The sequence below is a fragment of the Pseudomonas sp. PICF141 genome, from assembly GCF_002286815.1.
Taxonomy (GTDB): domain Bacteria; phylum Pseudomonadota; class Gammaproteobacteria; order Pseudomonadales; family Pseudomonadaceae; genus Aquipseudomonas.
In genome coordinates this window covers 1-43,461 of sequence record NZ_MUNM01000038.1, presented here as the reverse complement: position 1 = coordinate 43,461, position 43,461 = coordinate 1, and the positions used below count along the sequence as shown (strand labels likewise).

Genomic DNA, 43,461 nt, shown 5'->3' with positions numbered 1-43,461 from the left:
GGGGAGGGGGTGCCCCCCGGTGGCGCGGCACACCGGCCCCGCGGGGGGGGGGGGGGGCGCGCCCAGAGGGGGGGCGCGCTCCGCACCCGACGGGGGGCACCCCCCCTCGCCACAGGCAGCCCGTGGCACACAGGTAGCCCGTGGCACACAGGTAGCCCCTGGCACATAGGCAGCCCTGGCACACAGGCAAGCTTCCACGCCACAGTGGTTCAGCCGGTTACCAGGTCAACACCGCCCCCACCGCAAAGGTATCGGTGTCTTCATTCTGGTCGGTGGTGTCGTGGCCATTGATTTCGAACTGGTTGTACTCGGCCACCAGCTTCAGGTTGTCGTTGACGTCATGGAACAGCGCAATGCCACGGGTCTCGTAATCAGCGCCGCTGCCGACCACGCCGTTGCCGTCGTCCTCGGTCTTGCCGTAAGACAGGGCCAGGCGGTTTTTGCCCAGTTTGTAGGAGCCCTGCAACAGGTAACCGTCGCTGTCGACATTGCGCAGGGTCGGCTCGCCGGCGTTGTTAGTGAAGAACGGGTTGATGCCTTTGGCCTGGAAACCGGAACCGGTCAACGACAGCCCGCCCATCTTCGCCTGCACCCCGTAACCGACGCCTTTGGAGGTGACGGATTCGACGCTGGAATCGGTATTGTCCGACGTCTGGTAGCTGCCGTTGAGCCAGCTGTAAATCTTCGCCCCACCAAGGTCGAACTGATAGGTGATCTCGCTCTCGGTGCGCGGATTCTCCTGATAGGCCTTGCCCGTCGCGCTGCTGTCGTTGGTATCGACCGGGTCCATGATCCCGACCGCCACCCGCAAGCCGTCCATCACCGGGGTGCGATAGGTGATCTGCGACGTCGGGAACGGGTACGGATAACCGCTGCCGATGTTGCCGAACGACACCCCGCCGCCGTCCACCAGGCCCAAGGTATCGCTGACCTGGCCATAGCCGGCAAGCAATTCGTCGAGCAGGATGTTGGAGCGGGCAAACAGACCGAAGTCCTTGCCGACCAGCACCTCGCCCCATTCTGGGTTGGCCACCGTGCCGTAGAACTGACGCACGTCGATGGCGGTGTCGGTGCCGTTGGTTTCGCTGTCGTTGATGGTCACCCAGAACGAGGCGCGGGCGCCGAGTTTAAGATCATCGACCTGCTTGCCCATGTTGAAGCCCAGGTAGTTGGGCAGAAATCCCATCTTCACCCGCGCCTGGCGCCGGTCGTACTGCTCGCCGGCCCGGTCCACATCGCTGTTCACATAGAAGGCGTTGATGTAGCCATCCGTGGAGAACGTGGTCTGGTCCTTGTCGTACAGCATGATCTCGGCTTCGGCCATTGAGCTCAGGCCAAGGGACGACACGCTGGCGATGAGGGCTGGCAAGAAACGATGCTTGAAATTCTTATTGTTGTGCATGACGCGCTCCGCAACGGGGGACTTGATGTCGGAGGCGATTATCGAAAGCTGACCGGCGGCGTCATACGCTGCCTTGGAGGCGGTTGTCAGCTGCTTTGGATTGGCGAGTGGTGCGCGGCAAGTTCGGTGTAAGACCGCCCGCCGGACAGGCCCGGAACTTAGGGTGTACGCCTGTGGACCCGACTGGCGTCCACAGGAACCGGTGCCGGCTAGGCGAGCGCTCTAAACAGCATGTAAACGGCGATTACCACGCAGACGCTGGCAAAGCCCATCTGCAACCCTCGGGCCGGCACCCGCGCGCAGAGTTTTCGACCGAGGATCATCCCGAGGATGCTGGCGACAATGAACGACCCGCCCAAACCATCGATCCGCACCCCGGCATGAAACGCACCGATCACGCCGATCACCGAGATCAGGCTGATCACCATCAACGACGTGGCGACGATGCCGCGCATCTGCACATCGGTCAGTTGCTTGAACGCCGGCACTATCAGAAAGCCGCCACCGACCCCGAGCAGCCCGGAGACCACACCTGTCACCGCACCGAGTGCGGCCAGGGTCGCGGTGCATTTGGCAGTCCAGGAAAAACGCCCGGTCTGCTGATCGAGCATGCAATTCTTCTGGCCCCAGTTGGCATGTCCGTGGTCGCTCGGGCCATCATCGGGCTTTTCCCGGCGCAGCATCCGCCAGGCCACCATGACCATCAGCAGGCTGAACAGGACCATCAAGATTTTTTCAGGCAACTGATGGGCGAAAAAGATACCCACCGGCGAAAACACCGCGCCCAGCAGTGCAATCAACAACGCGGCGCGATAGCGCACCAGGCCATGGCGCAAACCGTCGATCGCACCGATCGCCGCCGCACTGCCTACCGCGAACAAGGCGACGGGCGCCGCTTGGGTCATGGTCAAACCCAAACCCAGCACCAGGGCCGGCACCGCAAGAATACCGCCACCGGCCCCGGTCAAACCCAGCACCAGGCCCATGACAACGCCGAAAAAACTGGCCAGCAACATAGGGTTCTCTCAGTCAACCTTGGACAGACGGGTCAGCCATTCACGGCCCTTGAGCAGGCCATTCCAGTAGAACCACGGCAGCAGGGTCGCCTTGAGAAACCAGGCCGAACGACGCGGTATGATCGGGTCGAGGGGAAAGGTCGGCAACAACTTACCGGCGTAACCGAACTCGGCGAGAATCACTTTGCCCTTTTCCACCGTCAGCGGGCACGAACCGTAGCCGTCGTACTTGAGCGGCAACGGCTGTTGCTTGCGCAGGGCCAGCAGGTTTTGCGCCACCACCACGATCTGCTTGCGCACGGCGGCGGCCGTTTTCGCGTTGCTGGTGGAACAGACATCGCCCAGCGCGAAGACATCCGGATAGTGCACATGTTGCAGGCTGTGCGGGTTCACTTCGCACCAGCCAGCGGCGTCGGCCAACGGGCTTTGGCGGATGAAATCCGGCGAGACCTGAGGCGGCACGACATGCAGCAGGTCGAAGGTTTTTTCTTCTACGGTCACGGCACCTGCAGCGTCCTTGACCTCGAACCAGGCGGTTTTCGATGGCCCGTGAACTTTGATCAGATTGGAATTGAAGGCGAGCCGGGCGTTGTACTTTTCGATGTACTTCATGAGCGGCGGCACAAATGTCGCCACGCCGAACAACGCAGCACCGGCCAGATTGAACTCCACGTCGAACTTGCCCAAAACACCGGTTTTGCGCCAGTGATCGCAAGACAAGTACAAGGCTTTCTGCGGCGCACCGGCGCATTTGATCGGCACCGCTGGCTGAGTGAAGATGGCTTTGCCGCCGCGCAATTCCCGGACCAGTTCCCAGGTGTAGGCCGCATGCCGATAGCTGTAATTGGAGGTCACGCCATTCTGGCCGAGGGTGTCCTGCAAGCCTGCGATTTTCTCCCAGGCCAGGCGCAAACCGGGGCAGACCACGAGGTTCTGGTAACCGACAGTGCGACCATCGTCGAGGGTCAGCTGTTTGCTGTCTGGAGCGATCTCCGTCACGGCTGCCTGCAGCCAGGTGGCTTGGCGCGGCATCACCGAGGCCATCGGGCGCACGGTGTTTTTCACCGCATAAGCACCGCCGCCCACCAGCGTCCACGCCGGTTGGTAGTAATGCTGGCTGTCGGGTTCGATGACGGTGATGTTCAAGCCTGGATCGCGTTTCAGCAGGCTGGCCACCAGGCCAATGCCAGCAGTCCCGCCGCCTATTACCACGATGTCGGCACTGATGGATGGGCCCCAGTGTTGATCGTTCATCATTCATTCCTTGTTATTGCACGCATGGCTCAGGGTTCAGTCCCGTAGCAGCTGGCTGTAGCAGCTGTCGAGCCCCAGCGAGGCTGCGTTCGGCTGCGAAGCAGTCGTAAATCAGAGATTGCGGTATGTCCGGCAGACCGCATTAGCCGGTTTCACGACTGCTTCGCAGCCGAACGCAGCCTCGCCAGGGCTCGACAGCTGCTACGGATCGCATTACGGCTATCAGGTTCAGCCCCAGCTTTTCAGCACCGCCCCGCAATACAGGCCGGACAGCGTCTTCATTACCTGAATCACTTCATGACTGGCTAAACCATAGAATATGTACTTGCCTTCACGACGGGTGGCGACCAATCCCTCGTCGCGCAGGATGCCCAGCTGTTGGGACAGGGTGGGCTGGCGCACGCCGGTCATTTTTTCCAGTTCGCCGACGTTGCGCTCGCCCTGGGTCAATTGGCAGAGAATCAGCAAGCGGTCCTCATTGGCCAAAGCCTTGAGCAGCGCACAGGCCTTGGAGGCCGAGGCCCGGAGCTGGGCGACTTCACATTCGGTCAGACTGGATTGCATTTGCAGGATGCCTTCGACGTCACTTAAGCTGCGGACATTATGTTTAAACATAAAGTGTTGCAACCGGTTATTGCCCTCCCGTCCCCTTTCCACAGGTTCCTGCCATGTTTGCGTTGATTGAAGCCTTCCTCGACCCCGCCTCATCGACCTACAGCTACGTGATCTACGAACACGATGGCGGGCACTGCGCGATTGTCGACCCGGTGCTGGATTACGACCCCGCCGCCGGTCGCACCGCAACCGTCCAGGCCGACAAAATCATCGCCTTCGTGCGCGACCATCAGTTACAGGTGCAGTGGCTGCTGGAAACCCACGCCCATGCCGATCACCTGTCGGCCGCGCCGTATCTGCGTCGGGAATTGGGGGGCAAGATTGCAATCGGTGAGTCGATCAGCAAGGTTCAGGACGTGTTCAAGACGCTGTTCAACCTTGAACCGGAATTCAGCGTCGATGGTTCACAGTTCGATCATTTGTTTGCCCCGGACGAGTCATTCCGGATCGGCAATCTCAAGGCCACGGCCCTGCATGTGCCCGGGCATACCCCGGCGGACATGGCCTATCTGATCGACGGCGATGTGATTCTGGTGGGCGATACGTTGTTCATGCCGGACGTCGGTACCGCACGCTGCGACTTCCCGGGCGGCAATGCTAACCAGATGTTTGCCTCGATCCACAAACTGCTGGCCTTCCCCGCCAGCGTGCGTCTTTATGTCTGCCACGATTACCCGCCAGCCGGCCGCGAACACCAGTGCCAGAGCACGGTTGGCGAGCAGCGCAAAAGCAATATCCATATTCATGACGGCATTGATGAGGCCACCTTCGTCGCCATGCGCACCCGGCGCGATGCCGGGTTGGGCATGCCGACGCTGTTGCTGCCGGCGATTCAGGTGAATGTGCGGGCGGGGAATTTGCCGCCGGCGGAAGACAATGGCGTGACTTACCTGAAGATCCCGATTAACAAGCTGTAAACCCATTCGATTGTTCCCACGCTCCGCGTGGGAATGCCGCCAGGGACGCTCCGCGTTCCGCTTCCGAATGTGACGCAGAGCGTCACGGGATGCATTCCCACGCGGAGCGTGGGAACGATCAATTAGCCAACGTCAACCCATTCGCCGGCAATGGCAACGCCGTTTTATACCGCACCTGCTTGAGCGCAAAGCTGGAACGGATGTTCGCCACCCCCGGCACCTTGGTCAAAAAGTCCATCATGAAGCGCTCCAGCGACTGAATGGTCGGCACCAGCACGCGGATCAGGTAATCCGGGTCGCCGGCCATCAAATAACACTCCATCACTTCCGGGCGATCCGAGATCGCCTCTTCGAAATGCTGCAGCGCCTCCTCCACCTGTTTTTCCAGGCTGACGTGAATGAACACATTCACATGCAGCCCCAGCAAGTCGGCATCCAGCAGGGTCACTTGCTCACGGATCAGTCCCAATTCTTCCATCGCCTTGACCCGGTTGAAGCACGGCGTCGGCGACAGGTTAACCGAGCGCGCGAGGTCGGCGTTGGTGATGCGCGCGTTCTCCTGAAGGCTGTTGAGAATGCCGATGTCGGTACGGTCCAGTTTGCGCATGAGACAAAACCACCTGTTTTTTAGGTTTATGTAGAATTTTTATCCTTAAATAACCTCGGACGCAACGAAACACAGAGAAATATTCTTCTGGGCCCGGCCTATGATTGTTGTAGGACAAGAATTCTTTTACCGAAGAATGACTGCCAGCTCACTACAAGAAATTCACAAGATCGAGCGTAGAAGCCATGAACCAAGCGTATGAACCGCTGCGCCTGCACGTTCCCGAACCTTCGGGCCGCCCCGGCTGCAAAACCGACTTCTCCTACCTGCATCTGACTGACGCAGGCTTAGTGCACAAACCCCCAATCGACGTTGAACCGGCCGACACGGCTGATCTGGCCAAAGGCCTGATTCGCGTGCTCGACGATCAGGGCAATGCCCTCGGCCCATGGGCTGAAGGCGTGCCGGTCGAGATCCTGCGTAAAGGCATGCGCGCCATGCTCAAGACGCGAATTTTCGACAACCGCATGGTGGTCGCCCAGCGTCAGAAAAAAATGTCGTTCTACATGCAAAGCCTTGGCGAAGAAGCCATCGGCAGCGCCCAGGCCCTGGCCTTGAACATCGACGACATGTGCTTCCCCACCTACCGTCAACAAAGCATCCTGATGGCCCGCGACGTGCCGCTGGTGGACCTGATCTGCCAACTGCTGTCCAACGAGCGCGACCCGCTCAAGGGCCGTCAGTTGCCGATCATGTACTCGGTCAAGGACGCCGGCTTCTTCACCATCTCCGGCAACCTGGCCACCCAATTCGTTCAGGGCGTGGGCTGGGGCATGGCCTCGGCGATCAAGGGCGATACCAAAATCGCCTCGGCCTGGATTGGCGACGGCGCTACCGCTGAATCGGACTTCCACACGGCCCTCACCTTCGCCCACGTCTACCGTGCGCCGGTGATTCTCAACGTGGTCAACAATCAGTGGGCGATCTCGACGTTCCAGGCGATCGCCGGTGGTGAAGCCACCACTTTCGCCGGTCGCGGTGTCGGTTGCGGCATTGCTTCCCTGCGGGTCGATGGCAACGATTTTGTCGCGGTGTACGCCGCCTCTTCCTGGGCCGCCGAACGCGCCCGCCGCAACCTCGGCCCGACCATGATCGAATGGGTCACCTACCGCGCCGGCCCGCACTCGACGTCCGATGATCCGTCCAAATACCGTCCTGCCGACGACTGGAGCCACTTCCCGTTGGGCGACCCGATTGCGCGTCTCAAGCAGCACCTGATCAAAATCGGTCAGTGGTCTGAAGAGGAACACACCGCGGTCAGCGCCGAGCTGGAAGCCGAAGTGATTGCCGCGCAAAAAGAAGCCGAACAGTACGGCACCCTCGCCGGCGGCCAGATTCCGAGCGCCGCGACCATGTTCGAAGACGTCTACAAAGAGATGCCGGAGCACTTGAAGCGCCAGCGCCAAGAGTTGGGGATCTGACATGAACGATCACAACAACAAAATCGAGTTGGAAACCGCCATGACCACGACCACCATGACCATGATCCAGGCCCTGCGCTCGGCCATGGATGTGATGCTTGAGCGTGACGACAACGTCGTGGTGTTCGGCCAGGACGTGGGCTACTTCGGCGGCGTGTTCCGTTGCACCGAAGGCCTGCAGAACAAGTACGGCACCTCCCGCGTATTTGATGCACCGATCTCCGAAAGCGGCATCGTCGGCGTCGCCGTGGGCATGGGCGCCTACGGTTTGCGGCCGGTGGCCGAGATCCAGTTCGCCGATTACGTGTACCCGGCGTCGGACCAGATCATTTCCGAAGCCGCGCGCCTGCGTTATCGCTCGGCCGGCGAGTTCACTGCACCGATGACCCTGCGCATGCCCTGCGGCGGTGGTATCTATGGCGGCCAGACCCACAGCCAGAGCATCGAGGCGATGTTCACTCAGGTCTGCGGTTTGCGTACCGTCATGCCGTCCAACCCTTACGACGCCAAGGGCCTGCTGATTGCCTCTATCGAAAACGATGACCCGGTGATCTTTCTTGAGCCCAAGCGCCTGTACAACGGCCCGTTCGACGGCCATCACGACCGTCCGGTAACCCCGTGGTCGAAACACCCCGCCGCACAAGTGCCGGACGGTTACTACACCGTGCCGCTGGACGTCGCTGCCATTGCCCGTCCGGGCAAGGACGTGACCATCCTGACCTACGGCACCACCGTTTATGTGTCGCAAGTGGCCGCTGAAGAAACCGGTATCGACGCCGAGGTCATCGACCTGCGCAGCCTGTGGCCATTGGACCTGGACACCATCGTCAAGTCGGTGAAGAAAACCGGCCGTTGCGTGATCGTTCACGAAGCGACCCGTACTTGCGGCTTCGGCGCCGAACTGGTCGCCCTGGTGCAAGAGCATTGCTTCCACTACCTGGAAGCGCCGATCGAGCGCGTCACCGGTTGGGACACACCTTACCCGCACGCGCAAGAGTGGGCGTATTTCCCTGGGCCGTCCCGTGTGGGCGCGGCTTTGCATCGGGTCATGGAGGTCTGAATGGGCACGCACGTTATTAAAATGCCGGACATTGGCGAAGGCATTGCAGAAGTTGAACTGTCTCAGTGGCACGTCAAGGTCGGTGACATGGTCGTCGAAGATCAGGTGCTGGCCGATGTCATGACCGACAAGGCGATGGTCGACATCCCGTCCCCGGTGCATGGCAAGGTGATTGCCTTGGGTGGCCAGCCTGGCGAAGTCATGGCGGTGGGCAGCATCCTGATCAGCATCGAAGTCGAAGGCGCGGGCAACGTTAAAGAGTCAGCTCAACCAGCTGCGGTTAAAGAAGCACCCGCTGCAGCGCCGAAAGTTGAAGCCGTTGTTGAGAGCAAACCGGTTGCGGCGCCTCGCCCGGCCGCCGCGTGCCAAGGCCCTATGGTTGCTCGTGAAGCCGATGAACGCCCACTGGCCTCCCCGGCCGTGCGCAAACATGCGCTGGACCTCGGCATTCAATTGCGTCTGGTGCGTGGCAGCGGCCCTGCCGGTCGGATTCTGCACGAAGACCTCGAAGCCTATTTGGCCCAGGGTCAGTCGAATGCATCGACCGCCACCGCCGCGTACGCCCAGCGTAACGAAGAAGAGCAAATTCCGGTAATCGGCATGCGCCGCAAGATCGCCCAGCGCATGCAGGATGCCACTCAGCGTGCCGCCCACTTCAGTTACGTCGAAGAAATCGACGTCACCGCCGTGGAAGAACTGCGCGCACACCTGAATGAAAAACACGGTGCGACTCGCGGCAAGCTGACCTTGCTGCCGTTCCTGGTCCGCGCGTTGGTCGTGGCCTTGCGCGACTTCCCGCAGATCAACGCCCGTTACGACGACGAAGCCCAAGTCATCACCCGCCTCGGCGCCGTGCATGTGGGCGTCGCCACCCAAGCCGACATCGGTTTGATGGTGCCGGTGGTGCGTCATGCCGAAACCCGCAGCCTGTGGGACAGCGCTGCGGAAATCTCCCGTCTGGCCACCGCCGCGCGCACTGGCAAGGCCAGTCGCGATGAGTTGTCCGGTTCGACCATCACCCTGACCAGCCTCGGCGCCCTGGGCGGCATCGTCAGTACGCCGGTGTTGAACCTGCCGGAAGTGGCGATCGTCGGTGTGAACAAAATCGTCGAACGGCCGATGGTCGTCAAAGGCCAGATCGTGATTCGCAAGATGATGAACCTCTCCAGCTCCTTCGATCACCGCGTGGTCGATGGCATGGACGCGGCGCAATTCATCCAGGCCATCCGTGGTTTGCTCGAACAACCCGCCACCTTGTTTGTGGAGTAAGAGATGCAGACTTTGAACACCACGCTGCTGATCATCGGCGGCGGCCCTGGCGGTTATGTGACGGCAATCCGTGCCGGCCAACTGGGCATTTCGACCATTCTGGTGGAAGGCGAATCGTTGGGCGGCACCTGCCTGAACATCGGCTGCATTCCGTCGAAGGCGTTGATTCACGTCGCCGAACAGTTCCATCAGACGCAACATCACAGCCAGCACTCGGCGCTGGGCATCAGCGTGTCGGCACCGACCCTGGACATCGGCAAGAGCGTCGACTGGAAAGACGGCATCGTTGATCGCCTGACCACCGGCGTTTCGGCGCTGCTGAAGAAGCACAAGGTTCAGGTCATTCGAGGCTGGGCCAAAGTGATTGACGGCAAAACCGTCGAAGTCGGCGACACGCGCATTCAGTGTGAGCACCTGGTGCTGGCCACCGGTTCGAAAAGCGTGAACCTGCCGATGCTGCCGATTGGCGGGCCGATCATCTCTTCCACCGAAGCCCTCGCGCCGACGTCCGTGCCAAAACGGCTGATTGTGGTCGGCGGCGGTTACATCGGTCTGGAGCTGGGGATTGCCTATCGCAAACTCGGCGCCGAGGTCAGCGTGGTCGAGGCGCAGGATCGCATCCTGCCAGCCTACGATGCTGAACTGACCCATCCAGTGCATGAGGCACTCAAGCAACTGGATGTGAAGCTTTACTTGAAACATAGCGTTCAAGGCTTTGATTCTGTTAACAATACATTGCAAGTGATTGACCCGAGCGGCGATAGCCTGAACCTGAAAACCGATCAGGTACTGGTAGCCGTCGGTCGCAAACCCAACACTCAAGGCTGGAACCTTGAAGCCTTGAACCTGGACATGAACGGTTCAGCGATCAAGATCGACAACCGCTGCCAGACCAGCATGCGCAACGTCTACGCCATCGGCGACTTGAGCGGCGAACCGATGCTTGCGCACCGGGCCATGGCTCAGGGTGAGATGGTCGCCGAGCTGATCAGCGGCAAACACCGCGAATTCAACCCGACCGCCATCGCCGCCGTGTGCTTCACCGACCCGGAACTGGTGGTGGTCGGCAAGACCCCGGACGAAGCCAAGGCGTCGGGGCTGGACTGCATAGTTTCCAGCTTCCCGTTCGCCGCCAATGGCCGGGCGATGACGCTGGAGTCGAGAAGCGGCTTCGTGCGGGTCGTGGCGCGGCGGGACAACCATGTGATTGTTGGTTGGCAGGCGGTGGGTGTGGGCGTGTCGGAGTTGTCGACAGCATTTGGCCAGAGCCTGGAAATGGGCGCTCGCCTGGAAGACATCGCCGGCACCATCCACGCCCATCCGACGCTGGGTGAAGCGGTGCAGGAAGCGGCGTTGCGTGCGTTGGGGCATGCGCTACATCTATAAACCGGATCTCACTGATCGTTCCCACGCTCTGCGTGGGAATGCCTCAATGGACGCTCCGCGTCCGCTTTAGGGACGCGGAGCGTCCCGGGCTGCATTCCCACGCAGAGCGTGGGAACGATCAAAGGAACGAATTGCGGGCTGCGAAATGGGCCCGGAATGAAGTATTGTTGTCCCCATCCAGAAAAATGTCAGAAGCCTTGAACCGTTTCGGCGGTTGTTAAGTGATAGAGGGTGTCATGGGTAACGAGAGCATCAATTGGGACAAGCTGGGTTTTGACTACATCAAGACAGACAAGCGCTATCTGTCGCACTGGCGTAATGGCGAGTGGGACAAAGGCACCCTGACCGAAGACAACGTGCTGCATATCAGCGAAGGCTCGACTGCCCTTCACTATGGCCAGCAGTGCTTCGAAGGCCTGAAGGCCTACCGCTGCAAGGACGGTTCGATCAACCTGTTCCGCCCGGACCAGAACGCCGCACGCATGCAACGCAGCTGCGCACGCCTGCTGATGCCGCAGGTATCCACCGAGCAGTTCATCGAAGCGTGCAAGGAAGTGGTTCGCGCCAACGAGCGTTTCATCCCGCCTTACGGCACCGGCGGCGCGCTGTACCTGCGTCCGTTCGTGATCGGCGTGGGTGACAACATCGGTGTGCGCACTGCGCCCGAGTTCATCTTCTCGATCTTCTGCATCCCGGTCGGCGCCTACTTCAAGGGCGGTTTGACCCCGCACAACTTCCTGATCTCCAGCTACGACCGCGCCGCCCCACAAGGCACCGGCGCGGCCAAGGTCGGTGGCAACTATGCCGCCAGCCTGATGCCGGGTTCCCAGGCCAAGAAGGCGCATTTTGCCGACGCCATCTACCTGGACCCGCTGACCCACACCAAAATCGAGGAAGTCGGCTCGGCCAACTTCTTCGGGATCACCCACGACAACAAGTTCGTCACCCCCAATTCCCCTTCGGTGTTGCCGGGCATCACTCGTCTGTCGTTGATCGAACTGGCCAAAACCCGTCTGGGCCTGGAAGTGGTCGAAGGTGACGTGTTCATCGACAAACTGTCCGACTTCAAGGAAGCCGGTGCTTGCGGTACGGCCGCGGTGATTACGCCAATCGGTGGCATCAGCTACAACGACAAACTGCACGTGTTCCACAGCGAAACCGAAGTCGGCCCGATCACCCAGAAGCTCTACAAAGAGCTGACCGGTGTACAGACCGGCGACGTCGAAGCGCCAGCAGGCTGGATCGTCAAAGTTTGACGCGACTGTCCGCTTGAACATAAAAGCCCGGCCATCACATTGAAGACCGGGCTTTTTTTCGTCCGCGAATCGTGGAAAAGGTCAGTAAACTTGCCACGTCCAATAGTGATCAACGGGTGTCATTAAAACCATGGGAAAACTCTGGCGAAAGTATCTGGCCTTGCTGGACACCGACTTCACCGCGCAAGTATTCGACAACATCAAGAACCTGCTGGTGTGCGCCCTGCTGTTCGCGGCGGGCACCAACGCGTTGCACAGCGATCAGTACTTGTTCATGGGGGTTCTCACCTCGAGCCTCGCCGGTTGGGGGTTGATCCTGATGTCAGCGGTGCTGATGCTGCTCAATATCAGCGACGGCCTGCGTCGGCTGTCCCGGTTGCCGTATCACACGGCGTTCCAGATCATTCTGTTTCTGGTTTACATGATCCTGGCAGTACGAGTGGTGGAAATAGTCTGGGACTTCAGGGCGTAGCAGTCACCGCACGAGGTGTTTGCCAACGCAGCTCATCCTGAGCAATCCGGGCAAACATCCATTCCACAAACACCCGTGTCTGCGCCGTCACATCTGGCGCAACACCGTAGTAATAACGCGGCAACGGCACACGCAAACCGGGCAATGGGCAGATCAACTGCCCACTCAAAAGATGGGTGCCCAGCAAAGAGGTCGGGCACAAGGCAATGCCCTGCCCCTCCACGGCGGCCTGAAGCACCAGGTGCATGTGATCGAACTGGCGGGTGACCTGAGTGGCTGACAGACTTTGACCAAAGTGCATCGCCCAATGGTGCCAGTCTTCGCGACGCGCCTTGGCGGTCAGTAACGTGTGCCGGCTCAGCGAAGTGAGGTCTTCAAGGGGCAGACGCTCGATCAGCGAGGGCGCCGCGACCAGTAACAGTTCGTCTTCGAAGAGCGGTCGAGCCTCAATCGCCGGAGCCCAGTCGTCACGACCCCGGCGAATGACGACATCGAATCCGTCGCGTGCCTGATCGGGTGCCTGGGTTTGAGTGATCACCTGCGGCTTGATGTCCGGATGCAGCGCAATGAAATCCGCCAGCCTGGGCGTCAGCCAAAGCACAGCAAAAGACGGACGGACATTGATTTTCACGGTCGGCAGCGCGGCCTGTTGCTTGAGCGCAGTCGCGGCATTGGCGATCTGCGACAGCCCTGCGCTGACCTGTTCATAAAAGCGTTGGCCGGCCGGCGTCAGCACCGATTGACGGATGCGCCGCTCGAACAGCAGCACGCCCAAATAGTCCTCAAGCAATTTGATGTGCCGACTGACGGCACTGTGGCTGACATGCAGCTCTTCGGCAGCCAGCCTGAAGCTCTGATGACGAGCAGCAACGGCAAAGGCGCGAACAGCATTAAGCGGCGGTAGTTGATTTTTCATGGGTCTAATTTAGTCACCTATGCGCTTTAATTAAAGCGTTTGTCACGCTCGTCTCATCACGCCAACCTGCCAACACGCAGCCAGCGCTACCGACGGAGCACGACATGAACAGCTATGGACTCTTTGTACTTTTCGCCACCCTGACCATTTTGAGCCCAGGGCCAGGCGTAGTCCTGACGCTGTCCAACGCGGTTCGACACGGTTGGACCGGGGCGGTGCCGGGCATTCTGGGGATCGCGTCGGGGGCGTTTGTCGTCGCCGCCATCAGCGCCACCAGTGTCGGCCTGATACTCAGCACCTCCGCGAACGCCTTTACCGCGTTGAAATACGCAGGGGCCGCCTATCTGTTGTACCTGGGCTACAAAAGCTGGCGCTCGGATCGTTTGAGCACGTTGCTTGAAACCCGCCCTTCAAGCCCTGGCTATCGCTTCCTTGAAGCGGCTTCAATGCAGCTATTGAACCCCAAGGCGGTGTTTTTCTTTCTGGCGGTGTTCCCGCAATTCATCGACACCTCGGCGCATTTCTACACCCAGTTCATCAAACTGGTCGCTTCCTACGGAGTACTGGTGATTCTGGTGCATGGCAGCTATGCCTTGCTCGCCAATGCCGCCAAAGGCTGGTTGTCGAGCCCGAAGGGTTCCTGGCTGGCGGCGAAAGTCTCCGGCGTGACCTTCGCCGGCTTTGGCGTGCTCATGGCCTCGTCGAGTCGTTAAGCCACAGGGCTGGCGATCGCGCGGCGTCGGGTCTCGGTGGACGCAGGTTGTGCTGTCGCAGCCTGAACCGGCAGCTCCATGGCGAACCGACTACTGAGTTCCTTGCGCCCCAGCGCCGTCAACGCCAGCGCCCGACTGTCCAGATCCTGCGTCACCCATTTGCGCTTGATTGCCGTTTGCAGCAATGCCGCGCCCAAGGCGCCGCCCAGATGCGGCCGACGCATGCTCCAGTCCAGGCATGGACAGGCGAAGCGGCGGCGCAAGGTGCCGAGGTTTTTGACGTCCATGCCCAATGCTTCGAACGACGCTACGCCGCTGGCACTCAGTTGATAAACCTGCTGATCGGTTTCCAGCAACCACCCCGCTTCGATCATCCGGTCATGCAACAACACCGCCAACGTGCCGGCCATATGGTCGTAGCAGGTGCGGGCGAATTGCAGGCGGTCGGGGGTGCGCGGGTTGAACGTCGGCGCGGCGTTCTGACCGATCACCATCAACGCTTCCAGCGCCTGGGCCACGCGCTTGTCCGCGAGGCTGTAATAGCGATGGCGCCCTTGAACATGCAAACGCACCAGCGCCAGTTCCTTGAGCTTGGCCAGATGAGCACTGGCGGTCGAGGCGCTGACTTCGGCAACCGCCGCCAGTTCGGTGCTGGTGCGAGCGTGGCCGTCCATCAGCGAACAGAGGATTTTCGTTCGGGCAGGTTCCGCGATGGCGGCAGCCACTTGAGAGACGCCGATGTCGTGTTGTTCTGCGTTCATATTTCGCTCCCGGACGAATCAAGCCCCTTTCGGACTGGAGATAGTAGCAACACTTTCCCACCATCGATAAGGCTGCGCCCATGGACCCGATCATCGCTGCGATTCACGCCGACCCTTACCCTTATTACGCGCAATTGCGCGCCGAGGGTGGGCTGGTTTTTCATCAAGGACTGAAACTGTGGGTCGCCAGCAGCGCTCAGGCCGTCGCCGCCGTACTGGCGCATCCGGACTGTCATGTGCGGCCCTCTCATGAACCGGTGCCCCAGGCGATTGCTCAAGGCATGGCCGGCAAGGTGTTCGGTCAGTTGATGCGGATGAATGAAGGCGAGCGGCAGCGCTGCCCGAGGGCGGCGATTGAGCCGGGGCTGGCGCTGATTGACGTGAATGAGGTCAATGCGTTGGTCGGCGCTCGATTGATTACCCCGGGCCCCGACGGGTTGTACGCGGCGATGTTTCGCGGGCCGGTCTGCGTGGTGGCGGCATTGCTGGGGTTTTCTCCGGCTCAGGGCCGGGCCATCAGCGAGCTGACCGCAGACTTCGTCGCCTGCCTGTCGCCTCTCAGCGATCAGGCACAGCTGGACACCGCCCATGTCGCGGCGGAACAGCTGAAGGGTTATTTCATCGAGCTTCTGGACGACCCGAACAATCGAAGCGCCTTGCTCGCCGGTATCCGGCAGCGTTTCGCGGTGACATCGACCGATTCTGAAAGCTTGATCGCCAACCTGATCGGATTGTTCTCCCAGACCTATGAAGCCACTGCCGGGCTGATCGGTAATGCGCTACTGGCGTTGATTCGAAACCCACAGTTGGATTCGGCTCAAGTTGATGACGTGATCGTTGATGACTTGATCGCTGAAGTCCAGCGCTTCGACCCGTCAGTGCAAAACACCCGCCGCTTCGTCGCCGCGCCGTGTGAAATCGATGGCGTGAGCCTGAACGCCGGCGACGTTATTCTGGTGCTACTGGCCTCGGCCAATCGCGATCCGCAGCTCAATGATGATCCCGATGGGTTTTTGCTCGACCGCCCGAACCGTCGCAGCTTCACGTTCGGCGCGGGCCGGCATCAATGTCCGGGACAGGTGCTGGCCATTAGCATTGCCAGTGCGACACTGAGAAAAATCCTGACCCTGAAACCCGCGCTGGACCGTTTGACTTGGCGCTACCGCCCTTCCCTGAACGGGCGTATTCCGCTTTTTGCCTGAAGGACAGCTCAAGCGTGGCGATGCTCGACCGTCAGGTGAGACAACTCATGAACCGGTGCCAGACGTTCGCGAATGGCGTCGGCATTGACACCTGCCACGGCCACGACGCTGACAATCGCGGCCCGCGCCTGAGGGCCGACGTGCCAGACGTGAAGGTCACTGATGCGAACATCGCCCGTCGACTCGAGCAGCGCACGAATTTCGGCGGCGACGTGCTCATCGGTGGTGTCGAGTAACACGCCGGCGCTGTCACGCATCAAGCCATAGGCCCATTTCGCGATCACGATGGCGCCGACGATTCCCATTACCGGATCGAGCCAGACCCAGCCCAGGTAGCGCCCGGCCAACAAAGCCACGATGGCCAGCACCGAGGTCAGCGCGTCGGCCAGTACATGTAGATACGCCGAACGCAGGTTGTTGTCGTGATGGTGAGCGTGGGCATGATTGTGATCATGGTCATGATGTCCATGATTGCCCGACAACAGAAACGCACTGACGATATTCACTGCCAGCCCCACCACCGCAATCATCGTCGCTTCGGTGAAGGCCACCGTGGTTGGCTGAAACAGTCGCACGATGGATTCGCCGGCAATGCCGAGCGACACCAGGCCCAGTACGATGGCTGAAGTAAATCCTGCCAAGTCCCCGACCTTGCCGGTACCGAAGCTGAAGCGCGAATTGTTGGCATGTCGCCTGGCAAAACCGTAAGCCAGCGCGGCAATGCCCAAGGCCCCGGCGTGGGTCGCCATATGAAAACCGTCCGCCAGCAGTGCCATGGAGCCGGTGATGTAACCGGCGGCAATTTCGCCAATCATCATCACAAACGTCAGCGCCACCACCCACAACGTGCGGCGGGCATTGTCATCGTGGGCGGCGCCTAGAAACACGTGGTCATGGGCAAAGTGCGAAGCCTGTGGTTTCAGGGTCATGGCGGTGGCCTCCATTTCGAAGTCTTCCCGTACACAGCATTCGTGATCGACACAAATTCCTGTGGGAGCAAGCCTGCTCGCGATAGCAGTCTGACAAACAACGCAAACTCCGGCTACCGCAACAAGTGACATCGCTGTGGCGAGGGGGCTTGCCCCCGTTCGGGTGCGCAGCAGCCGCAAAACTGGCGAGCGGAGATTTACCTGATGCACCGCATGCACAGGTTTTGGGGTCGCTGCGCAACCCAACGGGGGCAAGCCCCCTCGCCACAGCAAGCCCCCTCACCACAACAAGCCCCCTCGTCACAGATAGCAAAAACCCGCTGCCTCCTAACAGAGACAGCGGGTCTTGTCATTTCAGCCCACGCGCCAATCAATCATCCCGCGTCAGCACTTCCAGCAATTCAATCTCGAAAATCAGGTTCGAGTTCGGTGTAATCGCGCCCATCGACCGCTCGCCATACGCCAGATGCGCCGGCACCAGCAGTTTGCGTTTGCCGCCGACCTGCATGCCCATGATTCCCTGATCCCAGCCCTTGATTACCCGCCCGGTACCAATCACACACTGAAAAGGTTTTCCTCGGCTGTAGGAAGAATCGAATTCAGTACCGTCTTCCAGCCAACCCCGATATTGAGTAGTGATCAGGGCGCCTTTGACGGCGGCTTTGCCGTCGCCCACTTCAAGATCGATTATCTGCAGTTCATCATTCATTACATTCACTCTAGTGTGCGTCTGCCCGAACAAGCTTCATGGGCGCCGTTTTCCCAGAAATGCAGGCAGTTGGCAACCGTTTCGCTCTGTATCTGGCAGTGGCGGTGAACTAATATACCCGCCACCTCCTCCTACGGTTCGATTCACCATGATCGCGATTCCTGAATGAATTCCGTCTGGACCAGCGCTGCCATCGGCTCTCTGACCGTTACCCTGATTATCGCGCTGATCTGGCGCGATCGTTCGTTGCAAAAGCAGTTGGCCGAGTGCCGTGCGCTGATCGACAGCCTCACCGAGGGACAAAGCATCCACCAGGAAGGCGACGCCGAACGCTTCAAACGCAGCCAGTACTTCGCCCGCATCGGCACCTGGGACTGGGAGGTTGATACTGACAAGCTCTACTGGTCGGACGCGATCTATGGCATGTTCGGGTTCAAGATCGGCGAAGTGACGCCCTCCTACGCACTGTTTTGCGCCTGCGTGCACCCGGACGACCGGGGCAAGGTCCGCGCCGGCGAATTGCGTTGCCTGGAAACTGGTGAAAACCACGATGAGGAATACCGCGTGGTCTGGCCGGATGGCAGCATCCGCTGGCTGCGGGAAACCGGCAATGTGGTCAAGAACGACCATGACGCCACGATCAAGATGATGGGCGTGGTGCGCGACATCACCGAAGAAAAGGCCTCCGCCAGTTACCTGCAACACTTGGCCCATTACGACCCGCTCACCGGCCTGCCCAATCGCCTGGTGCTCGAAGAACGCCTGTCCGATGCCCTGGCACAGGCCCGTCTCAGCGCCACGCGGGTGGCACTGGTGTTTGTCGACCTCAATGGGTTCAAGGCGATCAACGACCTCTATGGCCATGCGGCCGGCGACCGCGTACTGATCACAACCGCCACACGCCTGAAGAAAATCCTGCGTTCAACCGACACCGTCGCGCGGATCGGTGGCGACGAATTCGTGGTCATTCTGCAAGGCCTTCCCCAAGGCAACAGCCTGCAAGACGAAGCCCGGAGCATCTGCCAGAAAATCTTCATCGAACTCGCACCGCCGGTGACTATCGGCAACGACCAGCGCCATATCGGTAGCAGCCTGGGTGTGGCGGTGTTCCCGGACCATGCGCCGAGCATGGACCGGTTGATTCACATTGCCGATCTCGCGATGTATGAGGCCAAGCGCAGTGGGAATAATCAGTATCGGTTGGGCGGTCAGGTAGCGAGCCCTAGCCGGGTCGACTGACCCATTCACTCGTTGCGTTGGCCAAATGGAACACCGTTAAAGGTGTGGGTGCAACAAGAGCAGTAAGGGGTCATGTATTCAGCCGTCAGTTCAGGATTGACGATCTGCAAACAGCCCTGATCATCGACATACAAACCGCTGAAATAGCTCGACTCCCCCAGCCGAACCTGCTCCTGCCTGTCCTTTTCATGCAGGGCAACCATCCAGAACACCGGCTCAGGTCGATCCAGGCGAGCCACCGCTTCGCTGAAAACCTCATCCCACTGTCCACCAACGTGAGACAACAGGAATCGGAACAACGGTGTGTAATCCAGGCCGTGCCGGCGGGTTCCATGCATCGAACCGCGTGATGACTCACTATGGATTTCGGCTTTGGTATGGCGCTGATACCGGTACTCACCCGAGTAATCATTCAGCCGAACACCCCTGGTACGAGTGTTGATCTTGCGGTAGAGGGGCTTCTTTTCCAACGGGGCGCTCCTGACTTCCAGTCAATCAAATACCCTAGGCGTTTTACTCGAACGGTGGACAATATCAATCAGGCCGCCGTGGCTGAATGTTTCAAACGGCTTGTAGTGTCCAAAAATCATTAGGCCAGTTCAGCCTGCTCGCTATAACGGTGTGTCAGCTAATAACGTTGTACGTTCATAGCTGACGCATCCGGCTCCAGCCTTTATTCTGTGCGCTCCCGCCGTATCGAGTTTTTGGAGTTTCACATGCCCCACGAAGGCAACCTGTTGCAAGCCGCTGTCGTCTTTTTATTCGCGGCGGTACTCACCGTCCCCTTGGCCAAGCGCCTGCAGTTGGGGGCAGTGTTGGGTTATCTGTTCGCCGGAGTGATCATCGGGCCGTCGGTGCTGGGGTTGATCGGTAACCCGCAAAGCGTCAGCCACATTTCCGAACTCGGGGTGGTGTTGCTGCTGTTCATCATCGGCCTTGAGCTGTCGCCACGACGCTTGTGGGTGATGCGCAAATCGGTGTTCGGCGTGGGCCTGGCGCAGGTGTTGCTGACCGGTTCGGTGATTGGTGTGCTGGCGTTGTTTGTGTTCGGCCAATCCCTGAACAGTGCCATCGTGTTAGGTCTGGGCCTGGCGCTGTCGTCCACCGCATTTGGTTTGCAAAGCCTGGCCGAGCGCAAGGAACTGACCAGCCCCCATGGGCGGTTGGCGTTCGCGATTTTGCTGTTCCAGGACATCGCCGCGATCCCGCTGATTGCGATGGTGCCGCTGCTGGCAGGCGGCGATCACACCAGCAGTGCCGCCGAAGATTTGAACCATGGCTTGCGGGTACTGGGCAGTATCGCGGTGGTGGTGATTGGCGGACGGTACTTGCTGCGACCGGTGTTTCGCGTGGTGGCCAAAACCGGTCTGCCGGAGGTGTCCACCGCCACCGCATTGCTGGTGGTGATTGGTACAGCGTGGTTGATGGACCTGGTCGGCGTGTCCATGGCCCTCGGCGCATTCCTCGCCGGTTTGCTGCTGGCGGATTCCGAATACCGCCACGAGCTGGAGGCGCAGATCGAACCGTTCAAGGGCCTGCTGCTGGGGCTGTTTTTCATCAGCGTCGGCATGGGCGCCAATTTGAGTTTGCTGCTCAGTGCGCCGGTCGTGGTGCTGGGGCTGACCCTGTTGCTGATCGCTATCAAGTTGCCGCTGCTGTTCGTTGTCGGTCGATTGGCCGGAGGTTTGGGCAAGGTCAATGCGATTCGCCTCGGCATCGTGCTGGCGGCCGGTGGTGAGTTCGCCTTTGTGGTGTTCAAGATCGGTCGGGATCAGGGCTTGTTCGAGCCGCGTCTGTACGACTTGCTGGTGCTGACCATCACCCTGTCGATGGCGTTGACGCCGCTGTTGCTGCTGGCCTGCGCACGACTGGTCAAACCCAAGGTTCAACCGGTGGTGGTGCCGGAAAAATTCCGTGAAATCGACACCGATACACCGCGCGTAGTGATCGCCGGCATGGGCCGTATGGGGCAGATCGTGGCGCGGATTCTGCGGGCGCAGAACATCAAGTTCGTCGCCCTCGACACCTCAGTGGAAACCATCGAACTGTCCCGCAGCTTCGGCGGCGTGCCGGTGTTCTACGGCGACCCGATGCGCCCGGAAATCCTCAGCGCGGCCAAGGTCGAGCAAGCGGAGTTTTTCGTGATCGCCACCGATGATCCGGAGACCAACATCAAGACGGCCGAGGTGGTGCACAAGCTCTATCCGCACATCAAAATCATCGCCCGGGCGCGTAACCGTCAACATGTGCACCGGTTGGTGGATGTCGGGGCGCAGGCGGTGCGGGAAACTTATTACTCCAGCCTGGAAATGACCCGGCGGACCCTGGTCGGCCTGGGCCTGACACAGGCCCAGGCAGATGCGCGGATCAAGCGCTTTACCCATCACGATGAACAGGTGCTGGAGGCCCAGCACGCGGTGTATGACGATGCGGCCAAAGTGATGCAGACTGCCCAGGAAGCGCGGGCGGAATTGGCAAAACTGTTTGAGTCGGATCAGTTGGAAGAGGAAGCGGGTAAGGTTTGATCCAGATCATTCCCACGCTCCGCGTGGGAATGCCGCCATGGACGCTCTGCGTCCGCTCTTGAAATGTGACGCAGAGCGTCACGGGATGCATTCCCACGCAGAGCGTGGGAACGATCACCTGGCAAGGAATCCACGATGGCAGACCAGACCTCCCCCGCCCTGAAGGAAATCTTCAACGCCGAACGCCTCGCGCACATCGCCACCGAGATAACTGCGGTCTACCCCGGCTTCGATGCCAAGGCTTTCCTGAAACTGGCCAAAACCGGTCTGGCGGAATTGTCAGTCATGCAACGCATGGCCCGCGTCAGCGAATGCCTGCACGCGATATTGCCACTCGGTTATGAAGAATCCCTCGACGTCCTGCGCGCCCTCGCCCCGCGCCTCAATAGCGCCTTCGTCAGTATGTTTTTGCCGCACTATGTCGCGACCTATGGCGCTCACGCGTTTGATCTGTCGATGGACGCACTCAAATATTTCACCGCCTTCGGCTCATCGGAATTCGCGATCCGGCACTTCCTGCGCAGTGATTTCGAACGTTCACTCAAACTGATGCACGATTGGTCGCTGGATGAAAACGAACACGTCCGGCGCCTGGCCAGCGAAGGCAGCCGACCGCGCCTGCCATGGTCGTTCCGCCTGGAACAGGTCCAGGCCGACCCGACACTGGCGGCTGCGATCCTCGACAACCTCAAGGCCGACGACAGCCTCTACGTGCGCAAGTCCGTGGCCAACCACCTCAACGACATCACCAAGGATCATCCCGAGTGGGTGCTGGCGCTGATCGAGGGCTGGTCGCTGGACAACAAACACACGGCGTGGATCGCCAGACACGCTCTGCGCAGTTTGATCAAACAAGGTAACAAGCGGGCGCTGGCAATCATTGGCGCGGGCGGCAAGCCCGAGGTTGAAATCATTGACGTGAAGGTCGAACCGGCGGTGATTCGTCTGGGTGAGAAAATCACCCTGTCTTTCAGAGTGAAGTCCACGGTCCCGGACAGTCAGCGATTGGTGATCGATTACGCTATCGATTATGTCAAAGCCAACGGCAGCACCTCGGCAAAGGTGTTCAAACTTAAAGCCCTCACGCTGTCCGACAATGCCAGCGAAGCCATTAGTCGCAGTCAGCACATCAAGGAACTGACCACCCGCAGGCACTATGCCGGCCAGCACGCGGTGCACATTCTGGTAAATGGCGAACGCTTGGCCAGCACCCAATTCCGAATTATCACTGACGCTCATTGACGCCCACACCAACGCCCCCCGGCAGCATGCGCGTGAGCGTGTTATCGCGGACCCAGTAGTGATGGAACAACCCCGCTGCTGCGTGCAAACCAATCAACCAATAGCCAGCGCTGCCGAGCCATTCATGCCAATGCTTGAGTTGCTTGGCCAGATCGGGATCAACCGCAACCGGCGCCGGCAGGAAAAAACCGAAATACGGCATCGGCTTGTTCCCGGCGGCCAGCATCAACCAGGCCAATAGCGGCGTAGCGATCATCAGCCCGTACAGCGCCAGTGCATAAGGTGCGAGACGCCCGTCTGCCAGGTGGGCGGGGTCGGGGTAATCGGTGGCCGGGGCGTGAGGCGCCCGAACAAGCGAACCCAGACCAGCGCAAAAATACTCAACCCGAATACGCCGTGCAGCCCCAGAAACAGGCCCCGCAAGGCATGCCCACGGGGCAGCAATCCTTTGATCTCGATGCAACCATAAACGCCGACGAACAGCGCCAGCATCAGCCAATGCAAGGTGATCGAGAGTTTTCCATACCGGTGTACCGCTGAATCTCGGGTCATAAGAGCCTCTTGAAGATCGGTGGCAGCTGCCGACTCATTTCGTACAGCCTGGATCCGGTTTCGTCGAACCGACCGGCGTCACCCTGCCCGTCCAGTCTTAAGACAATCTGAAGGTCCACCTTCAGACTCCGTTAAGAATTGCCTTTGATACTCCTCCCGAACTTACTCAGGGAGGCGTTCTTGCCCATGCCCGATTTCGACTGGAATATCCCGATGCCCCTGCACTTCGGCCAAGCCGAAACTCCGCAGATGAGTCTGGCCAGAGCCTTGGCGGACGATCCCCAGCGTCCGGTTTTCGAAGCCTTTATCCAGCAGCGTTTTCGAAAGGCCCACGGCGCCGACATCCGCCAATTCATGCCGCAACTGTTCGGCATGAGCGATGCCTCAGGCTCGCTGTCTGCAGTGGCTGGCGTACGACTGGCCAATGTCGAACCCTTGTTTCTGGAGCGTTACCTGGATGAGGCAATCGATCCGCTGATCAGCGACACCGCCGGGCAACCCGTGGACCGGGCAGGTATTGTCGAGGTCGGTAACCTCGCCGCCAGCGATACCGGCAGTGCGCGCCTGAGCATCATTGCCATCACCTACCTGTTGGCCATGGGTGGGCTGGAATGGGTGGCGTTCACCGGCAACATCGGGCTGGTGAACAGTTTTCATCGCCTGGGCTTGAGGCCGGTAACGCTCTGCGCCGCCGACCCAGCGCGGCTGGGCGACGACCGTCACCTCTGGGGCAGTTATTACGAGAGCCAGCCATGGGTGCATGTCGGCAACATCCGCGCCGGTTTCATCCATTTGCGCAACATCGGTCTGTTCAATCGCCTGGGGTTGCCGACGTCCCTTGAGGAGTCCAGCCATGTCGCTTGAAATGGAGCGGTTCAAGCAGACCTTGCGCAATCATGCCGAGCGCAAGACCAACACCATCGCCTTGTGGGGCGATCAGTTGAAACTGGACTACGCCACGCTCTACGCCGAGGTCATGTACCGCCAACAGCGTCTGCGCGATGAGCACGTCAAAGTGGTCGCGCTGGCCCTGGACAACGGCATCGAGGCGATGCTCTGGGATCTGGCCGTCCTGTTCGAAGGCCTGACCTGCCTGACGTTGCCGCCCTTCTTCAGCCCGGCACAACGCAGCCATTGCCTGGAACAGAGCCAGGCAGCCCTGATGATTGCCGAACCGGACCTGGAGGCCGAACTGCAAGCAGCCGGCTACGAAAAGACCGGTGAATTCTGGCGTCGCACCTTCAACGGCCCGAACCGGATACCCGAAGGCACCGCCAAACTGACCTTCACCTCAGGCACCACCGGCACGCCCAAAGGCGTGTGCCTGAGCGCCGAGAGCCTTTTGCGAGTGGCCCGCGAACTGGATCAGGCCAGCAAACCCACCGACCCACGTCATCACTTGGCGCTGCTGCCCCTGGCGATTCTGCTGGAAAACCTCGGTTGTTATGCCGCGCTGTATGCCGGCGCGACCTTGAGCGTACCGAGCCAGAAAACCCTGGGCATTCAGGGTGCCAGCGGTGTCGATGCGCCACGACTGTCGGGTTGTCTGGCCACCCGCAAACCGGAAAGTCTGATCCTGGTGCCGCAGTTGCTGCTGATGCTGGTCAGCGCCGCCGAGCAAAAAGCGTTCAACCCCCAATCGTTGCGTTTTGCTGCGGTCGGTGGTGCACGGGTTAGCGAAGAATTATTGCATCGCGCCCAGCGCATCGGCATCCCGGTCTATGAAGGTTACGGGTTGTCGGAATGCTCGTCGGTGGTGTGCCTCAATCGCCCGGGCGCGCGCCGCCCTGGTAGCGTTGGCAGGCCTTTGCCCCATGTCGGGATTCGCCTGGCCGATGATGGTGAAGTACTGGTCAAGGGCTCGACCCTGCTCGGCTATCTGGGACAAGCGCCCTTCCCCGATGATTGGTGGCCGACCGGCGATCTCGGCGAGTTCGACCCGGAAGGTTTTCTCTACCTCAACGGGCGCAAGAAGCATCAGTTCGTCACCAGTTTCGGCCGCAACGTCAATCCGGAATGGGTCGAGGCTGAACTCACTCAGCGTCGCCACATCGCTCAGGCATTCGTCTACGGCGAAGCGATGCCGAGCAACCACGCTCTGCTCTGGCCCCATTGGCCGGACTGCACCGATGACGAAATGGCCGCCGCCGTGGCCCAGGCCAACGAAGCCTTGCCCGATTACGCCCAGGTTCATCACTGGACCCGTCTCGATCAACCGTTTACCGCCGCCAACGGTTTGCTGACCGCCAATGGCCGACCGCGCCGCGATGCCATTGTCGAGCGTTACCGGGCGCAGCTCACTGAATTGGTTTTTTCCGAGGAATCCGCATCATGAGTTTTTTCGACACCCTGCAAGAAGCTACCCAGCAGGAACGCCACGAGTTGTTCAACCTGCCGGTCATCCGCGATGCCCTTGAGGGTAAGGTCAGCCTGGAGAGCTACCGTGCCTTCCTCGCTCAGGCCTACTACCACGTGCGCCATACCGTGCCGCTGATGATGGCGTGCGGCGCACGTCTGCCGCAGCGGCTGGAATGGCTACGCAAAGCGGTGTGCGAGTACATCGACGAGGAGTACGGCCACGAACAGTGGATACTCGACGACATCGCGGCCTGTGGCGGTGACAAAGAGGCGGTGCGTGACGGTCGTCCATCGCTGCCGATCGAGTTGATGATCAGCTTCCTCTACGACCTGATTGCCCGAGACAACCCGGTGGGCCTGTTCGGCATGGTCAATGTGCTGGAAGGCACCAGCATAGCCCTGGCCACCCATGCGGCCGGCAGCATCCGCGAACGCCTGGAGCTGCCGGAAACTGCCTTCAGCTACCTGAGTTCCCACGGTTCGCTGGACATCGAACACATGCAGACCTACCGCCAGCTGATGAACACACTCCAAGACCCGGCAGATCAAGCCGCGGTGATTCATGCCTCAAAGGTCGTTTACACGCTCTATACCGACATGTTCCGTGGCCTGCCCCGCGATGGGGAGAACCTGCATGCAGCTGCATGAAGCCCGTGTGGTTCTGACCGGAGCCAGCGGGGGTATCGGCCTGGCCATCGCCAGCGCCCTGTGTGCCAGTGGCGCACGGGTGTTGGCCGTATGCCGGCACCGGGAGGCGCTGGAACCCTTGCTCGAACGCTACCCGATGCACCTGTGTTGGGTCGGCGCTGACCTGACCGTCCCCGGCGATCGATGCAAAGTGCTGGCTGCGGGCGAAGCCATCGGTGGCATCAACCTGCTGGTCAACGCCGCCGGGGTCAACCAATTCGCCATGCTCGAACAGCTCGATGACAGCGAGATCAATGCGATGCTCGCGGTGAACATCAGTGCGCCGATCTGCCTGACCAGGCTTTTGCTGCCGCTGCTCAAGCAAGCCGAGAGCGCCATGGTGGTGAACGTCGGCTCGACCTACGGCTCCATCGGTTATCCCGGTTACGCCAGCTATTGCGCCACCAAGTTCGCCCTGCGCGGTTTCTCCGAAGCCCTGCGCCGGGAGCTGGCCGACACCCGGATCAGCGTGCTCTACGTCGCCCCCCGGGCGACCCACACCAGCATGAACAGCCCGGCGGCCCAGGCGCTGAACGATGCGCTCAACGCCAATGTCGACGATCCGCAAACTGTCGCTTCGGCGGTCATCCACGCGATTGCCGGTGACCGGCGCGATGTGTACCTGGGCTGGCCGGAGCGTTTTTTCGTTCGCCTGAACAGTCTGTTGCCACATTTGGTGGACCGTGGCCTGCGCAAGCAGTTGCCGCTGATCCGTCGCCTCAGTCAGAAACCCGATAACGAGAGTCTCAAACCATGAAAAAAATCGTCACTTGCTTGCTGCTCGGAGTGTTGAGCCAAAGCGTCTGGGCGCTGGACACCGCCGATCAGCAACGCCTCAATGGCATTCAGCAAAGCTGGGCGCACATTCAATACGAATTGCCCGCCGACCAGCGTACCGCGGCCTTCGAAAAACTCGCGACCCAGACTTCGGCCTTCACCCGGGAACGCCAGTCCCTGGCCGAAGCGTGGATCTGGTCCGGTATCGTCACCAGCAGTTGGGCCGGCGCCCAAGGTGGCATCGGAGCCCTGAGCAAGGTCAAGGCCGCCAAAGTCGATCTGGAAAAAGCCCTCGCCATTGATCCCAAGGCCCTGCAGGGCTCGGCCTACACCAGCCTTGCGGCGTTGTATGATCGCGTGCCCGGTTGGCCCATCGGTTTTGGCGATGCCGACAAGGCCGAACAGCTGTTAAAGCAGGCTTTGCAGCTGAACCCGGCCGGCATCGACAGTCTGTACTTCTGGGGCGATCACCTTTACCGTCAAAAGCGCTATGGTGAAGCCAGGGACGCACTGCAAAAAGCCCTGCAAGCGGCACCACGCCCTGGCCGGGAAAGCGCCGATGCCGGGCGGCGCAAAGAGATCGAGGCATTACTGGTGGACGTGAACAAAAAACTCAACTGACAGGAGTCCGCGTGCGCTTATTACTGATCGAGGATGACGTGGCCCTTGGCGAGGGCATTCATCAGGCTCTGGGCCGTGAGGGTTACACCGTCGACTGGCTGCAAGACGGGCGCAGTGCCTTGCATGCGTTACTCAGCGAAACATTTGACTTGGCGGTCCTCGACCTCGGCCTGCCGCGCATGGACGGTCTGCAAGTATTGCACCGCCTGCGCGAAAGTGGCTCCAACCTTCCGGTACTGATTCTCACCGCCCGGGATGCCACCGAAGACCGCATCGCCGGGCTGGATGCCGGGGCCGACGATTACCTGATCAAGCCCTTCGACCTGGCCGAACTCAAGGCTCGCCTGCGGGCCTTGTTGCGACGCAGCGCCGGTCGCGCTCAAGTGCTGATCGAGCACGCCGGCATCAGCCTGAACCCCGGCACCCAGCAAGTCAGCTATCGAGGTGAGCCGGTGGCGCTGACGCCCAAGGAGTATCAACTGCTCCACGAATTGCTTTCGCCTCCGGGCCGGGTCATGACCCGCGACCACCTGATGCAACTGCTTTACGGCTGGAACGAAGAAGCCGAAAGCAACACCCTGGAAGTGCATATCCATCACCTGCGCAAGAAGTTCTCCACTGACCTGATCCGTACCATTCGCGGTGTCGGGTACCTGGTCGAGGAGCGTCGATGACTTCGATTCGGCGTCGCACCCTGACGCTGATCATCGGCCTGATGCTGACAGGTCTGGCGATCATCAGTGTGCTCAACCTGCACGACAGCAATCATGAAATTGCCGAAGTCTACGACGCCCAACTGGCCCAGAACGCCCGGCTTCTGCAGGGTGTGATGCGCATGCCGCTGGCCAGCCGTGAACACGCCGAACTGTATCAAGCATTCAACAAGGCCTTGAGTGAAGCGGTGCCGAGAGTCGATGGTCATCCCTACGAAAGCAAAATTGCCTTTCAGGTGTGGAATCGCAAGGGTGAAGTGCTGGTGCATACCGCCAGTGCGCCCTCCTTCACGGCACCGCCGACCAAATCCGGCTTCAGCGATGTGGTGGACCTGCACAATCGCCATTGGCGGGTGTTCATGCTCGAAGACAAACAGAATGACCTGCGCATCTGGGTCGGTGAACGGGACGACGTGCGTGCGGACCTGGTAGACCGGATCGTACGTCATACCCTGTGGCCCAATGTGCTGGGTAGCCTGATCCTGGCGGCCATGGTCTGGCTGGCCATTGGCTGGGGGCTCAAGCCCCTGGCCAATATGGCGCAAACGTTGCGGGCTCGGCACAGCGGTTCTCTGGAGCCGTTGCAACTGAACCCATTACCCAGTGAATTGGAACCGATGCAGGCAGCGCTCAACCGCATGCTCGCGCAAATTCAGGAAGTGCTTGGCCGCGAACGGCGCTTCATCGCCGACGCCGCTCACGAATTACGTACGCCGCTGGCGGTGCTGCGAGTGCATGCGCAGAACCTGCAGGAAGCCGGCACGGAACAGGAGCGTCGTGAATCCCTGGCGTTTCTGATTGCCGGTGTTGACCGCACCAGCCGCTTGGTCAATCAATTGCTGACCATGGCCCGTCTTGAACCCAAAGCCGTGGCGCCAATGGAGCAAAGCATCGACCTGAGCGAAACCGTGCGCGCCAGTCTGGCCCAACTCACGCCCTGGTTATTAAGCAGGAATCTGGAACTGGCCTTCGATGTTGCTGACCAGCCTTTTGAAGTGCTGGCCGACGCCGCCGACATCGACATCGCTCTGAACAACCTGGTCACCAACGCCGCGAATTTTTCGCCGGAGCAGGGTGTCATCACCGTGCGATTGAGTCAGGAGAACGGGTTCTATGATTTGAGCGTCCAGGACCAGGGGCCAGGCATCGATGAAGCAGATCGCGCACGGTTATTCGAACGTTTTTACAGCCGTGGAAATACCGGGGGCGCGGGGCTGGGGCTGACCATCGTCAGCACCATTGCGGCGCGGCTGGGTGGGCGAATTACGCTGGTCAATCTACCTGAAGGCGGGTTGCGGGCGACCCTGTCGATTCCCGATGGCCAACACCACACCCCTGCGCAGCGGACCACCTGCGAGCTGCCGCCCAATGGCTGAGTGACTACAGCCGTACGCCTAAACACAATCCCTTGTAGGAGCGAGGCTTGCCCGCGAAGGCGTCAGGTCTGGCACACCACGTCATCGTTCTTCGCGGGCAAGCCTCTTGTTTAGAATGGGCTGCAGGCGAGTTGTTGGTGGGTTGGGATGGGCCAGTGCAATCTGTGCCCTTCCCGCTTTACTCGAAAGCCTTCTCTCTCACTTTTTAGCGCTCGCCAAATAATGCGCAACCAACGCATTGGCATGTCCGTGCCCCATACCGTGTTCAGCCTTCAGCCAAGCCACCATTTCCGTATGCTTCTTGCTGCTCACTGTACCGAGCAAACCCAGCCAATGGTCGATTGGCTGGCCGTACTTTTTTTCAATTGAGGGGAAGTACGATGCCGGCCCTTTCACCTTTGTATCTTCGGTCATGCTGCAAGCTCCCTTGTTCATGGCGGATTGTCGGTGGACGCTCCTTGTCTTGATCCCAGGAATTGAAGTCCAGGACCGCTGCGTAGTCCAGCGCAAACAAGCTCGCCGTGTATAAGTAATGATTGAAGTTATCGCGAAGCGCTCTAATGAACTGTCAGTTCTAACAGGTCACTTTCAGTTTGGCCGGGGCTAAGCTGCCCCTATTGGAATGACTTGAGGCGTTCATCATGTTTCGAAATGGTTATCTATTGGTGCAGGGCATTCTCTTGTTAGCGATTCTGCCGCTATTGCGCGATGTCCAAGGTGGCCAGTGGACGCCCATAACATCCGAAGTAACCTTTCAATGTAACAACGTCAGGACGGACTATAGCGCTTATGTTGTCGGCAACCATCCAGCGTTAGGGAATTGGGATCCGGCCAAGGCCATACCGCTCGCCTCTGCTTCCTCTTCTACTTCTACTTCTACTTCTACTTCTACATGGACCGGCAATGTACTTTTTCCAGGCACGGACGACGGCAAAGATGTGGAATGGAAGTGTATCTTGCGCCACAACACCATACCGACCGACGTACAGTGGCAGGCCGATCCCAACAACATAGTGAAGGTGACTTTCTCAATAAAGAGTGTCGGCACCTTTTGAGGCATGTGTGAACATATGGAAAAATGAATCTGACACTCTCCCAAGATCAAAAGATCGCGGTCTTCCGGTAGCGCCTACCCCTCTCCCTTAGGAGCTACAGAAGGCCGCGATTTTTTGATATTTGCTATCCCAGCAACAACCCCTGCTCACGCTCACACAACTCCACCACGTAATCCCACAACACCCGCAGCCGCACGGACTTGTGCAGCTCGCGCCGCGTACTGATCCAGTAACTGCGCTGGATGCTTTCATCCGGCAGTAACGGCACCAGTTGGGGATCGGCGCTGGCCATATAGCAGGGCAACACGGCGATCCCCAGGCCCGAGCGCGCGGCCTGTTGCTGGGCGATGACGCTGGTGCTGTGAAACACCACCTGGGGGTTGCGGCAGAAGCTGTTGAGGAACATCAGTTCCTGGCTGAACAGCAAGTCATCGACGTAGCCGATCCACGCATGGCGACCGAGGTCTTCGCGGCTGCGCAGGGGTGGCGAACGGTCCAGATAGGCCTGGCTGGCATACAGTGCCAGTCGGTAATCGGTGAGTTTGCGGGTGACCAGCATGTCGGCGGCCGGGCGTTCCAGGTGAATGCTGATTTCCGCTTCACGGTTGAGGATGCTGACGAAGCGCGGCACCGCTACCAATTCCACTTCCAGCCCCGGATAGCGTTCGAACAGCCCGTTCATGCGGCTGGCAAGGAACATGATGCCCAGCCCTTCCGTCACGCCGACGCGGATCTTGCCTAGCGGCGCGGATGACTGGGTGATTTCTTCCTGAGCCAGCAGCGCGACGTTCTCCATGGCTTCGGCGTGTTTGAGCAGCGCTTCGCCGGCCGGGGTCAATTCGTAACCTTGGGCATGCTGGATGAACAGCGCGGTGCCGAGGCTTTTTTCGATGGCCTCGATGTGCCGGGCCACGGTGGCGTGGGTGGTGTTCAAACGGCGCGCGGCGGTCAGCAAGCGGCCGCTGCGCTGCAACTCTAGAAAAAACCGCAGGTCATTCCAGTCGAACATGAACCATCCTTGACGTTAGGCCGTTAACGACGCTGTTTAAAAACGCACAGCACCTGCGCAAAAACTAACATTCTTTTAACGAAAGCTAACAACTAGGATGACCGACAACAAGAACAACAATATGAGGTCAAGGATGCAGACTTCCCTTGATGAATACGACTACATCGTGGTCGGCGCCGGGCCGGCCGGTTGTTTGCTGGCCAATCGACTGTCGGCCAACCCGCAGCATCGCGTGCTGCTGCTCGAAGCCGGCGGCCGCGACAACTACCCATGGATTCACATTCCTGTCGGTTACCTGTTCTGCATCGGCAACCCGCGCACCGACTGGTGCTTCAAGACCGAAGCGCAACCGGGCCTGCAGGGTCGCGCCCTGAGCTACCCGCGCGGCAAGGTGCTCGGCGGCTGTTCCTCAATCAACGGCATGATCTACATGCGCGGCCAGGCTGGCGATTACGACGCTTGGGCGGCCGAAGGCAATGCCGGCTGGGGCTGGCAAGACGTGCTGCCACTGTTCAAGCAAAGCGAAAACCATTTTGCCGGCGACTCAGCATTTCACGGCGCCGCCGGGCAATGGCGAGTCGAGCGTCAGCGTCTGTCGTGGCCGATCCTCGACGCGTTTCGCACGGCAGCCGAGCAAAGCGGCATCGCCAGCATCGATGACTTCAATCAGGGCAACAACGAAGGCTGCGGCTATTTCCAGGTCAATCAAAAGGCCGGAGTGCGCTGGAACGCGGCCAAGGCGTTTCTCAAACCGATCCGTCAGCGCACCAATCTGACGGTGCTGACCGACGTTGAAGTGGACCGCGTGCTACTGGAAAACGGCCGCGCCTCGGCGGTCAGTGCGCGCTGGCAAGGCCAGGTGAGAACCTTCAAGGCGCGCAAGGAAATCGTTCTGTGTGCCGGTTCCGTCGGTTCACCGGGCATTCTCCAGCGTTCTGGTATCGGCCCTCGCCCGCTGCTGCAAAAACTGGGCATCGGCGTGGCCCATGAACTGCCCGGCGTGGGCGGCAACCTGCAGGATCATCTGCAACTGCGGCTGATCTACAAACTGGAAAATGCCCGCACTCTGAACCAGATTGCGGGCACGCTGTGGGGCAAGATGGGCATGGGCCTGCGTTACCTGTATGACCGCAGCGGCCCACTGTCCATGGCCCCAAGCCAACTCGGCGCCTTCGCGCGATCGGGGCCGGAACAGACCTCGGCGAACCTCGAATACCACGTGCAACCGTTGTCGCTGGAGCGTTTCGGCGAGCCGCTGCACGCCTTCCCCGCGTTCACCGCGTCGGTCTGCGATCTGCGCCCGCAAAGTCGTGGCCGGATAGACATTCGCTCTGCCGACCCACGGGAAGCGCCGCTGATTCAGCCCAACTACCTGAGCCATCCCGAAGACTTGCGGGTAGCAGCCGATGCCATCCGCCTGACCCGCCGCATCGTTGCCGCGCCCGCCTTGCAAGCGTTCAAACCGGTCGAGTACCTGCCCGGCGACAGCTTGCAGAGCGAAGAACAATTGCACGAAGCCGCCGCCCGGATCGGCACCACGATTTTCCACCCGGTAGGCACGTGCCGGATGGGCAACGATGCCCACGCGGTGGTCGACGCCGGGTTGCGCGTCCATGGCGTCCCCGGCCTGCGCATCGCCGACGCCTCGATCATGCCGCGCATCACCTCGGGCAACACCTGCTCGCCGACACTGATGATCGCCGAGAAAGCCGCGCAATTGATGCTCAGCCCCAGCACAAGGAGCCTTGACCCGCAGAAGGAACTGCTGAGCAACCCACTGTAGGAGCGAGGCTTGCCCGCGAAGAACGATGACGTGGTGTGTCAGGTCTGACGCCTTCGCGAGCAAACTTCGCTCCTGCAAAGATCGACGTACACCCCGCTTTACGGATAAACGCGGCACCCGCCCACCAGGCTGGCGCCGACAGTGGAACAACAAAAACAATCACTGTGAGGGATACCGGTATGTCAGAACATGTTCAGCCCCTGGAAGCGGTCCGCAGCGCCGGCACCAGTCAGGAAACCCAGAAAGTCATCTTCGCCTCGTCCCTGGGGACGGTGTTCGAGTGGTACGACTTTTTCCTCTACGGCGCCCTCGCGGCGGTCATCAGCAAACAGTTCTTCGCCGGGGTCAACGACACCACGGCGTTCATCTTCGCGCTCATGGCCTTCGCCGCCGGCTTCATCGTGCGGCCCTTCGGTGCGCTGGTGTTCGGACGCTTGGGGGACATGATCGGGCGCAAATACACGTTCCTGGCGACCATCGTCCTCATGGGGCTGGCGACGTTCTGCGTCGGCTTGCTGCCGACCTACGCGAGCATCGGCATCGCCGCGCCGATCATCCTCGTGGTGCTGCGTATGCTTCAGGGTCTGGCATTGGGCGGAGAATACGGCGGCGCTGCCACTTACGTCGCTGAACACGCACCGATGGGCAAACGCGGTTTCCACACCAGCTGGATTCAATCCACCGCCACCCTCGGCTTGCTGCTGTCGCTGCTGGTGGTGCTGGGCTGCCGCTACTTCACCGGCGACCAGTTCGAAGTCTGGGGCTGGCGCATTCCGTTTCTGTTTTCGATCGTGTTGCTGGGTATCTCGACCTGGATTCGCCTGAGCCTGCATGAGTCGCCTGCGTTCGTGAAAATGAAAGAAGAAGGCAAGCTCTGCAAGTCACCGCTGCGCGATTCCTTCGGCAAATGGGACAACCTCAAAGTGGTGCTGATTGCGCTGTTCAGCATCAACGCCGGGCAAGCGGTAACCTTCTACGCCGCGCAGTTCTATGTGCTGTTCTTCCTCACCCAGTTCCTGAAAATGGACCCGGCACTGGCCAACAGTCTGCTGATCGTCAGCGTGACCATTGGCGCGCCGTTCTTCATCTTTTTCGGTTGGCTGTCGGACAAGGTCGGCCGTAAACCGGTGCTGATGATCGGCCTGTTGCTGGCCACTGCGCTGTACTTCCCGATCTTCAAGACCCTGGCCCATTACGCCAACCCAGCCATTGACCTGGCCAGCCGCCAGGCACCGATCACCGTGCTGGCGGACCCGGCCACCTGCACCTTCCAGTTCGACCCGGTGGGCAAGGCTAAATTTGATAGCCCGTGCGACAAGGTCAAAACTTTCCTGGTCAAGCAAGGCCTGCCCTACAACAGCGAAGCGGCCCCGGCCGGCAGCGCCGTGCAGGTCAGCATCGGCGAGGTGACAATCGATGGCTACGATGAAGCGGCCTTGCGCGGTGCTGTGACCCTGGCCGGGTATCCGTCACAAGCGGACACCCAACAGATCAACAAACCCATGATCGTGGCGCTGATCGTCGCCCTGATCATCATCTCCGCCATGTGCTACGGCCCGCTGGCGGCGCTGATGGTCGAACTGTTCCCGACCCGCATCCGCTACACCTCCATGTCCCTGCCCTACCATATCGGCAATGGTTGGTTCGGTGGCTTCCTGCCGACGGTGTCGTTTGCCTTGGTGGTGTACACCGGGGATATTTTCTACGGGCTGTGGTACCCGGTGGTGATTACCGGGGTGAGCCTGGTGGTGGGGATGATGTGTTTGCGTGAGACGAAGGATGTGGATCTGGACAAGAACTGACGGCATGAACCTCTAGCGATGGGAGCAGGCTTACCTGTGGCGAGGGGGCTTGCCCCCGTTGGGTCGCGAAGCGGCCCCAAAACCGTTCGACGCGGTGTGTCAGGCGCACTGCGATTGGAGGTTCTACGACTGCTTCGCAGCCGAACGGGGGCAAGCCCCCTCACCACAAATGCTTTGCGCACCTCAGGTATCAAGCACCTCAAACGTCACTTCTTCGGGATAAAACGCCACATACCCGCGAATCTGCGCGACTGACACCTTCGGATGCTCATAACTCCATACCGCATTGGCCGCTTCATGCCCGGGGATTTGCAGGCTGAAATAGCTGGCATCGCCCTTGTACGGGCAGTAACTGGTGTGGTCGGTGCGGGCGAAATATTGTTCGGCGATGTCCTCCCGGGGGATGTAATACACCGGAGGATAATTGGCCTCATGCATAACCAGCGCCCGAGTGGATGACGCCACTTGAATGTCATGGAATTTCACCACCACGCAGCCGGGTTGAGGGTTGATGGTGATGGGAGTACCGGGGCTGGGGGCTTTCATGAACAGGATCCTCTGTCGCTGCTGCGTTGTATTGGCGCTCCGACAGGTATACCTCATGTTTCGGTATCGCGACGGCTTCACAGCCGAACGGAGCTTGCCTGGCTACGGTAACTGCGCACTGAATGGAAGGACGGTCGAGTCTTCGTTCTCACGCCGGGCATGAGTTATCAAGTGGCGGACAATGCCGAAGCGCATCGTTCATCCACCGCCATGGGCGCCAGGTTGTTTGTGGTGGACTGACCGCTGTCATCCACCGCAACAGCTTAAGCTGTACATCCATACAGATAAAGATTGCTCCATCGCTCATCAGCCGCCATTCTGTGCACCTCTCGAACACTGATCGATGATGGTGGTTATGCAGCTGTACCTCTGTGAAAAACCTTCCCAGGCCAAAGATATCGCGGCCGTGCTCGGCGCCAAGCGCCGGGGCGATGGTTGCTGGCTGGGAACAAACGTCACGGTCACCTGGTGCATCGGCCATCTGCTGGAAACCGCACCGCCGGATGCCTATGACGCACGTTACAAACGTTGGGTGCTGGCGGATCTGCCGATCATTCCTGAAAAATGGAAGATGACCGTCAAACCGCGCACGGCCAGCCAGTACAAGGCGGTCAAACGCTTGCTCGGCGAGGCCAGTGAACTGGTGATTGCCACCGACGCCGACCGTGAGGGCGAGATGATCGCCCGGGAGCTGGTGGAGCATTGCCGTTATCGCGGGCCGATCCGGCGATTGTGGCTGTCGGCGCTGGACGATGCATCGATTCGCAAGGCCCTGGCGGTGCTCAAACCCGGGATAGAGACATTCAGCCTTTATCATTCGGCATTGGGGCGCTCCCGGGCCGACTGGCTGATCGGGATGAACATGAGTCGGCTGTTCACGCTGCTGGGACGTCAATCCGGCTATCAGGGTGTATTGCCGGTCGGTCGGGTGCAGACGCCGACTTTGCGCCTGGTGGTGGATCGCGACCGCAGCATTGCCGATTTCGTCCCGGTGGCGTATTGGGCGATTGACGTGCAACTGCTGCACGATGGCACGGCGTTCACCGCCCAGTGGCGTGCGGCCTCCGACGCTTGCGATGATCAGGATCGCTGCCTGAATCAGGCGCTGGCGCAGAAAGCGGCTACAGCCATTGGCAGTGCGGCGAGCGCCCGGGTGATCAAACTGCGCACCGAACGCATGCGCGAAGTCGCACCTTTGCCGTTCGACCTGGGCACGTTGCAGGAAGTCTGCTCGAAGAAGCTGGGGCTCGGCGCCCAGGAAACCCTCGACATCGCCCAGGCCCTGTATGAAACCCACAAAGTCATTACCTACCCGCGCAGCGACTGCGGCTACCTGCCGCTGAGTCAGCACAGCGAAGCACCGGCAATCCTGGCCGCGCTGAGGCAGGCCGATCCGGCCCTGAATGCCTTGCACGATTATCTGGAACCCCAGCGTCGCTCACGGGCCTGGAATGACGCCAAGGTCAGCGCTCACCACGGCATCATCCCCACGGCGGCGGCGAAAAACCTCGACCGACTGGTGGGCAAGCAACGGGCGGTGTACACCCTGATTCGTGCGCGTTATCTGGCGCAGTTCCTGCCCAACCATGAATACGACCGGACCCAAGCCGACTTCGACTGCGCCGGTGAAGCCTTGCGCGCGGTGGGCAAGCAGATTGTCGAGCCTGGCTGGAAACGCGCCCTGCCCGAGGCCCTCGCACCCGCCAAGGGCCGTGAAGCACCGGCACCACAAACACTGCCGGCACTGGCCGAAGGGCGTGACTGCGCGGTGGCGGATGTGAAGCTCAAGGACCTCTGGACCCAGCCGCCCAAGCCGTTCACCGAAGGCGATTTGATCAAGGCGATGAAGAACGTCGCCAAACTGGTGGAAGATCCACTGCTCAAGCAAAAGCTCAAGGACACGACCGGCATCGGCACCGAAGCCACCCGCGCCTCGATCATCCAGGGCCTGCTGGACCGTGGCTACCTGATCAAGAACGGCAAGGCTTTGGCCGCGACGCCGGCAGCGTTCAGCCTGATCGACGCCGTGCCGCGCGCCATTGCCGACCCCGGCACCACGGCAATCTGGGAACAGGCTTTGGACATGGTGCAGAGCGGTGAAATGAGCCTGGAAGAATTCGTCACCAAACAAGCGGCGTGGATGAGCAAGCAAGTGGCCCGTTGCGCCGGCCTGAACCTGACCATTAGCGGGCCGGCAAGCCCCGCCGGGCGTGGCGCCGCACCGTGGAAAAACAAACGCAAACCGGCCAAACGCAAGGCTTCGACCGGCACCAAGCGCGTAGCGAAACCGGCGGGCAAGGCTTGAGAGCACTTGCAACGAATCGAAACCTGTAGGAGCGTGGTTTGCCCGCGAAGAATTCACCGCGGTTTTTCAGGTATTACGCGTTATCGTTCTTCGCGGGCAAGCCTCGCTCCTACAGGTACTGCGGCGCATCAGGCAAGAGCCCTGCTTTCTGAAAAGGTACAACCATGACGACAGTCAGAAGCCAGCCCTTGATAGAACTGCACGCCGCTCAGCGCGACGAACTGGAAACCATCGAGAACCTGATGCAGTTCTACGTGTATGACTTCAGCGAATGGTTGCCGCTGAAACTCGGTGAGCATGGCTTCTTCAACATCCAGCCCAGACAGGACTACTGGCGCAATCCGGCAACCAGGCCGTTTCTGATCAAGGTTGACGGCGAGCTTGCCGGTTTCGTGACCGTGGATGACGAAACCCATGTCGTCGGTGCGGAGCACAACATCGGCTACTTCTTTGTCAGTCGACGCTTTCGTGGCCAAGGCGTCGCGAAGTTTGTCGCCTCTGCCCTCTTGAGCCGATTCCCCGGTCAATGGCAGATTTTCCACATCGATGCCAACCAGCCTGCGCGGCGGTTCTGGGCCAAGGTGATGCCTGATCTCACGGGCTCAGCATTCACCGTGCAGCAACTGGCAGTGGATGGCTACCCCTGCACCTTTTACCGCTTCTCTAATTCCAAAACCACTTTGTCCGACAACATGTAGTGAACAAAAATAATCACTACAAAACCGTTGACGCCTCCGATTTGCCCTTGCATGATGCAGACATCTCCCCGATCGGGAGTACAGAAACTCGTTTGAGCAAGCTCGTCTGACCGCCGAGCTGTTTTTCCCGGATACACGCTGCCCACAAGGCAGATTGAAGAAGCTGACCTGGCCTGAACGTCCAGTACAAGGACGAGAAGCGCTGGCGATCAATCCTCATGAAGCTTGTGGCCGACCCTGAAAACGTCGGCAGTGGCCTCCAGGTTTTCGCCGCTTCTCTTCGTTGTGACGCTATTGCGTAGCAGTTATTCAACACGACTACATGCAACAGACGCGAACCCCGTCGTATTGACGGCCGGCCGCTGACGTCCTGGTTTCGGTGCCAGGGATCAACTAACCGATGGGCTACTTGTATTAGCGAATCAACTTTGAAAGATCACCAAATGGTCAAGGGGCTTACAATGAATTTGAACAATCAACCTACTATCGATGAACTGGCTCGTTTGTTCGCTGCGAAAAAAGACAGCCTGGACAGCCATATTCTGTGGATCAGCAAATCGGGCCAGGTCCATATCGACTGCCTGTCGCCCTATGCCCATGAAGAAGAGTTCGACCGGAACAACCAGAACCTGCTCGCCCGACTGAAGATGTACCGTCGCGGCCAGGGTTATGTCGGCAAGAAAGCCGCGGCCGACAAAGACTTCATCGGTAATGTGCTTCAAACGCTGAAACAGGCATGGGCATCGATGCAGAACCAGAACGAAGTTCGGGTGATTGATCGGTTGTACTGATTAGGGAAGATTAACCGCCCTCCATAAAAAGGCCCCCGCTCGTATCATCGAGCGGGGCCTTTTTTATTTGCCTGCGACACGTGCGACACCACTGAGTCAAAGAACAGAGCTATGGTTAACAAAACGCTGGACATCGGTCTATTCACTGGAGGTCTGCGATGAAAAAAGCCCTCACATTCATGCTGCTGGCGTTGGCGGGTGCCGCTCATGCGAACAGCGTTCCCGGCGTTCCTGCCTTCGATGTCGACTGCCCCGGGAACATCATGGTCCACGCCGACCAGGATGGCCCGGTCATCATCAATAGCAAAGAAGCCCAGACCAGAATGATCAATGAGCGTCTTTTCGAGGCGAAGGGCTCGGACGTAACGATCTCGATCAGCATCGCCGATGATGACTCGGTTGCCGTGACCTATATCAGCAAGAAAGGCGGCAATGGCATCTGCCAGTCGGTGGATGATTGATCTACACGCTGGCGCTGCCCGCCATCACCAGGTTCGCGAATGCCACCGACGCGGCACTGTGGTAGTTGTTCTTCCTGCGCAACAACGCCGCGTCGCGCCGGGGTGCTTCGCCCTGTAATTCAATCCGGCGCAGTGCCCGTTCCGCAGTGGCGATGGGTTCCGGGAGGATGGTGGCCATTGGCGCGTGACGAATGACCTCCAACAGCGTACTCACCGAGTTCACCTCGATCGCTACCTTGGGCGTAATGTTCTGTTGCCGAAAATACCCGTCAATGGAAGATCGGGTGATGAAGTCCGGCGTCAGCAACGCGAACTCCAGTTGCGCCACTTCCTTTGGCGACAGCGGGCTCTGGCGCTCGTACAGCGGATGACTGCGTCCGACCATCACACCCAACGTTTCGACAAACATTGGCAGGCATTCGATATCGGGGCTCCTCACCGGGGTAAAGGCAATGGCGATGTCCAACGAGTCATCGAGCAACCCGGCTTCGATGTCATCCATCGATAACTCGAAAATCTGCAGATGGATGTTAGGAAATTTCGCCACGTAGTCGCGCACCAACGGCCCTACCAGATACGCCATGAACGTTGGCGTCATGGCCAGTCGTAAAGTGCCGCGAGACAAGTCCTTCACGTCATGCAGCGCACGTTTCCCCGCTTCAAGTTCCACGAGTACCCGACGGGCACTTTCGATGTAGGCCAGCCCTGCATCGGTCGGCTTGACCGTGCGCGAGGTGCGGTCGAACAGGCTGACGCCGAGGGTTTCCTCCAGTTGCCGGATCTGCTGGGACAACGTCGGTTGGGAGACATGCAACGCCTCGGCGGCACGGGTGAAACCGCCGTGGTCGGCGACTGCCAGCAAATAGCGCAAATGTCGGAGCAGCATGGGCACACCATCCATAGGCAGGACTTATGCGAAGCATTGTATATCGGTCTTGGACGCTATGGATCAATCGACCGAAGATGGCCGCACTTTCCAGCGACAACCGATAGGAGTCACCCCATGCAACAGTCCCATGCTTACCAAGACCCGAGTCTGACCCTGACCACTTCGATCCTCAATGCCAAGGCCCGCAAGAATTTGTCCTGGCAGGATTTGACCGATGGCACCGGCCTGGGCCTGGCCTACGTCACTGCCGCCCTGCTCGGCCAACATCCGCTGCCCGAAGCTGCCGCCAAGGTGATTGGCGAGAAACTCGAACTGGACGCCGATGCCGTGGCTCGCCTGCAGATCATTCCGCTGCGCGGTAGCCTTTCGGGTATCCCGACCGACCCGACCATCTACCGTTTCTACGAAATGATCCAGATCTACGGCACTACGCTCAAAGCCCTGGTTCACGAGCAATTCGGCGACGGCATTATCAGCGCAATCAACTTCAAGCTGGACATGAAGAAAGTTGAAGACCCGGAAGGTGGTTCCCGCGCAGTGATTACCCTGGACGGCAAGTTCCTGCCGTTGCACCCGTTTTAAGACGATCCAGTCAATTCAGGCGCAAAACCTGTGGGAGCGGGCTTGCTCGCGAAAGCGGTGTGTCAGGCGACATCAGTGTTGACTGTGCCGCCGTCTTCGCGAGCAAGCCCGCTCCCACAGGTTATGCAGGCATTAACCCCTCTCATTCATTGCAAGGAAGTCAGCCATGAAAGCCCTCATCGAAGGTTTATTGAAGTTCCAGAAAGAAGCCTTCCCGCAACGTACCGACCTGTTCAAACACCTGGCCACCACCCAGCATCCCGGCACATTGTTCATCACCTGTTCCGACAGCCGGGTGGTGCCGGAACTGCTGACCCAGCAAGAGCCCGGCGAACTGTTCGTGGTGCGCAATGCCGGCAACATCGTGCCCTCTTACAGTCCGCATCCCGGTGGGGTGTCGGCCACGGTCGAATATGCGGTCGCGGTATTGGGCGTGACGGACATCGTGATCTGCGGGCATTCGGACTGCGGCGCCATGACCGCCATCGCTCAGTGCAAATGCATGGATCACCTGCCCGCCGTCAGTGGCTGGTTGCAACACGCCGAGTCGGCCAAGGTCATCAATGACTCCCGCCCTCACGCCAGCGACTCAGCCAAGGTAAGTTCGATGGTCCGGGAAAATGTCATCGCCCAACTGGCGAATATCCAGACTCACCCGAGCGTGCGTCTGGCCCAGGAAAAAGGCCTGCTGAATTTGCATGGCTGGGTTTATGACATCGAGACCGGCTCCGTCGATGCACTGGATGCCAGCCGGCGCAACTTCGTGTCGCTGGCCGAGCATACGGACACCTGTGCCGTTTATGGCAAAACGGTCGAAGCCGCCTGAAGGCTTGGCGCCACGTTACAAAATGGGCAGGCACATGACTGCGCCCGTCCTTGGCTCCGGTTCAGGCATGACACTCACAAGATCGCCATGATCATTTGTCGTCTGACGAGGATGGCCGACGCTCAGTGGTCTCTTCGGCATTCGGTGCTTCTGGAGAATGCCCCGGGGTGAACACGTGAGTGAGCAATTCGCTGGCATCGATGTCGACGACACCAGGAACCGACCGGGCCAGAGCAACAGCCTGCTCACACTGTCTATGAGTGTTGACACGGCCGCTCAATGCCACCCTGCCCGCATGGGTTTTGACATGGACATGCAGACCAAGGGTTGAGTCGGCCAATGCCAGGGCCGACTTCACCCGGGTGGTAATCCACGCGTCGTTAACGACCGTTTCCAGACCATGAGAATAATGTTGAAAGGAATGAAGTTTCATGGCGCAACCCTCTCTGAAGTAATCAGATGCGCTGTCCGCTCCCCCGCAGGCATGGACACACATTAAGTATAGTGCGGCCGTTGTCTGCGGTCGGGGCGACGAAAGTCCTGTAGGAGCGAGGCTTGCCCGCGAAGCATGCACCGCATTTTTTTCAGCGATAACGCATCATCGCTCTTCGCGGGCAAGTCTCGCTCCTACATCTATGGTTACCCCCTTTTCTGCAATACTGTTTTTGATGCGTGTTTGGCTTGCTTTCATCTATCCGGCGTCTAAGTGGGGTTTGTGG

45 protein-coding genes are annotated in these 43,461 nt (G+C 59.8%); 28 read left to right on the top strand and 17 right to left on the bottom strand.

What is annotated here, in order from left to right; translation table 11 throughout:
- Positions 1 to 217 precede the first annotated feature (217 nt).
- The 4 genes from BZL43_RS09460 to BZL43_RS09445 all read right to left on the bottom strand — a co-directional run bounded on the left by BZL43_RS09460 (position 218) and on the right by BZL43_RS09445 (position 4,236).
- Positions 218 to 1,402, bottom strand: coding sequence for a porin (locus BZL43_RS09460; RefSeq protein WP_095632068.1), 1,185 nt, complete (start codon positions 1,400 to 1,402; stop codon positions 218 to 220).
- Positions 1,403 to 1,611: 209 nt separating this feature from the next.
- Positions 1,612 to 2,418 (bottom strand): sulfite exporter TauE/SafE family protein, encoded by an 807-nt coding sequence (locus BZL43_RS09455; protein WP_095632067.1) that lies wholly within the window; start codon positions 2,416 to 2,418, stop codon positions 1,612 to 1,614.
- 9 nt (positions 2,419 to 2,427) lie between these two features.
- Positions 2,428 to 3,672 (bottom strand): FAD/NAD(P)-binding oxidoreductase, encoded by a 1,245-nt coding sequence (locus tag BZL43_RS09450; RefSeq protein ID WP_095632066.1) that lies wholly within the window; start codon positions 3,670 to 3,672, stop codon positions 2,428 to 2,430.
- 228 nt (positions 3,673 to 3,900) lie between these two features.
- The gene (locus BZL43_RS09445) at positions 3,901 to 4,236 is read right to left on the bottom strand and encodes a helix-turn-helix transcriptional regulator (protein WP_026331709.1); all 336 of its coding nucleotides are present in this window, start codon (positions 4,234 to 4,236) and stop codon (positions 3,901 to 3,903) included.
- 104 nt (positions 4,237 to 4,340) lie between these two features.
- On the opposite strand from BZL43_RS09445, the gene BZL43_RS09440 reads away from it, so the two are divergent.
- Entirely contained in the window at positions 4,341 to 5,204 is an 864-nt protein-coding gene (locus BZL43_RS09440; protein ID WP_095632065.1) for an MBL fold metallo-hydrolase, read from the top strand.
- Positions 5,205 to 5,322: 118 nt separating this feature from the next.
- On the opposite strand, the gene bkdR is transcribed toward BZL43_RS09440, so the two are convergent.
- Positions 5,323 to 5,811 (bottom strand): Bkd operon transcriptional regulator BkdR, encoded by a 489-nt coding sequence (gene bkdR / locus BZL43_RS09435; protein ID WP_017339472.1) that lies wholly within the window; start codon positions 5,809 to 5,811, stop codon positions 5,323 to 5,325.
- 185 nt (positions 5,812 to 5,996) lie between these two features.
- Here bkdR and BZL43_RS09430 point away from each other — a divergent pair, with 185 nt between their 5' ends.
- From BZL43_RS09430 to BZL43_RS09400, 6 genes are all read left to right on the top strand, one after another.
- Complete coding sequence (locus tag BZL43_RS09430) at positions 5,997 to 7,232, top strand: 3-methyl-2-oxobutanoate dehydrogenase (2-methylpropanoyl-transferring) subunit alpha (RefSeq protein ID WP_095632064.1); 1,236 nt, start codon at positions 5,997 to 5,999, stop codon at positions 7,230 to 7,232.
- 1 nt (position 7,233) lies between these two features.
- Positions 7,234 to 8,292, top strand: a complete 1,059-nt coding sequence (locus tag BZL43_RS09425; RefSeq protein WP_007895121.1) for an alpha-ketoacid dehydrogenase subunit beta — start codon at positions 7,234 to 7,236, stop codon at positions 8,290 to 8,292.
- Positions 8,293 to 9,561, top strand: coding sequence for a dihydrolipoamide acetyltransferase family protein (locus BZL43_RS09420; protein ID WP_095632063.1), 1,269 nt, complete (start codon positions 8,293 to 8,295; stop codon positions 9,559 to 9,561).
- Positions 9,562 to 9,564: 3 nt separating this feature from the next.
- Positions 9,565 to 10,947, top strand: coding sequence for a dihydrolipoyl dehydrogenase (gene lpdA / locus BZL43_RS09415; RefSeq protein ID WP_095632062.1), 1,383 nt, complete (start codon positions 9,565 to 9,567; stop codon positions 10,945 to 10,947).
- A 236-nt stretch (positions 10,948 to 11,183) separates the two neighbouring features.
- Positions 11,184 to 12,203 (top strand): branched-chain amino acid aminotransferase, encoded by a 1,020-nt coding sequence (locus BZL43_RS09405; protein ID WP_095632060.1) that lies wholly within the window; start codon positions 11,184 to 11,186, stop codon positions 12,201 to 12,203.
- 130 nt (positions 12,204 to 12,333) lie between these two features.
- Positions 12,334 to 12,675 carry a hypothetical protein gene (locus BZL43_RS09400; RefSeq protein WP_095632059.1) on the top strand — a complete coding sequence of 114 codons (342 nt, stop codon included), beginning with the start codon at positions 12,334 to 12,336 and terminating at the stop codon, positions 12,673 to 12,675.
- Here the strand turns inward: BZL43_RS09400 and BZL43_RS09395 are convergent.
- Positions 12,665 to 13,591 carry a LysR substrate-binding domain-containing protein gene (locus tag BZL43_RS09395; protein WP_095632058.1) on the bottom strand — a complete coding sequence of 309 codons (927 nt, stop codon included), beginning with the start codon at positions 13,589 to 13,591 and terminating at the stop codon, positions 12,665 to 12,667. The genes BZL43_RS09400 and BZL43_RS09395 overlap by 11 nt on opposite strands.
- A 104-nt stretch (positions 13,592 to 13,695) precedes the next feature.
- On the opposite strand from BZL43_RS09395, the gene BZL43_RS09390 reads away from it, so the two are divergent.
- On the top strand, positions 13,696 to 14,304 hold the full coding sequence (locus BZL43_RS09390; protein WP_095632057.1) for a LysE family translocator: 609 nt from the start codon (positions 13,696 to 13,698) through the stop codon (positions 14,302 to 14,304).
- On the opposite strand, the gene BZL43_RS09385 is transcribed toward BZL43_RS09390, so the two are convergent.
- Positions 14,301 to 15,065, bottom strand: a complete 765-nt coding sequence (locus tag BZL43_RS09385) for a helix-turn-helix transcriptional regulator (RefSeq protein ID WP_095632056.1) — start codon at positions 15,063 to 15,065, stop codon at positions 14,301 to 14,303. The two genes, BZL43_RS09390 and BZL43_RS09385, sit on opposite strands and share 4 nt — an antisense overlap.
- An 80-nt stretch (positions 15,066 to 15,145) precedes the next feature.
- On the opposite strand from BZL43_RS09385, the gene BZL43_RS09380 reads away from it, so the two are divergent.
- Positions 15,146 to 16,267 (top strand): cytochrome P450, encoded by a 1,122-nt coding sequence (locus BZL43_RS09380; protein WP_095632055.1) that lies wholly within the window; start codon positions 15,146 to 15,148, stop codon positions 16,265 to 16,267.
- Between the two features lie 8 nt (positions 16,268 to 16,275).
- On the opposite strand, the gene dmeF is transcribed toward BZL43_RS09380, so the two are convergent.
- A complete protein-coding gene (gene dmeF / locus BZL43_RS09375) occupies positions 16,276 to 17,196 on the bottom strand; it encodes a CDF family Co(II)/Ni(II) efflux transporter DmeF (protein WP_095632070.1) in 921 nt (306 codons plus the stop codon).
- A gap of 370 nt (positions 17,197 to 17,566) precedes the next feature.
- On the bottom strand, positions 17,567 to 17,905 hold the full coding sequence (locus tag BZL43_RS09370) for an FKBP-type peptidyl-prolyl cis-trans isomerase (protein ID WP_095632054.1): 339 nt from the start codon (positions 17,903 to 17,905) through the stop codon (positions 17,567 to 17,569).
- 165 nt (positions 17,906 to 18,070) lie between these two features.
- Between BZL43_RS09370 and BZL43_RS09365 the strand changes: the two genes are divergently transcribed.
- Entirely contained in the window at positions 18,071 to 19,144 is a 1,074-nt protein-coding gene (locus BZL43_RS09365) for a sensor domain-containing diguanylate cyclase (protein WP_095632053.1), read from the top strand.
- A gap of 5 nt (positions 19,145 to 19,149) precedes the next feature.
- Here BZL43_RS09365 and BZL43_RS09360 read toward each other — a convergent pair whose 3' ends face one another.
- Positions 19,150 to 19,614: a hypothetical protein gene (locus tag BZL43_RS09360; RefSeq protein WP_095632052.1), complete on the bottom strand. Its 465-nt coding sequence runs from the start codon at positions 19,612 to 19,614 to the stop codon at positions 19,150 to 19,152.
- Between the two features lie 246 nt (positions 19,615 to 19,860).
- Between BZL43_RS09360 and BZL43_RS09355 the strand changes: the two genes are divergently transcribed.
- On the top strand, positions 19,861 to 21,669 hold the full coding sequence (locus tag BZL43_RS09355) for a monovalent cation:proton antiporter-2 (CPA2) family protein (RefSeq protein WP_095632051.1): 1,809 nt from the start codon (positions 19,861 to 19,863) through the stop codon (positions 21,667 to 21,669).
- Between the two features lie 135 nt (positions 21,670 to 21,804).
- Positions 21,805 to 22,911 (top strand): DNA alkylation repair protein, encoded by a 1,107-nt coding sequence (locus BZL43_RS09350; protein ID WP_095632050.1) that lies wholly within the window; start codon positions 21,805 to 21,807, stop codon positions 22,909 to 22,911.
- Here the strand turns inward: BZL43_RS09350 and BZL43_RS09345 are convergent.
- Together BZL43_RS09345 and BZL43_RS28535 are read right to left on the bottom strand one after the other, a co-directional pair.
- Complete coding sequence (locus BZL43_RS09345; protein ID WP_256582828.1) at positions 22,895 to 23,215, bottom strand: cytochrome b; 321 nt, start codon at positions 23,213 to 23,215, stop codon at positions 22,895 to 22,897. The genes BZL43_RS09350 and BZL43_RS09345 overlap by 17 nt on opposite strands.
- Positions 23,167 to 23,463: a cytochrome b gene (locus tag BZL43_RS28535; RefSeq protein ID WP_256582829.1), complete on the bottom strand. Its 297-nt coding sequence runs from the start codon at positions 23,461 to 23,463 to the stop codon at positions 23,167 to 23,169. Before BZL43_RS28535 ends, BZL43_RS09345 begins: the two co-directional genes overlap by 49 nt.
- Before the next feature lie 186 nt (positions 23,464 to 23,649).
- Between BZL43_RS28535 and BZL43_RS09340 the strand changes: the two genes are divergently transcribed.
- The 7 genes from BZL43_RS09340 to BZL43_RS09310 are packed head-to-tail and all read left to right on the top strand — an operon-like array spanning position 23,650 to position 29,995.
- Positions 23,650 to 24,327, top strand: coding sequence for a thermostable hemolysin (locus tag BZL43_RS09340; RefSeq protein WP_095632048.1), 678 nt, complete (start codon positions 23,650 to 23,652; stop codon positions 24,325 to 24,327).
- Positions 24,317 to 25,798 carry an AMP-binding protein gene (locus tag BZL43_RS09335; protein WP_095632047.1) on the top strand — a complete coding sequence of 494 codons (1,482 nt, stop codon included), beginning with the start codon at positions 24,317 to 24,319 and terminating at the stop codon, positions 25,796 to 25,798. Before BZL43_RS09340 ends, BZL43_RS09335 begins: the two co-directional genes overlap by 11 nt.
- Positions 25,795 to 26,469 carry a TenA family transcriptional regulator gene (locus BZL43_RS09330; RefSeq protein WP_095632046.1) on the top strand — a complete coding sequence of 225 codons (675 nt, stop codon included), beginning with the start codon at positions 25,795 to 25,797 and terminating at the stop codon, positions 26,467 to 26,469. Before BZL43_RS09335 ends, BZL43_RS09330 begins: the two co-directional genes overlap by 4 nt.
- Entirely contained in the window at positions 26,456 to 27,265 is an 810-nt protein-coding gene (locus BZL43_RS09325) for an SDR family oxidoreductase (RefSeq protein ID WP_095632045.1), read from the top strand. The genes BZL43_RS09330 and BZL43_RS09325 overlap by 14 nt, the downstream gene beginning before the upstream one ends.
- A complete protein-coding gene (locus BZL43_RS09320) occupies positions 27,262 to 27,906 on the top strand; it encodes a tetratricopeptide repeat protein (protein ID WP_095632044.1) in 645 nt (214 codons plus the stop codon). The genes BZL43_RS09325 and BZL43_RS09320 overlap by 4 nt, the downstream gene beginning before the upstream one ends.
- An 11-nt stretch (positions 27,907 to 27,917) precedes the next feature.
- Positions 27,918 to 28,580 carry a response regulator gene (locus BZL43_RS09315; protein WP_095632043.1) on the top strand — a complete coding sequence of 221 codons (663 nt, stop codon included), beginning with the start codon at positions 27,918 to 27,920 and terminating at the stop codon, positions 28,578 to 28,580.
- Positions 28,577 to 29,995, top strand: coding sequence for an ATP-binding protein (locus tag BZL43_RS09310; RefSeq protein WP_095632042.1), 1,419 nt, complete (start codon positions 28,577 to 28,579; stop codon positions 29,993 to 29,995). The genes BZL43_RS09315 and BZL43_RS09310 overlap by 4 nt, the downstream gene beginning before the upstream one ends.
- 198 nt (positions 29,996 to 30,193) lie before the next feature.
- On the opposite strand, the gene BZL43_RS09305 is transcribed toward BZL43_RS09310, so the two are convergent.
- Positions 30,194 to 30,409, bottom strand: coding sequence for a DUF4287 domain-containing protein (locus tag BZL43_RS09305; RefSeq protein ID WP_095632041.1), 216 nt, complete (start codon positions 30,407 to 30,409; stop codon positions 30,194 to 30,196).
- A 227-nt stretch (positions 30,410 to 30,636) separates the two neighbouring features.
- Here BZL43_RS09305 and BZL43_RS09300 point away from each other — a divergent pair, with 227 nt between their 5' ends.
- Positions 30,637 to 31,050 carry a carbohydrate-binding module family 20 domain-containing protein gene (locus tag BZL43_RS09300; RefSeq protein ID WP_095632040.1) on the top strand — a complete coding sequence of 138 codons (414 nt, stop codon included), beginning with the start codon at positions 30,637 to 30,639 and terminating at the stop codon, positions 31,048 to 31,050.
- Positions 31,051 to 31,174: 124 nt separating this feature from the next.
- On the opposite strand, the gene BZL43_RS09295 is transcribed toward BZL43_RS09300, so the two are convergent.
- Positions 31,175 to 32,059: a LysR family transcriptional regulator gene (locus BZL43_RS09295; RefSeq protein WP_095632039.1), complete on the bottom strand. Its 885-nt coding sequence runs from the start codon at positions 32,057 to 32,059 to the stop codon at positions 31,175 to 31,177.
- Between the two features lie 133 nt (positions 32,060 to 32,192).
- On the opposite strand from BZL43_RS09295, the gene BZL43_RS09290 reads away from it, so the two are divergent.
- Together BZL43_RS09290 and BZL43_RS09285 are read left to right on the top strand one after the other, a co-directional pair.
- Positions 32,193 to 33,842, top strand: a complete 1,650-nt coding sequence (locus BZL43_RS09290) for a GMC family oxidoreductase (RefSeq protein ID WP_095632038.1) — start codon at positions 32,193 to 32,195, stop codon at positions 33,840 to 33,842.
- A gap of 179 nt (positions 33,843 to 34,021) precedes the next feature.
- Positions 34,022 to 35,644: an MFS transporter gene (locus BZL43_RS09285; RefSeq protein ID WP_095632037.1), complete on the top strand. Its 1,623-nt coding sequence runs from the start codon at positions 34,022 to 34,024 to the stop codon at positions 35,642 to 35,644.
- Between the two features lie 183 nt (positions 35,645 to 35,827).
- Here the strand turns inward: BZL43_RS09285 and BZL43_RS09275 are convergent, their stop codons facing one another.
- On the bottom strand, positions 35,828 to 36,190 hold the full coding sequence (locus tag BZL43_RS09275; RefSeq protein ID WP_095632036.1) for a DUF427 domain-containing protein: 363 nt from the start codon (positions 36,188 to 36,190) through the stop codon (positions 35,828 to 35,830).
- A gap of 355 nt (positions 36,191 to 36,545) precedes the next feature.
- Here BZL43_RS09275 and BZL43_RS09265 point away from each other — a divergent pair, with 355 nt between their 5' ends.
- From BZL43_RS09265 to BZL43_RS09250, 4 genes are all read left to right on the top strand, one after another.
- Positions 36,546 to 38,495 (top strand): DNA topoisomerase III, encoded by a 1,950-nt coding sequence (locus BZL43_RS09265; RefSeq protein WP_095632069.1) that lies wholly within the window; start codon positions 36,546 to 36,548, stop codon positions 38,493 to 38,495.
- Positions 38,496 to 38,659: 164 nt separating this feature from the next.
- Positions 38,660 to 39,193, top strand: coding sequence for a GNAT family N-acetyltransferase (locus BZL43_RS09260; RefSeq protein ID WP_095632035.1), 534 nt, complete (start codon positions 38,660 to 38,662; stop codon positions 39,191 to 39,193).
- Between the two features lie 461 nt (positions 39,194 to 39,654).
- Positions 39,655 to 39,984 (top strand): hypothetical protein, encoded by a 330-nt coding sequence (locus BZL43_RS09255; protein WP_095632034.1) that lies wholly within the window; start codon positions 39,655 to 39,657, stop codon positions 39,982 to 39,984.
- 158 nt (positions 39,985 to 40,142) lie between these two features.
- On the top strand, positions 40,143 to 40,445 hold the full coding sequence (locus BZL43_RS09250) for a hypothetical protein (protein ID WP_095632033.1): 303 nt from the start codon (positions 40,143 to 40,145) through the stop codon (positions 40,443 to 40,445).
- 1 nt (position 40,446) lies between these two features.
- On the opposite strand, the gene cynR is transcribed toward BZL43_RS09250, so the two are convergent.
- On the bottom strand, positions 40,447 to 41,331 hold the full coding sequence (gene cynR, locus BZL43_RS09245; protein WP_095632032.1) for a transcriptional regulator CynR: 885 nt from the start codon (positions 41,329 to 41,331) through the stop codon (positions 40,447 to 40,449).
- 117 nt (positions 41,332 to 41,448) lie between these two features.
- On the opposite strand from cynR, the gene cynS reads away from it, so the two are divergent.
- Entirely contained in the window at positions 41,449 to 41,916 is a 468-nt protein-coding gene (cynS, locus tag BZL43_RS09240; RefSeq protein ID WP_095632031.1) for a cyanase, read from the top strand.
- 166 nt (positions 41,917 to 42,082) lie between these two features.
- Positions 42,083 to 42,742, top strand: a complete 660-nt coding sequence (locus BZL43_RS09235; RefSeq protein WP_095632030.1) for a carbonic anhydrase — start codon at positions 42,083 to 42,085, stop codon at positions 42,740 to 42,742.
- A 91-nt stretch (positions 42,743 to 42,833) separates the two neighbouring features.
- Here BZL43_RS09235 and BZL43_RS09230 read toward each other — a convergent pair whose 3' ends face one another.
- Positions 42,834 to 43,175, bottom strand: a complete 342-nt coding sequence (locus BZL43_RS09230; protein WP_095632029.1) for a BON domain-containing protein — start codon at positions 43,173 to 43,175, stop codon at positions 42,834 to 42,836.
- Positions 43,176 to 43,461: the final 286 nt, after the last annotated feature.

Bases quoted from the DNA above. Each gene is read 5' to 3' on its own strand.
- BZL43_RS09460 (WP_095632068.1), bottom strand. From the start codon at position 1,402: ATGCACAACAATAAGAATTTCAAGCATCGTTTCTTGCCAGCCCTCATC.
- BZL43_RS09455 (WP_095632067.1), bottom strand. From the start codon at position 2,418: ATGTTGCTGGCCAGTTTTTTCGGCGTTGTCATGGGCCTGGTGCTGGGT.
- BZL43_RS09450 (WP_095632066.1), bottom strand. From the start codon at position 3,672: ATGAACGATCAACACTGGGGCCCATCCATCAGTGCCGACATCGTGGTA.
- BZL43_RS09445 (WP_026331709.1), bottom strand. From the start codon at position 4,236: ATGCAATCCAGTCTGACCGAATGTGAAGTCGCCCAGCTCCGGGCCTCG.
- BZL43_RS09440 (WP_095632065.1), top strand. From the start codon at position 4,341: ATGTTTGCGTTGATTGAAGCCTTCCTCGACCCCGCCTCATCGACCTAC.
- bkdR (WP_017339472.1), bottom strand. From the start codon at position 5,811: ATGCGCAAACTGGACCGTACCGACATCGGCATTCTCAACAGCCTTCAG.
- BZL43_RS09430 (WP_095632064.1), top strand. From the start codon at position 5,997: ATGAACCAAGCGTATGAACCGCTGCGCCTGCACGTTCCCGAACCTTCG.
- BZL43_RS09425 (WP_007895121.1), top strand. From the start codon at position 7,234: ATGAACGATCACAACAACAAAATCGAGTTGGAAACCGCCATGACCACG.
- BZL43_RS09420 (WP_095632063.1), top strand. From the start codon at position 8,293: ATGGGCACGCACGTTATTAAAATGCCGGACATTGGCGAAGGCATTGCA.
- lpdA (WP_095632062.1), top strand. From the start codon at position 9,565: ATGCAGACTTTGAACACCACGCTGCTGATCATCGGCGGCGGCCCTGGC.
- BZL43_RS09405 (WP_095632060.1), top strand. From the start codon at position 11,184: ATGGGTAACGAGAGCATCAATTGGGACAAGCTGGGTTTTGACTACATC.
- BZL43_RS09400 (WP_095632059.1), top strand. From the start codon at position 12,334: ATGGGAAAACTCTGGCGAAAGTATCTGGCCTTGCTGGACACCGACTTC.
- BZL43_RS09395 (WP_095632058.1), bottom strand. From the start codon at position 13,591: ATGAAAAATCAACTACCGCCGCTTAATGCTGTTCGCGCCTTTGCCGTT.
- BZL43_RS09390 (WP_095632057.1), top strand. From the start codon at position 13,696: ATGAACAGCTATGGACTCTTTGTACTTTTCGCCACCCTGACCATTTTG.
- BZL43_RS09385 (WP_095632056.1), bottom strand. From the start codon at position 15,065: ATGAACGCAGAACAACACGACATCGGCGTCTCTCAAGTGGCTGCCGCC.
- BZL43_RS09380 (WP_095632055.1), top strand. From the start codon at position 15,146: ATGGACCCGATCATCGCTGCGATTCACGCCGACCCTTACCCTTATTAC.
- dmeF (WP_095632070.1), bottom strand. From the start codon at position 17,196: ATGACCCTGAAACCACAGGCTTCGCACTTTGCCCATGACCACGTGTTT.
- BZL43_RS09370 (WP_095632054.1), bottom strand. From the start codon at position 17,905: ATGAATGATGAACTGCAGATAATCGATCTTGAAGTGGGCGACGGCAAA.
- BZL43_RS09365 (WP_095632053.1), top strand. From the start codon at position 18,071: ATGAATTCCGTCTGGACCAGCGCTGCCATCGGCTCTCTGACCGTTACC.
- BZL43_RS09355 (WP_095632051.1), top strand. From the start codon at position 19,861: ATGCCCCACGAAGGCAACCTGTTGCAAGCCGCTGTCGTCTTTTTATTC.
- BZL43_RS09350 (WP_095632050.1), top strand. From the start codon at position 21,805: ATGGCAGACCAGACCTCCCCCGCCCTGAAGGAAATCTTCAACGCCGAA.
- BZL43_RS28535 (WP_256582829.1), bottom strand. From the start codon at position 23,463: ATGACCCGAGATTCAGCGGTACACCGGTATGGAAAACTCTCGATCACC.
- BZL43_RS09340 (WP_095632048.1), top strand. From the start codon at position 23,650: ATGCCCGATTTCGACTGGAATATCCCGATGCCCCTGCACTTCGGCCAA.
- BZL43_RS09335 (WP_095632047.1), top strand. From the start codon at position 24,317: ATGTCGCTTGAAATGGAGCGGTTCAAGCAGACCTTGCGCAATCATGCC.
- BZL43_RS09330 (WP_095632046.1), top strand. From the start codon at position 25,795: ATGAGTTTTTTCGACACCCTGCAAGAAGCTACCCAGCAGGAACGCCAC.
- BZL43_RS09325 (WP_095632045.1), top strand. From the start codon at position 26,456: ATGCAGCTGCATGAAGCCCGTGTGGTTCTGACCGGAGCCAGCGGGGGT.
- BZL43_RS09320 (WP_095632044.1), top strand. From the start codon at position 27,262: ATGAAAAAAATCGTCACTTGCTTGCTGCTCGGAGTGTTGAGCCAAAGC.
- BZL43_RS09310 (WP_095632042.1), top strand. From the start codon at position 28,577: ATGACTTCGATTCGGCGTCGCACCCTGACGCTGATCATCGGCCTGATG.
- BZL43_RS09305 (WP_095632041.1), bottom strand. From the start codon at position 30,409: ATGACCGAAGATACAAAGGTGAAAGGGCCGGCATCGTACTTCCCCTCA.
- BZL43_RS09300 (WP_095632040.1), top strand. From the start codon at position 30,637: ATGTTTCGAAATGGTTATCTATTGGTGCAGGGCATTCTCTTGTTAGCG.
- BZL43_RS09295 (WP_095632039.1), bottom strand. From the start codon at position 32,059: ATGTTCGACTGGAATGACCTGCGGTTTTTTCTAGAGTTGCAGCGCAGC.
- BZL43_RS09290 (WP_095632038.1), top strand. From the start codon at position 32,193: ATGCAGACTTCCCTTGATGAATACGACTACATCGTGGTCGGCGCCGGG.
- BZL43_RS09285 (WP_095632037.1), top strand. From the start codon at position 34,022: ATGTCAGAACATGTTCAGCCCCTGGAAGCGGTCCGCAGCGCCGGCACC.
- BZL43_RS09275 (WP_095632036.1), bottom strand. From the start codon at position 36,190: ATGAAAGCCCCCAGCCCCGGTACTCCCATCACCATCAACCCTCAACCC.
- BZL43_RS09265 (WP_095632069.1), top strand. From the start codon at position 36,546: ATGCAGCTGTACCTCTGTGAAAAACCTTCCCAGGCCAAAGATATCGCG.
- BZL43_RS09260 (WP_095632035.1), top strand. From the start codon at position 38,660: ATGACGACAGTCAGAAGCCAGCCCTTGATAGAACTGCACGCCGCTCAG.
- BZL43_RS09255 (WP_095632034.1), top strand. From the start codon at position 39,655: ATGAATTTGAACAATCAACCTACTATCGATGAACTGGCTCGTTTGTTC.
- BZL43_RS09250 (WP_095632033.1), top strand. From the start codon at position 40,143: ATGAAAAAAGCCCTCACATTCATGCTGCTGGCGTTGGCGGGTGCCGCT.
- cynR (WP_095632032.1), bottom strand. From the start codon at position 41,331: ATGCTGCTCCGACATTTGCGCTATTTGCTGGCAGTCGCCGACCACGGC.
- cynS (WP_095632031.1), top strand. From the start codon at position 41,449: ATGCAACAGTCCCATGCTTACCAAGACCCGAGTCTGACCCTGACCACT.
- BZL43_RS09235 (WP_095632030.1), top strand. From the start codon at position 42,083: ATGAAAGCCCTCATCGAAGGTTTATTGAAGTTCCAGAAAGAAGCCTTC.
- BZL43_RS09230 (WP_095632029.1), bottom strand. From the start codon at position 43,175: ATGAAACTTCATTCCTTTCAACATTATTCTCATGGTCTGGAAACGGTC.